Raw genomic sequence first — 41,723 nt, forward strand, 5'->3', positions numbered from 1 at the left:
TGTGCGCGGGAGAATGCGATGAGGGAGATGTTCGCGGCGCTCAGCATCATTTCCAGACACATGAATACGACGATGATATCGCGACGGATGATGACGCCCGCGAGGCCGACGGCAAAGAGCAGTCCCGAGAATATCAGATAATGAGCTAACATAGTCTTGAAGGTGTATTGGCGGTTAGTCTTTCCTGTCCGGACGGCGGCAGAGGACGACTGCGCCGATGGTGCCTACGAGGAGGATGAGGCCGAGGAGTACGAATTGGTAGTTGTATTTTCCGAAGAGGGTCTGGCCGAGCATGGTGGTGTCTGGGAAGTCTCCTTCCTTGAGTTCCTTGAGGACGGCAGAGTCCTTGCGGAATTGTTCGGCGTGTTTGGCTGCATAGGCCTCGGGATCGATCTTGGGCAGTTTGCCGGCGTAGGCGTTTTGTTCGGATTTGTCCTGAATCTTGGCGGGGCAGCAGGCGGCGGGGCAGTCGCGGCCGCCCGGCAGGTTGAGCGTGACGCTGGTGACCATGCCGGCGAATGCCGCGGCGACGCAGGAGGCGACGCAGCAGATGAGCCATCCGCGGCGGCCCTTTTCTTCTTTCTTCACGTTGAGCAACATGATGATGAAGAGGAAGAGCACCATGATCGCGCCTGCATAGACGAGGATTTGGATGATGCCGAGGAAGTGTGCTCCGAGGCCGAAGAGGACGGCAGCCGTCATGGCGAACGAGACGGCCATGCACATGGCGGAGGAGACGGGGTTGCGGAGGGCGACGACGAGGACGGATGTCAGCAGCGCCAGCCCGGCGAAGAGGTAGAACAGAATGTCGCAGAGTTCCATGGCTGTGTTTTTATTTGTATTGGTTCCACTTGTTGACGAGACCGCGTTTGGTGCCTCCCATTTCGTAGAGGCGGGCTTTGTCGTTTTTGCCGTCTTCGCGGGTTTCCGGCGTGATGAGGTATTCCTTGGTCAGGAAGATGGCCTGTTCGGGGCAGACTTCCTGGCACATGCCGCAGTAGATGCAACGGAGCATGTCGATTTCGAATTCGACCGGTCCTTTTTCGGGTTTCTGGTTGGATGCGTCCGCCGGAAGCGTGCCGGGTTTGATGGTGATGGCGCGGGGCGGACAGATGAATTCGCAGAGCTGGCAGGAGACGCAGCGTTCGCGGCCGTCTTCGCCACGGACGAGGGCGGGCGCGCCTCGGTAGTATTCGGGGAGGTGTTTGTCCCAGCGGTGTTCGGGGAACTGCATGGTGACGCCTATGCCGGAGCCGCCGAGTTCCTTTTTATTGCGGGATTTGCCGAGCAGGGCGAGTACAAGGTGCCTGAGCGTGATGCAGAGACCTTGCCCCAGTGCCTTCAGGTAGATCCTGTCCAAGAGGGAGAACTTGGGGCGTTTGATCGGAGTGTAGGACATGTGTTGTTGCGGTTGGAAGCTTATTGGACGAAGTAGAGGATGGCGGCCGTCAGGAAGATGTTGACGACGGCGAGTTCGAAGAAGACGAGCCAGCCGAGCTTCATGACCTGGTCATAGCGGAAGCGGGGCAGCGTCCAGCGCACCCAGACGAAGAAGTAGCAGAAGAAGAGGAGTTTCAGCAGGAAGGCTATGAACTGGAAGAGGACTGCCCACCACTGGCCGAGGTTGTCGGCGCACCATGCATCGAGGCCGAAGCCCATGGACCAGCCTCCGAGGAAGAGGGTGATGACGAGGGCGGAGCCGACGACCATGGCGGCATATTCACCCATGAAGAAGAGGGCGAATTTCATGGAGGAGTATTCCGTGTGGTAGCCGCCGACGAGGTCGGTTTCGCATTCGGCCATGTCGAACGGGGTTCGGTTGGCTTCCGCGAAGATGGAGGTGAGGAAGATGATGAAGCTGATGGCGATGGGGATGAGGAGGATCCAGCGCTGTTCGGAGAGGCCTTCACCCCAGAGCGGGAGGAGCATCCAGCCGTTGTCGGCCTGGTACTGGACGATGTTCTGGAGGTTGAGGTGGCCGTAGATCATCAACAGGGGGATGATGGAGAGGCCCATGGAGATTTCGTACGAGATCATCTGGGCGGAGGCGCGGACGCCGCCAAGGAAGGGGTACTTCGAGTTGGAGGCCCATCCGGCGAGGGTGAGGCCGTATACGGAGATGGAGGCGAGGGCGAATATCCAGAGGAGGCCGATGTCGAGGTTGGCCACGCACATGGAGATGTTGCCGTATTTGGTTTCGACTTCTCCGGCAAGGGGGAGGACGGCGGCGGTGACGAGCGGCGGAGCCAGGACGAGTGCCGGAGCGAGCCAGAAGTAGAATTTGCGGACGAAGGGCGGCGTGAAGTCCTGCTTGAGGAAGAGTTTGGCGCCGTCTACCGCGGGCTGGACAAGGCCGAAGATGGGGATGTCCTTGTCGAGGCGGAAGTATTTGAAGATGCCGGCGAGGCGCCCGTCATGCGGGAATCCGAAGAAGTCCAGCACTTTGACAAAGGGTATTTCCTTTTTCGATCCGAGTGAGCGGATGATGGTGAGCGGGATGCCCGCGCGGTTGGGTCCCGGGCGGTCCTGAATGAGGCCCGCGACGCGGCGTTCGATGAACACGCAGATCGGGATGAAGATGATGACGACGGCAAAGCATACGACGAGCTTGATGAGGGTCGTGATGCTGTAGAACCAGACGGGGTTGCTCAGCAGATCGTCGAAGAATTGGCAAATGGCTTCAATCATGGTCGTTTTCGTTCAGTCTTGTTCCTGTGTACTTATTTCTTCGCACGTTCGCGTTCGATGAGGGGGATGGTGACACCCGTTTCGATGAGCTGTTTGCCTTCGTTGTCGATGGCTCCCCATGTGAGGCCCGCAAAGGCTTCGTTGTTACGGGCGAGGAGGAGGAGGACGTCCTGTGCGGAGGCGCAGGCGGCAAGTTCGGGGTTGTCGCAACCGAGCATGAGGGTGAGGTCGCGCAGGATCTGCCAGTCGTCACGGGCTTCGCCGTGGGGCATGATGGCGCGGTTGAGTCGCTGGATGCGGCCCGTGACGTTGATCATGGTGCCATATTTTTCGACGAAGGTGACGCCGGGCAGGACGATGTCTGCCTGCCGCGCGGTGTCGTCGGCGGTGTGGCCGACGGTGAGGAGGTAGTCGAGTTTGCCGAGGTCTTCGGCAGTGAATCCGGCTTCCTGCGTGAGGTCTTCGCCGAGGGCGATGATGGAGGTGATGCTGCCGTTGCGGACTCCTTCGCGGATGGATTTGAGGGAGTAGCCCGGGCGTTTGATGCCGAGGACGAGTTTGGCTCCGTTGGTGTTCGGGTTGCGGTCGTCGCTGATGAGCATGTCGTCGTTTTCTCCCTTGCGCGGGACGATTTCGACGGCATCGGTGCCGAGCTGGTGAGCCAGCTGGGAGACCATGTAGAGTTCTTCGTCGGTCATGCGCGCAGAGGCGATGATGGCGAGGTTTTTCGGCGAGATTTTCTTCAACTGTTCGGCGGCCAGCGAGAGGGCTGCATCCCATGTGGAGCCGCGGTGCGGTGCGCCGATGTCCGTGCGGACGCAGGGTTGCGTGAGCCGCTGGTCGGAGTTGATGTATTTGTAGTTCAGGCGGTGGGAGTCGGGCATCCAGCAGGAGTTGACTTCGTCGTTCTGCCTCGGGGTGATGCGGTAGACGGTTTCTTCACGCGTCCAGACGTTGATGTTGATGCCGGTGCCGCAGTTGACGTCGATGGTCGGGGTGCTCTTGAGGAACCATACGCGCATTTGGAAGCGGAAGTCCTTGGAGGTGAGCGCGCCGACGGGGCAAAGATCGACGGTGTTCATGGAGTAGTTGTGGTCGAGCTGGCGGCCCGGGAAGATGGTGATGCGGTTTTCGGTGCCGCGTTGGGACATGCTGAGGACGGGGTCTTTGGCGATGTCGCGCATGAAGCGGACGCAGCGGCCGCAGAGGACGCAGCGTTCCTGGTCGAGGTTGATGCGCGGGCCGATGTCCATGTTTTTGCCCTTTTTGGTTTTGGACTCGGTGAAGCGGTGGTATCCCTGGCCGTAGTCGTTGGAGAATTCCTGCAGTTTGCATTCGCCAGCCTGGTCGCAGATGGGGCAGTCCAGCGGGTGGCTGGTGAGGAAGAATTCAAGGACGCCGCGGCGGGCTTCCGAGGTGACTTTGCCGGTGGTGCGGATGCCCATGTTTTCGCATACGGTGTTGGCGCAAGCGATGATGGGGCGGGGCATCCACTGGATGGGAAGGTAGCCGTCTTCGTTGTAGCAGGGGGCGTGGCCCGGAGCGAGGCGGGGCGGCATGCCCTGCTCGACGAGGCACATGCGGCAGGAGCCGGAGATGGCGAGTTTCGGATGGTAACAGAAGCAGGGGACGGCGACGCCTACGGATTTGCAGGCATCGGCGATGCGCATGCCTTTGGGGAATTGATGCCATGTGCCGTTGATCTGGACATTGACCTTACCTTGTGCGGCAGCGATGTCCTTCGGCAATGATGTGGGAGTGGTACTCATGTTGTGGCAGGAAGGTGGCGGGTTATTCGCGGACGAGGTATTGGGCGGCGGCCTTGGCTTCCGGTGTGTGGGGAAGGAGGGCGTTGATGGGTTTGGTCAGGGCGAGGAATTCTTCGCGGAATTTGGCGACCATGGCTTCGGTGGGCCATGATGCTGCTTCACCGAAGGCGCAGACGGTTTTGCCTTCGATCTGGTAGGCGACCTGTTCGAGAAGGTCGACGTCTTCCGGGGAGGCTTCACCTTTGAGCATGCGGTCGGTGAGTTTGAGCATCCACGGGCAGCCTTCGCGGCAGGGAGTGCACTGGCCGCAGGATTCGTGGGCGTAGAATTTGTTGAGGTTGTTGAGCATGGCGGGCATGCTGCGGGAGTCGTCCATGACGATGACGCCGCCGGAACCGGCCATGGAGCCGTATTGGGCGATGGAGTCGAGGTCGAGCGGTACGTCGAAGATGGTGAGTTCGCGGATGGTGCCGTCTGCATTGCGTCCTTTCAGGACTTCATCGCAGCGCATGACTTTGGAGGAGGAGCCGCCGGGGATGATGGCCTTGAAGGTGCGGCCTTCTCTGGGGCCTCCGCAAAGGTCGTACAGGAGTTCGCCGAAGGTGATGGAGCCGGAGACGATTTCGTAGTAGCCGGGTTTTTTCACGTCGCCCGATACGCCGATGATGCGGGTGCCGGGGGAGCGTTGTGCGCCGATCCGGCTGTAGGCCTCGCCGCCCATGTCGATGATGTGTTTGACTTGGCAGAGGGATTCGACGTTGTTGACGATGGTGGGGCAGCCGTAGAGGCCGATGGCTGCGGGGAAGTAGGGGGGCTTGATGCGCGGGTAGGGGCGCACGCCTTCGATGGAGTTGATGAGGGAGGTTTCTTCACCGCAGATGTAGGCGCCTGCGCCGCGCTGGACGATGATTTCGAGGTCGAAGCCGGAGCCGCAGATGTTGCTGCCGAGGAAGCCTTTCTGTTTGGCGTCTTCGAGGGATTTGACCATGAGTTTGGCCGCTTCCGGGAATTCTTCGCGCATGTAGATGATGCCGAAGTGGGCACCGACGGCGTAGCACGAGATGATCATGCCTTCGATTAGCTGGTGCGGGTCCTGATGGACGACGTAGCGGTCCTTGAAGGTGCCGGGTTCGGATTCGTCGCAGTTGCAGACGAGGTAAACGGGCTTGGTGTTGCCTTTCGGGATGAACGTCCACTTGACGCCGGTGGGGAAGCCTGCGCCGCCACGGCCGCGGAGGCCGCTTTTCTTGACTTCGTCGATGACTTGCGCGGGTTCCATCTTGAGGGCCTTTTTCAAGGTTTCGTAGGCTCCGTCCTTGATGGCGGTTTCGATGGAGGGGTCCCAGTCGGCACGGTCCACATTTTTGAAGATGCGGCGCGTTTCCTTGGGGTGAGGTTCCTTTCCGGGCTTGTAGGTGATGCTCATGGTCGGTGGAAAGTGAAGGGGTTACTTGCCCGCGTAGGTGCTGATGAGGTCGTCGGCCTTGTCGGGGGTGACGAGGGAGTGGGTGTGGTCGTTGACCATGACGGAGGGGGCGAAGCCGCACTGGGCGAGGCATTCGACGAATTCGATGCTCCAGAGGCCGTCCGGGCTCACACCGATAGGGTTGTCGTGGTTGATGGCTTTTTTGTCGATGCCGACTTTTTCGCAGAGCGTGTCGAAGAGGTCTTCGCTGCCGGCCATGGCGCAGGAGAGGGTGCGGCAGACTCGGATGTGGAATTTGCCGGGGCAGCTCTGGCGAAGGCCGGGATAGAAGGTGACGATGCCGATGACGTGGGCAGGGGTGCATCCGATCTGTTCCGCAACCCAGATGACTGAGTCTCCGCAGATGTAGCCGAACCTTTTCTGGATTTCATGCAGGATCGGGACGGCGGCGGACTGGGCCTTGCCTTCGGGGTACAGCGAGATGATGCGTTTGGCTTCGGCCGTGAGTTCGGGCGTGACGCGGAATTTCTCGTAATGTTGTTCGCCCGGGCTGGGTTTGTGCTCGACGATGGCGTCGAAGTTGTTGGCGGGAGATTCGGACATGATGCAGTGAGATTGGTGGAGGAGTTCGGTTGTTTAGCGGTCGCATTCGCCTTGCACGAAGTCGAAGGAGCCCAGAATGGCGGGAATGTCGGATACGAGGTGGCCGGGGATCAGTTCGGGCAGCACGGAGAGGGAGCAGAAGGAGGGAGAGCGCACTTTCATGCGGTTCGGGATGCCGCCGCCCTTGGAGTCGATGAAGAAGCCGAGTTCACCTTTGGGATTTTCGGCGGCGAAGTAGACCTGGCCCGCAGGGGCATCCACGCACATGGTGGAGACCATGAATTGGCGGATGAGTTCCTCCATGCCGGTCATGACGGCCTGTTTTTCCGGGAGAATTCCTTTGTCCGTCTGGACGTTGATGGGGCCGGAGGGCATTTTTTCGCAGACCTGGCGGACGATGCGGACGGATTGGCGCATTTCTTCGGCGCGTACCATGAAGCGGTCGTAGCAGTCGCCGTGTTCGCCGATGGGGATGTCGAAGTCGTAGTTTTCGTAGCCGAGGTAGGGGTTGGTCTTGCGGAGGTCGCGTTTGACGCCGGATGCTCGGAGGTTCGGGCCGGTCATGCCGTACTGGAGTACCTGTTCCTTCGTGAGGGTGCCGACGCCGACGAGGCGGTCGACGAAGATTTTGTTTTTGAGCAGCAGGGCCTGGATTTCGTCGATGGTTTTTTCGCAGCTGTCGCAGAAGGCGAAGATTTCCTTTTCAAGTCCGGCAGGGAGGTCGCGGGTCTGGCCGCCGATGCGGGTGTAGGAGGATGTGAAGCGTGCGCCGCAGATCTGTTCGTAGAAGTTGTGCACTTTTTCGCGTTCTTCGTAGCAGTAGAGGAAGACGGTCATGGCGCCTACGTCCATGGCATACACGCCGACGCCGAGGAAGCAGGAGGAGAGGCGGGAGAGTTCGCAGCACAAGACGCGGAGGGCTTTGCCCCGTTCGGGAAGTTCCCAGCCCATGAGTTTTTCGACGGCGCAGGCATAGGCGATGTTGTTGCTCATCGGCGCGAGGTAGTCGAAGCGGTCGGTGTAGGTGACGAACTGGTTGTAGTGGATGCTTTCACCGATTTTTTCCATGCCGCGGTGCAGGTGGCCGACGACGGGGTCGCACTTGGTGACGACTTCGCCGTCGAGCTCCAGAGCCAGACGAAGCACGCCGTGTGTTGCCGGGTGGGACGGACCCATGTTGAGCATCATCGTTTCGCTCAGATTATCAACCTTGTTCGACATGTAGTCCAGTGCCGCTGTAGCATCGGGGACGGAAAGAATGGTGCTCGTCTTCATATTTCCAGGCGCGCTCTTTGTGAGCAAATTTGTGCGGAGACATTTAACAGGAGAAGGAGGGGGACTGCAAGTCTAAAGTCGCCTTGGAAGGTTCTTTTCTCGGGTGCCACGAAAGGTTTTCTGCGGCTTCCACGTATTTTTTTCGTCCTTTTTTCAACTTTATGGTTGAAGTATGTGTCCAAATTCCTACAATTCGCTTATCTCTCCTCTATGGGTTCCACGACATCCATTACTCATTCGCTTACGACTGCGCTGACGGAAGAAGATTCCGTGAAGGCGCGGTGTATGCTGCTGACGAAGCAGGCGGAGCGGCTTGAGGCGGCGGTTATGGCTTTCCGGAATGAGGTGGAGGAGCTGCGGCGCAGTCTCGGCAGCCGGAATACGACAGGCCCGGAGGCTCAGACGCGGTTGAAGGTTCCGGTCGGGAAGCGTGCGGAGACGACCAATTCCGCATCCAATGATCCAATTTATCTGCGGCCGCTGGCCAAGCGCGATTATTTGCGTACGAAGTGGAAGCTCGGCAAGGGGTTGCCTTCCGCCATGACGGCGACGCAGGAGATTCCGATGCTGCCGCCGCGCGCTGACGATTTGCGTTCGGTGACGGGGCATTTGAAGCTTTCCGGCATGTTGCTGGACGGGCAGAACTGGGAGTCGGTGACGGCTTTGTCGCAGATTGCCGTGTCTCAGGGAGCGATTATCGGGCGCGATTCGGCCGTGTGCCTGATCCGTGTGCCGGATTCCGGCGTTTCGCGTCAGCATGCGAAGTTGTTTTATTCGGCTCAGGGGCTGACGATCCAGGATCTCGGTTCCAAGAACGGTTTGTCCGTCAACGGTGTAGCCCTGACTCCGGAAGATGCTCCCCGCCATTTGTCGCGTGGGGATATTATTGATCTCGGCGATGTGTCGCTGTTGGTGGATATGACGGCCTGACGGGGCTTTGTTTGCGCGTTGCGTTTTTCAGGGTTCGGAAGAGCGGATGTCCTGAATGGAGATGGAGAGGGAGGATCGTCCGCGCCAGACGTTGCGCGTGATGGTGAAGGCGATGTCCCAGGGGGGATCGGGGAGGCGCATTTCGCCGCCGTTGAAGTAGATGGCGTCGTGTTCGGAGACTCCCTGTTTGAGGAAGAGTCGCAGGTGGTTGCCTTGAAGCCGTTTCGGCACGTCCGTGAGCGCGATGTTGCGGGACATGAAGACGGGCTGTGGGTTGGTGTTGCCGAAGGGTTCGAGGAGTTCGTAGCTGTCGAGCAGGTCGAGAGTCAGTTCCGGGAAGGTGACTTCGGCATCGATGTGGAGGATGGGTTTGCGCTGTTTTTCCGAGGTGGTTTCCCGGACGAAGGCGTTGAAGGCTTTGCGGAAGGCGTCGAGTTTTTCTTCGCGGATGACGAGGCCTGCCGCCATGTCGTGTCCGCCGCCGGATTCGAGGTGTTCGGCGCAGTGGTGGATTGCCTGTACGAGGGAGACGCCGGGGATGGAGCGGCCCGAGCCTTTGCCGAGGCCGTTTTCATCGATGGAGATGATGAAGGTGGGTTTGTGATAGCGGCGCATGAGCAGGGAGGCGACGATGCCGACGACGCCCGGGTGCCATGTAGGGGAGCCGAGGACGATGACGTGGTCGTTGGCCGGGTCGAAATGCCGGTGGAGCATGTCGATGGCTTCCATGCGAATTTTTTCTTCTTCCGCCTGGCGCGCCTTGTTGTGGGAGTCGAGGCGCTGGGCGAGAGCGCGGGCGCGAATCGAATCCTGCGTGATGAGGAGTTCGACGGCGTCGAGCGGAGAGTCCATGCGTCCGGCGGCATTGATGCGCGGGCCGATGCGGAAGCTGACGTGGGAGGCGCTGGGCGAGCGGTTCATGCCTGCGACTTCGTTCAGGGCGAGGAGGCCGATGTTTCTTCCTTCGCCGAGGACTTTGAGTCCGTAGCGGGTGAGGAGGCGGTTTTCCGCGACGAGGGGAACGATGTCCGCCACGGTGGCGATGGCGACGATGTCCAGATAGTGTTTGAGGTCGAAGCCGGGCACTTTGCGTTCCTTGAGGAGTGCGTGTGCCAGTTTGAAGACGACTCCGGCGCTGCACAGGTAGGTGAGCGGGCTTTCGGTTTCGAGTTTGGCGTTGATGACGGCGACGGCGTCCGGCCTGCCGAGAGGGCCTGCTTCGTGGTGGTCGAGTATGATGACGTCGATTCCCATGGCCTGAAGTGCGGCAACTTCTTCGACGGAGGATGTGCCGCAGTCTACGGTGATGAGGAGGTTCGGCAGGGGGCCTTCGCGCATGCAGCGGGCAATGCCCGCTTCGCTGAGTCCGTAGCCTTCCTGCGTGCGGATGGGGATGAAGAAGCGGGGCGCTGCGCCATACGCGCGGAGGATGGCGCGGAGGAGGGTGACGGAGCCTACGCCGTCGACGTCGTAGTCGCCGTAGATGCAGATTTCCTGCCGGTTGTCGATGGCGTCGAAGATGCGCGCGACGGCCTTGTCCATTTCCGCGAGGGAGAATGGGTCGCCCAGGTCCGCAAGGCGCGGATAGAGGAATTTTTCGGCCTGTTCCTTTCCGGTGATGCCCCGTTGTGCCAGCAGTTTGCGAACGAGTGGGGGCAGTAGAGTGTTCAGTTCGGGACCAAAGTCGATTCCACCAACAGTCGGGCGCATTTCCCAACTGAAATTCGTACTCATAGGATGTTTATACCTTTTTTGCCCGGGGGAGTCAAGAATTCATGTGGCTGCTGCCTGAATGAACCGTGCATGACGGCCGGCGGTTCGGAGGATGGGATGAGATGCGGAGAGGCATGTATCGCCTTCCGGCGATGACCGGGTTTCTTCTTGCTGTGAAGGAGGGCTCCTGTTTTAATGAATGGCGATGAATGCGATTTCCGATACTCTTGTAGAAGAGATGAAGACAGCCATGCGTGCGAAGGATACGGTGGCTTTGAATGCCTTGCGCGCTTTGAAGACGGCTCTCACGAATGCCAGTATTGCGAAGGGTAATCTGCATGCCGAGCTGGATGAGAATGAGACGGTTGCCGTGGTTCGCAAGCAGATCAAGCAGCGTGTGGATGCGGCGGAGCAGTATCGCGCTGCCAATCGTGAAGATTTGAGTTCCAAGGAGGAAGCCGAGATCAAGGTGCTTTCCGCCTTTCTGCCTGCCGAGATGTCGGAGGAGGAGGTGAAGGCCGTGTTGGAGCAGGTGGTCGCCGAGACGGGGGCTTCCGGCAAGAAGGATATGGGGCGCGTGATGAAGGCCATGCAGGAGCGTACCGATGGCCGTGCTCCCGGTAAACTGCTGGCGCAGCTCGTGGGTGCGCGCCTGGCCTGATTGGGTTTTATTCATGCCTCACGTTGCTGCTCTGATTGTGGCCGCCGGTTCATCGCGGCGCGCCGGTTTCGATAAGCTCGCCGCTTCGCTCGGCGGCGAGCCTGTGCTCAAGCGGAGTATCGATGCTTTGCTTGGGGCGTCCTGTATCGGAGAGATGGTGGTGGTGTGCCCGCTCGACCGGTGGGAGCTGCTCGGTTTGCACCGGGAGAGTTTCCGCGTGCCGGTCTGCAGGGTGGATGGAGGGGTCGAGCGGCAGGATTCCGTGGCGGCCGGGTTGGCTGCCTTGTCCGGTGATGCGACGTGGGTGGCGGTGCATGATGCGGCTCGCCCGCTGGTGCGCCCTGAGGATGTGATGCGCTGTTTCCGGGCCGCGCAGGAGTCCGGAGCCGCTGCATGCGCCCATCCGGTGGCGGATACGCTCAAGCGGGCGACTGCGGACGGTTTCAGTATGCCGGAAGCTGTGGACAGGAATGGGCTTTGGGCGATGGAGACGCCGCAGATTTTTGATGTGCGTCTTTTGTCCGAGGCTTACCGGAGGGTGGGCGAGCAGGGGTTGACGGTGACGGATGAGGTTTCCGCGATGGAGACTCTGGGGGTGGCGACGAAGCTTGTGGCCGGGGGTATCAATTTCAAGATTACGCTTCCCGGGGATTTGGAACTTGCGGAACTGGTCTGGCAACATGGTCGCTGAGCATCATCCCCGGTCCGTCTGGATTTTGGGCGGAGGCTACCTTGGTGCCGCGTTGCACGAGTATTGGCTGCGCGAGGGAGTGGAGTCGCGGAGGTTCGATATGGTGGCGGATCGTGCCGATGTGGTGGCCGATGTGACGCGCGGCGATGTGATGGCAGCGAAGGCTGCCGAACTGGGAGAACCCGATACGGTTTTTCTGTGCATGAGTACGTCCGGCGGAGATTGTGACGATTACCGCCGTTTGTATGTGCGTGCGGTGGAGGTTGTGAACGAGCTGTTTCCGGGTGCGCGCCGCATTTTGTGTTCCAGTACGTCTCTGTATGGGATTCTGGATGGCAGTTGGGCGACGGAGGCGCATGCCTGCGAACCGTTGCATGGCCAAGGGCGCGTTTTGCTGGAGGCGGAACGCCTGCTGAGGCAGTCCGGCGGTATTGTGGCCCGGCTGGCGCCTTTGTATGGTCCGGGCCGCTCCGTGCTGCTGAGGAGGTTTTTGGATGGATCGGGCTGTGTACACGGCGCGGGCGATCGCTGGCTGAATTATGTGCACCGGGACGATGCTGTGGCGGCTTTGGCCCTGCTGGCTGTGTCGGATTGCCGGCACCAATGCTATAATGTGGCGGATGCTGTGCCGATGGTGAAGGCCGATGTGTACGGTTACCTGTCGGAATTGACGGGGCTGGATATTCCTGCGGACGATGGTTGTTTTTCCCGCCGCGGCGGTACGAACCAGCGGGTGTCGAGTGCGTTGCTGATGGCTTTGGGCTGGCAGCCTTTGTATCCGTCGTTTGCGGACGGCGTGCCGGGTGTGTTGGAGTCGTTCGGTTTTGAGGTGTAGAAGTTGGGGCGAGGCCGTCGCATTGCGGAGCGGCAGGGGTACGGAAAAAACGCGGCTGCCTTGTCGGAAGCCGCGTTTCTTATGGAAAGAATGTACCGCCTATTGCCTTAGCAGGACCTGTAGTACTGGTAGTGAACCTGTTCGTCGATGGCGAGGCGTTCGCGTGCTGCGCGGATGACGGAGGGTTCGGCATTGAAGGTGTAGAGAACGTATTGGCCAGCCTTGATGTGGTTGGATTCGTAAGCGAATTCGCGACGTCCGATGTTCTTGATTTCGGTGATCTGGGCGCCTTCTTCCTTCAGCTGGTCGGCAACGGATTGGATAAGGTCGTCCATGGAGGTAACGCCCTTCATGTTGAGGACGATCAGTGCTTCGTACTTTCTCATAGTGTTAAATTTGTAAGTCTGCTTGGGACTATCTTGCAAATGCGGTCGCCGAGGATGCACTTTTTTCCGATGGAATGCAAGACTAAATTTGAGGATAGATTAGAAAATTGCAAATCAGCCGATTGATTTCAGGGCTCGTGCAACGGCTGCGACCGTGTGATCGATGTCGCTTTCCGTGTGGGCGGCGGAGATGAACCCCGTTTCGTACGGCGAGGGGGCAAAGTAAACTCCTTGTTCCAGCAGGGAGCGGAAGAAGGGGCGGTATTGCTCCAGTGAGGCGGTCATGGCATCCTGCAGGTTGTTGACTTCTTTTGCGGTGAAGAAGAGGCAGAACATGGATCCGGTGCGGTGGAAGGTGAAGGGGTTGCCCGTGTCCGCAAGAGCTTTGCGGATGCCTTCTTCGAGGCGTGCGCCGAGGTTTTCCAGCCGGGAGTAGGCATCGGTGTTTTCCAGTTCGCGCAGTTGAGTGAGGCCCGCTGTCATGGCGATGGGGTTGCCGGAGAGGGTGCCTGCCTGGTAGACGGGACCGAGGGGGGAGACGCAGTCCATGATGTCCGCCCGGCCGCCGAAGGCTCCGACGGGGAGGCCTCCGCCGATGACTTTGCCGAGGCAGGTGATGTCCGGCGTGATGCCGTGGATGCCCTGTACGCCGTCTTTGCCGAGGCGGAAGCCGGTCATGACTTCGTCGAAGATGAGGAGGGCGCCGTGGCGTGCGGTGATGTCGCGCAGGTATTCGAGGAAGTTGTCCTTCGGGAAGTATAGGCCGGCATTGGCCGGGTAGGGTTCGAGGATGATGGCGGCTATGTCGCTGCCGTGCGCGGCGAATGCCTGCCGGACGGCTTCCTTGTCGTTGTAGGGCAGGGCGATGGTGAGGGCGGCGAAGGCATCGGGTACGCCTGCGCTGTCCGGCTTGCCGCAGGTGAGGGCTCCGGATCCGGCGGAGACGAGGAGGGAGTCGACATGGCCGTGGTAACAGCCTTCGAATTTGATGATGTATTTCCGGCCCGTGTAGCCGCGAGCCAGCCGGATGGCGGACATGGTGGCTTCCGTGCCGCTGCTGGTCATGCGGACTTTGTCGATGGAGGGTATCCAGCGGACGATGGTTTCCGCCATGTCCACTTCAACGGCGGTGGGTGTGCCGTATCCCAGTCCCCGCGTGATGGCGTCTCCTACGGCGGCGATGATTTTGTCCGGCGCATGGCCGAGGATGGCGGGGCCCCATGTGCCGATGTAGTCGATGTAGTCGTTGCCGTCTTCATCGCGCAGGTGGGCTCCCTTGGCGGAGCGGACGAAGAAGGGGGTGCCATCGACGAGTTTGAAGGCGCGGACGGGGGAGTTGACCCCTCCGGGGATGACGGCCTTGCCGCGGGTGAAGAGTTGCTGAGACAGGGAGGTGTTCATGGGTGGAAATGAAAGGGGGCAAACTCGCATGGAGCTTGCCCCTTTTTTCAAGATTTTCGATTTCCCGAACCAGGAGGTTTAGGCTTCAGGGGCGGGAGTGATCGCTTCGGCGGGAATTTCTTCCTTGTTCGTGAAGCGCCACTTGACTTTGTTGCGCTTGGAAGCGGAGCGAGCCTTGCGGCGGCGTTCGTCCATGGGTGTTTCAAAAGCACGGCGACGGCGCATTTCGTCAAGAATGCCTTCCGTGTCGAGTTTTGTCTTGAGGCGCTTGAGTGCGCGGTCGATAGGTTCTCCTTTTCTTACAGTAACTGAACGCATGATGATAAAGTTTGATAATTCGTTCGGGAATCGGGCGAAGAAACTACCGTTTTTTTGTTGCGGAGTCAAGTATAATGTCTTTCGAGAGAGAAAAAAATGCGCGAAGCGGATTTTTTTCGTGCGGCGGATCAGGAACGGAGGGTTCCCTGCCGGGTGAATCGGCGGCGGCGTATCCATTCGAGGCAGAGGAAGGAGCCGAGCGCGGTGGCCGTGGAGATCATGAGCAGGACGACGATCTGGTAGCGGATGGCCTGCACGGGGTCGGCTCCCGCGAGGATTTGCCCCGTCATCATGCCGGGAAGGGCGACGATGCCGACGCTCATCATGGTGTTGATGGAGGGGCGCATGCCCAGTACGAGGGCTTCGCGGACGATGGGCTGGCTGGCTTCGGCGGGCGAGGCTCCGAGGAGGAGGCGCATTTCGACTTCTCCCCGCCGCGCTTCCATTTGCTTGAAGTAGTAGCCGAGCGAGATGCCGAGGGCGTTCATGGTGTTGCTGATGATCATGCCCCCGATGGGGATGAAGAAGCGGGCATCCCACCAGGGGTTGACTTCGATGATGCCTCCGGTGACGACGGTGAGGATGAAGAAGCTGGTGAGCAGGATGGAGGCGAATGAGGGGAGGAGGTAGGAGGTGGATTGCTTGCCGACATTGCCCCTGACGATCTGGGTGGCGGTGAGGATGGAGGCGATGAAGAAGGCGGCGACCCAGTACCATTGCCCTGATTGGAAGAGGAACTGCAGGATGTAGCCGACGGCGAAGAGCTGGATGAAGGTGCGTGCGGTGGCGAGCAGCAGGCTCTTCTCGAGGCCGAGGCCGCGGATGAAGGAGAGGGTGCAGGAGAGCAGGACGAAACCGACACTGAGGAAGAGGGGGACGAGGCCGATTTCCATGTAGGAGGTGTTGTTCATGACGCGGAGGGGGAAGCCCAGGTGGCGCGGCCGTTGTCCAGATACAGCGTGCGGTAGGGGCGTGACGGGCGGTAGGCCTGATGCGTGATGCAGATGATGCCCGTGCCGGCATCGGCCAGGGCTTCGAGGTATTTCTCGACTTCTCCAGTGTTGGCGGGGTCAAGGGCGCTGGTGGGTTCGTCGAGCAGGAGGAGGTCGGGCTGGAGCAGGACGGCGCGTATGAGGGTCAGGCGTTGCTTTTGTCCTGTGCTGAGGCGGGAGGCGGTTTCATCCAGAGGGATGTCTTGCAGGCCGAGGCGCTGCATGGCGGCGGCAAGAGTGGAGTCGTCCGGCCGGGAGAGTGTTTTGTTGGCGCGGAAGGTGAAGGGGAGAAGGAGATTGTTCCGGATGGAGAGGTTGTCGTCCAGTATCGGGGTTTGCATGACGAAGCCGAGGCGGTGCCTGAGTGTGGCTGGCGGGGTGTCGGACAGTTCCGTGCCGAGCAGGCGGATGCTGCCGGATTGCGGGGCATCGAGTCCGGAGAGGAGGCGGAGCAGCGTGGATTTGCCGCTGCCGGACGGTCCGGTGACGAGAACGAAGTCTCCCCGGGCGATGTCGAATGTCAAATCATCCAGCTTGCCACGGCCCGAAGGATGGATGAAGCGGAGATGTTCGACTGAGAGGAGAGGCGTGTTGGTGTCGTTCATGCGTCAATGGATGCCCATGACTTCCCTTTGCCAGTTCAGGAGATGGGTGAATCCCGTTTCTTCATTGGTTGCGATGGATTCCATGATGGCCCGCGGTGCGACGAAGGATGGGTCGAGATCGAGCTTTTCAGCCGCCTCGTTGCGGCGTTGAATCCAGTTTTCCAGCCGGGTTTCGAATTGGTCGTCGTAGGCGGGCCGGGGCCGGCTGATGCGGCAGGGATAATCGTTTTCATCCATGCCGTGGAAGGTCTCGACAGCTTTCAGGAAGCGGGCGGCGCGATGGGTGTGGAAGCGGCTGTGCGGTGTGATGCTGTTGCCTTCCTGCAGGGCGGTGCTCCAGCGCAGGAGGTCGTCGTTCGAGCAGACCATGAACGAGGGTTTGTCCCATGACTGGGCTTCCCTGTCGCGCCATGTCCAGAGGGTTTTGAGCGCGGCCAGTCCTCGCCGTTGCAGGCGGCCGCAGCCGCGGATGCGCCATGAGTCTGGCGATTCTTCCGCCATGCGTTCGCGGGCGCGTTCCATGTTGTGGCGGCAGGTTTCTAGGAACCATTCGTAGCGGCCTTTGCTGCGCAATTCGGCGCAGAGTTTGTCCGCCATGTCGAGCATGTACTGGACGTCCGATTGCGCGTATTCGAGCATGGCCTGCGAGATGGGCCGTTTGCCCCAGTCCGCCTTCTGGTTTGTTTTGCTGAGCTGGATGCCGTAGAAGTGTTCGACGAGAGCGGCAAGGCCGAATTGGCGAAAGCCGAGCAGGCGGGCGGCGATCTGCGTGTCCAGAATGAGGTGGGGCAGGGTGTTGAATCCGTTCAACATGAGGCTCATGTCGTAATCGGCGCCGTGCATCCAAATGTCAGATTCCGACAGCCAGGTCGTAAAGGCCCGCATGTCTTCCATGGCGAGGGGGTCGAGTAGGCATACGCCTTCTTCATCCGCATACTGGATGAGGCAAATTTTTTCCTGATACCTGTGCAGGCTGTCTGCTTCCAAGTCCAGAACAACTCGAGCAGGGGCTTGGCGACCGGCACGGAGCTTCCATTGGAGCAGATCTTCCCGTGTGGCAATCATAAGTGAACGGCGGTTATTGCATCACATTCATCTGCTGCCTGCAATAAAAAAATGCCGGGTCATGAAAAGAGGGGGTAGGTATAAAGCTGGCCTGCATAATTGCGCAGCGTGACGTGGTCGTCCGTTTGTTCGACGATGTAATCCGGGTTGACGGGGATTTTGCCGCCGCCGCCCGGTGCGTCCACGACGTACTGCGGGATGGCGTAGCCGGAAGTGTGGCCGCGGAGTGCTGAAATGATGTCGATTCCCGTCTGCAGGGTGGTGCGGAAATGGCGGGAGCCTTCGATCAGATCGCACTGGTAAAGGTAGTAGGGCCGGACGCGGCATTGCAGCAGCCGGTGGTACAGGGGACGCTGGATGGCGATGTCGTCGTTGATGCCCTTGAGGAGGACAGTCTGGCTGCCGAGCGGGATGCCATGGTCTGCCAGCCGGACGAGCGCTTCTTCGGCTTCGCCTGTGAGTTCGCTGGGATGGTTGACGTGGACGGAGAGGAACAGGGGTGCGTGTTTGCGCAGAGTGGCGCAGAGGGAGTCCGTGATGCGCTGCGGGAGGAAGATCGGAATGCGCGAGCCAATGCGCAGGAATTCGATATGAGGAATGCTGCGGAGTTCGGAGAGGATGGAATCCAGCCGGGAGTCGGGGAGGAGAAGGGGGTCTCCGCCGGAAAGGAGCACATCGCGGATTTCTGTATGGCGGCGGATATAGTCGAAGGCGGCATCCCAGTTGGTGCGCAGTTTATGATCCGTGACGCCGGAGACGACACGAGAGCGTGTGCAGTGGCGGCAATAGGAGGCGCAGCGGTCTGTGGCCAGCAGGAGAACGCGGTCCGGGTAACGGTGGACGAGGCCGGGGGCTACCATGCGATCGTCTTCGCCGCAAGGATCGGCCATTTCTTCTTCCCCGACAATGGTTTCATCCATGTGCGGGATGACTTGCCTCCGCAACGGGTCGCATGGATTGTCGGGATCGATCAGGCTCAGGAAATAGGGGGTGATGCTGACGGCCAGCCTCTCGGCGGCATGGAGCAGGGCGTTTCGTTCTTCGGTGCTGAGGCGGAGGGCCGCTTCCAGCTTGGGGATCGAGTTGAAGCTGTGCCTGAGCTGCCATGTATAGTCTTCCCATTCTTCTTGTGTGGCACCTTGTCGTATGGAGTCGGGAATATCGGTCAGGAGAGTCTTTTGGTTCATGGCGATGATGGAAAACGGCTCGTTCAGGTTCTTTGTGGCTCGGAGCAGGTTTTACGTTCAAAAACTGTCTGGAATGGGTGTATGGCGAAGGAAGTCGTGGGGCGATGGAAGCCGGGTGATGTTTTTGGCTGCGGCTCGGACCAGCCTTGATGAAGTGTGCTGCCTTGTTGGGTTATTTTATGATCAAAATCCTTGAAAATGAATCGATTGTTTTTTGTTGCTTGTTTTTAGCATGGCACGATGCGTGAAACGACACAATCTCAGAGTTTGCCATGTTGTGAAAGACAAGTGAGGCGAAGGGTACAAGTTTGTTGAAAAATCCCTGTCCGACAATGGGAAATGAATGTGTGTGCTGTTGTCGGCAAGGTGCAAACAGTTACTGCCGCGCTGCAGAAAATTGGTACGGGTGATGGGAATCGAACCCACGTCTCAAGCTTGGGAAGCTCGCGTCCTACCATTGAACGACACCCGCGTGTGGAGATGGAAGAACCCTACTCCACGGCTGGGAGGCGGTCAAGCAAAAAGAAAAAAATCATGCTGCTAGAAAAAATGCTTGCCAAGGTGCGGAGGTCTGCTAAAATGCAAACGTCAAGCGGGTATAGCTTAATGGTAAAGCTCCAGCCTTCCAAGCTGATCACACGGGTTCGATTCCCGTTACCCGCTCCACTCTTTCTATTTTGAATTTTACCCAAGTGCGCTAATGATGAAAACGTGCGTTTTTAAGAAGTTGGGAGTTATGGCTGCGGCTTTGTCCTGTGTGTGTGTTGCCGGCGCCATTACTGCTGAACAAAAGCAACAGGTTGCTTCCGGTGTTGCTGCCCAGATCAAGAATGAGAAGGCCGATTCCGGGAAAATGGTTGTCATTGTACGTGATGCTGTGCAGAAGTCGCCGGAAGCGGTGACTGACATTGTTCGCGCTGCTCTGACGAGTTTCGACGCCAAGAAGAATTTGCCGACTGTGAAGGAAGTTGCGATTGCTGCCGTTATGGCGCATGAGACGCCATATCGTGTCTTGGAACCTGTATCCAAGGAGGTGCAATCGGTTTTGGGTAATACGGATGAAGCGAAGCTTCTGGTGAAGGATATTGCGACGTACGTCGTGACCAAGGCTGCTGACAGTCCGCTGGCGACTTCGGGTGAGACGCAGGAAGCTTCGGCTGTTCCGTTTCGTTCTTTACTTTCCAAGGATAATGTGAAGGCTGGCAATGGCCCTAACGGCGGCGGTTGCGATGGGCCGGTTGTGGTGCCCCCTCCCTCGCCGGATGTGAGTGTTCAATAAGCCCATGTTGACCTTGATTCGTTTGTACGGCTAGGCCTTTATGAAAAATACGTTTTTTTTGATGATGCTTGGAATTGGTGCGGTTAGTGCTAATGTCCAAGCATCTTCCTTGTACGATGTGACTCCGTCTGTCGGATTGCTGGAATCGTCTCCCCTGAAATGGTCGTTTACCTTATCGGCTGGTTATGACGATAATGTCAATGCTGTGGCGAAGAGCAATCCGGTTCATGAAAGTTCTTCCTATGTAGGATTCTCGCTGGGTTCTTCCTACTCGAATCAGGATGCGCGGACACAGTTGAGTTACAATGCCCTGTTGGGGGGTGACGTGTATACGCGCAATATGCACGGGCGTACGGATCAGGTTATCGGCAATTCCAGCTTGTCGATGCAATTGACGCATGCGTTCGATTCGACATTGCGGTACACGATGCACAATTCTGTGGCCTATACGCCTGACCCCAACTATGCGGATGGCATTTCCGCTTCCAGGCGCCAGGGAAATACGTTTACTTTCAATACATCCCATACGGTAGGCAAGAGTTTGGATCCCCGTTGGGCCTTGAATACGAATGTCAGCTATAGCGGTATTCTGTATTCCGAAAGCGAGTATCAGGATGACAATCGCGAATATGTGAATATTGGGGAAAGTTTGTCTTTCAAGGCTTCAGAACGCACTTCCTATTTGGCCAATGCCAGCGGACAATTCGTGTTGCGACAGGAGGGCTATAACAGCCAGAATATTTATACGACAGTGGGTATACAGCACGCGCTGTCTCCTAGGTCCAATGTGTCGATGAATGTCGGTACTCAGATAAAGATTCAGCAAGGAGCCGGTACCAAGGTATATCCTACGCTGTCCGGTGGATATAACCGGGTAGTGACGGACAGTATGTCCATCAGTTGTTATGTTTCCTACAATAATGAAAGCGTAGGCACATATTATGATGGCCGCAATTACGGTTCCAATAGCACATGGCGTTTGGGTGTTAACTGCACTCAAAAATTGACTCATGTCCTTTCGTTGAATTACGGAGCTTCTGCAATGTTCAGTGATTATTCGGATGGTGAGGCCGGCTTGGGTGATCACAAGGAAACGACTTACAATTTCAATGTGGGGCTGTCGTGGAGGTTGGACAGATCTTGGTCCGTAGCTGTTGGCTACGCTTACACGAATGCCGATCTTGGCGGTTTTTCCACCCCTTATACTCGTAACGTATATTCCATCAACACAACTTATACGTTCTAAATTTTATCATTGTAGCTGCCGGACCTTGGGGAAGGTTTCCGGCGGCATCCCTTTTTACTGAATATTCTCTTTATATATGTCCTCTCCCGCAATAAACCAAAAGTCAGAAGCTTCCTTACATGCAGGCGATTACCTTCAGATTCTTCGCAATAGATGGAAAGAAGCGGTGCTTGTTTTTGTACTTGTGTTTGTTGCCGCTGCCGTAGCGACCTATTTGATGCCTCCCAGTTATACGAGCGTCATCAATTTTGAAATCAAAAAACCGGGAGCCATTGTTTCCCTGAGCAGAGGCGCGGAAAGGGTGCTTCAGAATAATGCGTCGGAAAATTATATTCCTACGCAATTCGAAATTCTGGTGTCGGATATGAATCTGATGGCTGTTTCCAAAAAGCTGAATCTGGCCCAGCAATGGCAGACTGATGATGCGACGGCCGCCTCTATTCTGCGAGGGATGATTCAAGTGATGCCAGTGCGTGGCAAGGACTTGGTGGATGTCAAGGTGGTCGGATCCGATCCGGCATTGGTTAAGCTTATTTGCGATGCCGTCACCGAATGCTACAAGGAAGGACGCGAGGCGCAGGAAAACGAGGTGCTGGATAAGGCGATTGCCACAATTCAAGAGGAATTGACTCGCCGTGAAAATGAACTTCTTGCCAAGACTGATACGTTGCGCAAGTATATGACGACTAGCGATTATATCGGTCTTTTGAGTGATACTGGCAATACGATTCCTACCACTGTCAATAATGAAGAGGCTGTACTGACCGAGCGCCGTAACAAACTTTCCGCGTTGGATGATGAGATCACGCAGCTGAAAACGCACATCAACAAGTTGAAGTCGTTGAAAGATTCGGAGTTGATGGATTATGTGAGGCAAACGGATCTTTTGGCGGAGACGACTCCGGGCAGTTTATCTGTGCGTGAGTTGTATACGCGCTCCCAGACGGAAGAATCTACTCTGAGTAAAATGCACATGGACGGCTATGGCGAAAAGCATCCGGCTTTGCTGTCCATGGTACAGGAACACGAGAACACAAAGCAAAAACTGACGGAAGGACTTGTCGGACTGAAGGATGCTTTGGAACAGACGTTGTCGTTGAAGGAAGAAGGCCGCAAGAGTATCAAAAGGGCTTTTGATGAGGTCACGGAAATCGTCAGAAACAAGACGCAGTCCGATATTCTGGTGATGTCGGCTATTCGCGATTACCGAACGGAGAAAAGCCGTTATGAAGATCTGGAGAACGAGTATATCAATCAGACGATGAATCGCCGTGCAAGCCGTCCGATTATCCAGATTCATACACAGGCGCGCGAGGCGAAAGTGCCAAGCTCACCGAACGTCAAGATGAACCTGATCCTCGGTGCTGTGGTCGGCGTCGTATTCGGTATCGGCGTAGCGTTCCTTCTCAATTATATGGATACGTCTGTCAAGACGCTGGAAGATGTGGAGCGCAATCTCAATCTGCCCGTGCTTGGTGTGATTCCGCAGGATATCGGTTTGCTGCATTTGATGAACGGAAGCAGCCCCGATGCGGAAGCTTACCGTATTCTCCGTACGAATATCGAACTGAAGCGCAAGGATACTAATGTGGTGACTCTTGCTTTGGTGTCCGGCAATGCAGGTGAAGGCAAGACGACGACCTTGTGCAATTTGGCTTATGTATTTGCGCAGGGTGGTTTCAGTACGTTGATGATCGATGCCGACCTTCGCCGCTCGAAGCTGGCCGAATACAACGATGTGGAATGCGAATACGGTTTGTCCAATTTCCTGACGAGTGACCTGGCTCTGCAGGATGTGATCTTGCAGACGCATGTGGACAATTTGTATATTCTGCCTGCAGGCCCGACTCCTTCCGATGCTTCCGGCGTTTTGAATTCGTATCGCATGCGCGAATTGCTGGATGAAGTGCGCCGCCGCTTCGATATTGTTCTGATTGACAGTCCTCCCGTGCTTGGCGTCAGCGATGCATCCCTGATTGTCAGCAAAGCCGATGCGACAATCATGGTGGTACAGCCTCGCAAGTTGCCGATGAAGGCTTTGGTGCGTGAGAAGATGGTGATCGAGAATGCCGGTGGCCACTTGATGGGGGTTGTGATGAATAATGTCGATATTTCCGGTGATACGCAGTATCAATATTACACGACATATTATTCGTACTATTCACCCACGGAGGGCGTCGAACCTTCGGCTGCTCTCAATCCTTTACCCGTTACTTCCCGTTCTTCGAAGCGTTCCGAGGTTGCGAAAAAAACGGAATCGACGGATCAGCCCGGGGACGATCTCTATTAATCTGAAAACAATCCATATACCATCATGAAACATTTGTTGCAAATTATCTGTTGTGTTGTGTTCTGTTCGTTGTCGTTTTCCGCCAAGGCTCAGGATGTGGAACCTCGTGCCGTACCTAACGGTTTCGTCACGATCGAAGCGAAAAATCTTCCGGGAAGCGATACGACCATTGTCAGCGGCAAGTACCAGCTGGACAGCAAAGGCACTGTACAGATGCCCTATTTGTCCGGTACGATCAGTCTTTCCGGCAAGACGGGCCGGCAGATCCAAAATGCGCTGACGGAAGCTTACAAGAAGGAAAAGATTTATACTTCTCCCGTTTTTTCGGTTGTAGTCGATAGTATTGAGCACCAAGGTGTCGGTGTCCGTTATGTCCACGTGACAGGGGCAGTGGGCAGTAAGAGGAATTTGCCCTACCGTCCGGAGTTGACTTTGATTGAGGCCTTGATCGAATGTGGTGACATTACCGATTTCGGATCGCGGTATATTTTAGTAACCCGCAATGGCGTGACCAAGCAGTACGACTATTTCAGTACGCGCGACAGAGGTGTGAAACTTTTTCCTGGTGATGTGATTTTTGTGAAAGAGCGCGGATTTACGGAAGGACGTGAGAAAACATTGCTTCCGTAGTCTGTGTGCCATATGCGGAATCGAGAAGCCTGCAATCTTTGCCATCTTGTCAGTATGAAACAGTTCCTTGCAGTTATTTGTTGCGTTCTGTTCTGCGTTCTGCCATTTTCCGTCAGGGCACAGGATGTGGAGCCTCGCGCCATTCCCGGCGGTTTTATTCATATCGAGGCTAAAAATTTGCCAGGTAGCGATGTCTCCGTTGTGAGCGGCAAGTACCAGCTTGATAACAAAGGCACGGTGAGGATGCCCTATTTATCCGCTCCGATCGCTTTTGCGGGCAAGACTGGAAGGCAGATTCAGGATGCTTTGACGGCGGCGTATCAGAAGGAAAAGGTGTATACAACACCTGTTTTTTCCGTCGTTGTGGATTCCAAGGAAGTTCCAGGCGAACGGTTCGTTCATGTGACGGGCGCGGTCGGCAGTAAAAAGAATTTGCCGTATCGTGCCGAGTTGACTCTGATTGAGGCCTTGATCGAGTGCGGCGATATTACGGATTTCGGTTCTCGACATATTCTGGTAACCCGGAACGGAGTGACTAAAGAGTATGATTATTTCAGTACCCGCGACAGAGATATCAAGCTTTTTCCGGGAGATACGATTTTTGTGCGGGAGAGGAAAGTGACGGAGCAGCGATCAAAGACCCTGCTGCCGTAATATGGTTTCCCAAACCGCTTTTCATGAGAAGGGGCGGTTTTTTCGTTTGTGCGCCCTGATTGTTTCATGAAGAGAGTTCTCATATTGACGGCCGGTTACGGTGACGGGCACAATAGCGCGGCTCGGGCCGTAGGCGAGGTTTTGCAAGAGAGCGCTGAGGTGAGGGTTTGCGATGTATGCGCCGAAGCGCTGCCGGAAGTGTTCAAGTGGACGAAGCGTTTGTATTTGTGGATGACGGCCCGTGTGCCGTGGCTTTGGAGGTGCCTGTACGATTTGTCGGATACTTCCGACTGGTCGGGCGGTGTGCCTCCCGGTCTGGGGCCTGTGGCTGTGAGGCTCCGGGTTATGCTTGACGAGTGGAAGCCTGATGCTGTGGTGTGTACATTTCCGTTGTATCCTTACCTGTTGGATGTCTTGTTCCGCCAGGGTGTTCACAGGGTGCCCTATATGACGGTGGTGACGGATTCTTTGGCGATCAGCCGCACATGGCTGGAGTCGGATGCCCGGTTGTTTGCGGTTTCCGATGAGGGCACAAGGAGTTTGCTGGTGGAGGAGAAGGGGATTGCACCCGATAGAGTCGTTGTGACGCATTTTCCCGTGTCTCCCAAGGTGCATGCGGGGGACGAGGCGAAGTCCTGGTGTGCCGGGCAAGCGTTCAAGGTGTTGTATGTGCCGCAGGGAAGGCCTTCTCTGGTGGAAGAGGAGCTTGTCGCCATGCTGGATGCTGCTCCTGAGGTGCGTGTGACGGTTGTGCTGGGGCACAAGGTGCGGCGGTTGTACCGGGCCGTGCATGGTGCGGCTTTGCGTGCGGGCAGGGATCGCGTGCGTATTTTGGGGTGGACGCATCGTATGCCGCAGTTGCTGGCATCACACCATGTTCTGGTCGGTAAGGCTGGAGGTGCCAGTGTGCACGAGGCGTTGGCTGCAGAGGTGCCTGTGCTGGTGAATCATTTTGTTCCGGGCCAGGAGGAAGGGAATACGGAGTTGTTGCACCGTTTGGGTGGCGGCCGGTTTGTTTCTACTCCTGCCGAGCTGCGTCGTGCATTGCAATTCCTGCTGGATCAGGACGGAAGTGCCTGGAGCGTGATGAAGCAGCGCTTGCATCAGGCGCGGATGAAGGGCGGTGCTGCGCACATTGCGGAACTGGTTCAACAATTGGATGATTTTCACGTATGATTTATCTGTTGATCGATAATTCCAATACGAGGACGAAGTTCGTCCTTTCTTCGCCGGAAGGTTTGCTGGATAAGCGCTGCATGATTCCGACGAGGGAGTTGTGCGGGGAGCGGCTTGCCTTGGCTTTGGAGGGGTGGAAGTACGATTTTGCGCTGATTTGTTCAGTCGTGCCTCGAGTGGCGGAGGTTTTATGCGATTGGTTGTCGTGTCCGTTCCATGTGCTGAGCTGCGAATCCAATCTGGGGATCGGAATCCGGTATCCGTTGCCGAAACAGATTGGGGCGGACCGTTTGGCGAATGCAGTGGGTGTAGTGGCGTATTACGGTGCACCGAGCGTGGTTGTCGATTTCGGAACAGCGGTGACGTTCGATGTGGTCAGCGACGACGGATTTTACCTTGGAGGTGTGATTGCTCCCGGTCTCGCATCAATGGGGGATTATCTGGTGAGGAATACGGCGCTTCTGCCTGCGGTGGATCCTCGAGAACCCGATTGCGCCATTGGGAAGAGTACGGAGCAGGCTATTCATGCCGGATCGATTTACGGGTACCGGGGCTTGGTGAAGGAGATTCTCGTGCGTATCGAAGAGGAGATGCCGGGGCGCCCGTATGTGGTGGCGACGGGAGGTGATGCCGAGCTGATTGCAAAGGGCGTTTCCCGTATCGATGCTGTGGACGGCAATATTACGCTAAACGGTATGCGACTTGTAGCTAATTTGAATGTTCAAGGCTGACATTCAGCGTGTAGCGAGATAACCGGAGGCGGCGAGGAGGTAACCGCCTAGGACGGAGGCCAGTGCAAGGAGCAGCCCTGTTTTGCTTTCGCCCATCAGCGACAGTTTGGCAAGCTGCAGGGCGAAGGTGGAGAAGGTGGTGAAGCCTCCGAGGATGCCGGTAACGAGTAGGGGAGAGAGCCATGGCGCCGCCTGCTGATGCCTGCCGAGCCAACCGGCCAGCAATCCGAGGAGCAGGCAGCCGAAGAGGTTGATCATGAGTATGCTCCATGGGCGCCCGTCATCCCATGGAAAGATGCGGACGATGCCGAATTCCATCAGGTAGCGCATGCTTGCTCCGATGCCTCCGCCGATGAAAACGAGTAGTAGGGATGTTCCTGCAGCCATGACCCAAAAAATGTTCAGGTGATTGAAATATGTGTTGCCTTTGCTAGGGGCGTAAGGTAGTATGAAGCCACTTCAAATACAAATACTATGTCTGACAGCATTGAATCCCAAGTGAAAGACATCATCGTCGAACAGCTCGGCGTTGAACCCGAAAAAGTGACCACAGATGCCAAGTTTATTGATGATCTGGGCGCCGATTCTCTGGACACCGTCGAACTCGTTATGACTTTCGAAGAGAAATTCGGCATCGAAGTGCCGGACGAAGAAGCCGAAGGCCTCAAGTCCGTTGCTGATGTTGTCGCATACATTGAGAAAGCCAAAGCGTAATAGCTGAACACTAGATCAAGTCTTCGGGCGGTTCCTCTCTGAATTCATGAGGGAACCGCCCTTTTACCCTCTGGCGATACTATGCCGTCGATACCCGACGAAGAGATGGAGTATGCTCTTGAGAACACTCATGTTCTCTACGAGCCTGCCCGGCGTATCGATACTTTCGGGGATACCCGGTTCGATTTTATCCTTTTGTCCGAACCCATGGATGCCGTGGGGATGTGTCGCGTGCGTTCGGGTCATGTAGAAGCACAGAGGCCGAAGATTATCAGGCCGGAGGCTTATCGCGATCTGGAAGTGGAGGGATTCGGCGCTCATGGCAGGCAGTTTTTCGACTGGTTGAAGGCCCGGGGCGCCAAGTTGCAGATGCTGCTTCAATACGGTTTCCGGTTCAGCCGGTCGGATGTGCAGGAGGTGCTGCTGCACGAGAATATGGCAGATGTGCGGGGCCGGGTGGTGGATGAAGCCTTGCATTCCGGGAATGCTCTGCGTGTGGTGTTGGAAGGAGTGGATGACGATTGGGAGATATGCCTGTTGAAGTTTACCCTTGAAATGGTTCAAAAGTCTCATGAAATCAATATTTTCGATTTTCGCCGCAAAGGCCTGCTTTAGTTTGTGTGGTCTGGGCGGTTTGTTGTCCGCTGCTGAAGTCAATTATTCGCTTTGGCCGAAGAGGCCGGAGCAGCTGGTGCATGCCCGCGAGCTGGTGAAGCAGAATCGGCTGCAGGAAGCAACGGCCCTGCTGCAGGAGTATTTGCACGATAAGCGTATTGCGGGCAAGGAGGCGCGGTATATTGTATCCCAGATCAATATCCGTGAGTATTTGTCGCGTGATAATCCCGCGGTCGTTCCCTATACGGTCAGAGGCGGAGATTCGTATTTCAAGATTGCCCAAAAGACGAAGACGAGCATTGATATGCTGCTGTACCTGAACGGGACGATAGATTTGAACAAGTTGCAGGCCGGGCAGAAGCTTTTGCTGCGACCGATGCAGTTGACGATGGAAATCAATCTTCCGATGAAGGAGATTCTGGTATGGGATGGCGGTAAGCTGGTGTCGAGCTATCCTCTGCTGGCTGTGCGCGACGGCGGGACGGGGAATGTGGAGACATCCGTTCTGAGCAAATCTGCCAGTCTGGACGGGGCTTCGGTAAGCCATCAGTCCCAGACGTATGCAGCGGCCAACAAGACGTTGAATTTGAAGGCAGGCACGTTGATAGTCGGCAATACGCGCGATAGCCGTCCTGATGAGAAAGGATATTTTCTTTCCGTGGAGGATTGCAATGAGCTCGGGCTGCTGATGGCTCCGGGAAATACGGTGTCTATCATACGTTCTGTGGAACGGTAACGGTGCCTGTACGGCGAATCGCATGGTAGCTTCTTCATTTATCCTCGGTTCGTGGTCGCATGTTTTCGCCCTGGCGAGCATTGCTTTGCTGGGATATGCCTATATGGTTCGGGTGCGCCCCTGGGTCGGGGGCAGGAAGGTGTTTGCGGAGCGGTGCCTTGGCATTCTGTGCCTGTGTACTTATGTGCTGAGTATTGTTGCCAAGGCGATTTCAGGAGATTGTTCATCATGGCAGGAATGCCTTCCGTTGCACTTTTGCGCATGGATGGAGCTGGCCTGTTTTTTTGCGCTGTGGTTTCGCCGTCCTTTGATGTGTGCTCTGGCCTATTTCGGAGTGTTGGCGGCGAGCGTTCAAGGGTTGGTGACTCCGACTCTGGGGAGCGATTTTCCTTCGATCAGTTATTTCGCCTTCTTTTTGTCGCATGGCGTGATTCTTGTTGCGGCGCTTTCTTTGCCGATCGTGTTCGGATGGAGGGCCGGATGTGGCGATCCGTGGCGTGTTCAGTTGATCGGGATTGCGTATTTGGCATGTATGGTTCCGGTGAATTGGTGGCTGGGAACCAATTACGGTTTTACGCGAGTAGCCCCCGTTGCCGGTAGTATTCTGGATTATATGGGAGCGCCTCCTTGGTATTTGTTGTCTATTCAGGTGCCTTTGGCACTACTGTTGTATCTGCTGTATTTGCCGGTAAAAAACAGATAGGAAATCTGCTTGCCTCCAGCAGTCGATTGGGGGATAAAAGCAGGTATGGACGATGAACAGAATTCCGATGTTTCTTCCGAAGGAGATGTGCCGAAGGCTTCTGCCGGGCAGGCAGAGCTAAAGCCATGCGGCGTTTTAGCGGGGCTTTCCATCGGCATCGGAGCAATTGTGGGAGGCGGTGTGTTTGCGACGATGGGGCCTGCCGTTGTCAGTTCTCAGGGAGGCGCGCCGTTGGCGTATGCCTTGGGCGTGGTGCTGGCTGTGCTGACGGCATTCGGGTATATCCGTATGACGCTTCTGTACCCGATGCGGGGCGGTACGGTGGGATTTTTTACAATTGCTTTCGGTACTGGCTATGTGTCTTCCTGTTTGAATTTGCTGCTGGTGGTTTGTTATGCTTGTATAGCATCCTTGTTTGCCGGGGTATTTGGCGCGTATTTGGCTTCCTTGCTCCATTTCCGGGGGAATGAGTTGAATTTGGCGACGCAGGTGTTTGCTTGCCTGGGTATTGTGGCGGTGGCTTATTTGAATTTGAGCAAGGCGTCGGCGATTCCCCGTTTGTCTCTTCGTTTGAATGCTATCAAGCTGACGGTGATGGGTGTGTTCATGGTAGCCGCTTTTCTGGCTCCGACATGGGATAGCCACAATTTCGCTCTGGAAAACTGGGGGACGCCATGGAGTGTGGTGTCTGGCGGCTTGATGATTTTTATCAGCTATGAAGGCTTCGAGTTGATTGCTTCGTCGAAGAGACCGTTTGCCAATCCGAAACGGACGGTTCCGATTGCATATATGGGGACGCTGGCCGTCGCTTTTCTTTTTTATGTGTTGATGGCGGTGGCGACGGTGGGTAATGCGGATCTGTCTCTTGCTTCCGAGCAAAGCGCATATTTGATTTCTGCGGTAGCGGAGCGGTTCATGGGTACGGGCGGGGCTATTCTTTTGTGCGTGGGTGCCATTGTTTCCGCTTTGTCGGCTTTGAGTACGGATGTTTTTTCCGTGTCCGAGATGCCTGGACTGATGGCTGAGCAGAAGGAGATGCCAAACCGTTTTGCACCGACTTCCCCAAGAGCGCGGATGTGGGGGATCGTGTTTGTGTGTACCATGTTGCTGGTGTTTGTGAATGTGTTGACGGTGGCGGAGCTGACGGCTGCTTCCAGTATGGGGTTTCTTTTCGTGTATCTGATCGTCAATCTGGTGTCCCTGAAGATTACACCGCGGTCGAAGCAGGCCTGGATTTTGTCAGGCTCGGCAGCCGGAGGGTGCCTGTTGGCTATTGTGCTGCTGTTCGTGCATTTGGCGACTTCTTCCCGTGCTCATATCGTGATTACGGTGGCTTTGTGCATGCTGGCACTGCCGTTTGTCTGGCAATCTTTGTATTTTGCCTTTCGCTGGTTGAGGCACAGAGGATGATAAAGACCTATCTCGGCGCAACGCCGAGGTAATTGCGTACGCTTTTGACGGAAGGGTAGTAGATGTCCGGAGTTTTCACCCAGTAGGATGATGAAGAGCCTCCGTCGAGATTGAGCGCCATGTGGACGTTGAAGTTGCCCAGAGTGCCGTTTTCATGCAGCCATTCCGCCAGTTCCTTCAAGGTGAGGGCGGAGGTGGTGGCGATGCACCATTTGCCTTTGCCGTCCGTGGCGATGAAGGTGCGGTAGGCGCGGCGCGTGTTGTTGAGCCCCGATACGATGTGGCCTTTTTCGATGAGGAAGGGGCCTCCTTGCAGAGCGTTGGCGATAATGGGTTTTTCTTTTTGGGCAAGGTAGTCTTTGCTGCGGACGAGCTGGATTTTTTTCCCGGTGTCGTACACCAGCCCTGAGACGGAGAAGGCTCCCGATTGGATGGGATGGATTTGTTTGCCGTTTTGCACGACCATGCCGAGAGGCGTGCCTTCCTTGTCCGCGCCGAAGTAGCCGCCGTTGACACCTGCCTGGCACTTATGCCGGGTCATGGCTTTGGAGAGGGAGCCGTATTGCGGAGATGAGCAGTCGGTTTCGTCGATGACCTGGAGGCGATGCGTTTTTTCCTGGAAGAAATAGGCGTGGATTTTGTCCGTCGGAGAGAGGATTCCTGTTTTTCGGGTATGGGTCTGATGCTGTGCGAAAAGGGGGGGTAAAGACAGAAGAGCGAGAATGAGACCCGTGAAAAAATGCTTCATAAGGTCTCTATGGTAATGCCGATGGCCGTTTGTGTGGAGAAGGGAGTGTGTCAGTGTATTGCCGACCGGAAATAGCAGGGGTGTTTTCTGACGCTAGAACGTAGAAAAGCCTTTTCAAAACTCTTTCTCTTTGTTACCCTGCCACCGCATACTCGACTCTGTGGTCGGGGTGTAATTTCGTAACTTCATCAAGATACATACTATGACAGCGAATGATTCGAATAAGGACACATTGACTCAGCACTCCATGACCGGGGCGGAAGCCCTTGTCGAAAGTCTTGTACGTCAGGGTGTCGACGTCGTCTTTGCGTATCCTGGTGGAGCCAGCATGCCCATCCATCAGGCGTTGAGCAAGGAGTCCCGGATACGGACGATTCTGCCCCGTCACGAGCAGGGCGGCGGTTTCGCCGCGGAGGGTTACGGCAGGGCGACGGGCAAGGTGGGGGTGTGCATTTCGACTTCCGGTCCGGGAGCGACGAATATGATTACGCCGATTGCCGATGCCTATCTGGATTCCACTCCGATGGTTGCCATTACGGCACAGGTGGTCAGCTCGCTGATCGGCCGAGGAGCATTTCAGGAGACGGATGTGTTCGGAATGACGGCTCCCATCGTGAAGCACAGCTATCTGGTGACGAAGCTGGAGGATATTCCCCGTGTGATCAACGAAGCTTTTTATCTGGCGCAGTCGGGGCGTCCCGGTCCTGTCGTGATCGATATTCCCAAGGATTTTCAGGAAGGTTCTTTTGTGCCGGATTTCGATGACGAAAAGGATCTTCCGGGATACGATCCGAATGTGGAATGTCCATCCGACCGCCTGAAGGCTCTTGTCCCGCTGATTCTTTCGGCCAAACGCCCGGCCATTTATGCAGGTGGCGGCGTGATTTCCGCCGAAGCCTCCGATGAGCTTGTCGAGTTCGCCGAGCTGGCCCAGATTCCCGTGGCGACATCCCTGATGGGGATCGGAGCCATGCCGGAGACTCATCCTCTTTCGGTTCGCTGGCTGGGTATGCATGGCGCCGTGTATGCGAACAATACCGTGAATGAAGCCGATCTCGTGATTGCGCTCGGAGCTCGTTTCGACGACAGAGTGACGGGGGCCGTCAGCAAATTCTGTCCGGATGCGACGATCGTGCATGTCGATATCGACGCTTCGGAAATCAACAAGAACAAGAAGGTCAAGTACCCGGTTCGTGCCAATGTCAAGGACGCCTTGCAGGTGCTCAATGCCGAATTGAAAGCACTGGGATGCAAGCGCGAACGCTATGATGTTTCCCGTCGCGCCGAATGGTTCCGCCAGATCGAGGATTGGAAGGAGCAGTATCCCCTGAGTTATGAAGAGCGCGACGGTTATATTGCCCCCCAGACCGTGATTGAAGAGCTGTATCGCCAGACGGCGGAGCTTGATCCGATTATTACGACGGGCGTGGGGCAGCATCAGATGTTTGCCGCGCAGTTCTACAAGTTCGACAAACCGAGGAGGCTGGCTACATCCGGCGGCCTTGGTTCCATGGGGTACGGTTTGCCTGCCGCCATGGGGGTGCAGATGGCATATCCCGATCGGCTGGTGGTCAATATCGACGGCGACGGTTCTTTCCTGATGAATGTGCAGGAACTGGCAACGATCAAGGTGGAGCGCATGCCGATCAAGTGCCTTGTGTTGAATAATCAGCATCTTGGCATGGTGGTGCAGTGGGAGGATTTGAAGTACGATTCCAATCGTGCCCAGACGTTCCTTGCCGATGCTCATGACGATTATGACCCGACCCATCAGACGCCCGAAGTTATTTACCCCGATTTCCCCACGTTGTGTGCGGGATTCGGCATCAAGTGCGAACGGGTCACCAGGCAGGAAGATCTGGCCGCAGCCATAGCCCGCATGATTGCTTCTCCTGAAGCGTATGTGCTGGATGTCATGGTGCCGTATGATGTGCACGTGCTGCCGCTGATTCCCGGTGGCATGAGCTACAAGGATGTTTTGCTGGAACGCATCGCCGGAGACGGCAAGGGTCGCAAGGCATCGGATTTGGGCAAGACACTGCCGTCTGCTCTGTAATTCATCATCAACGAGGCAGAATCCGCGATGCGGGTTCTGCCGGCTTGCTTTTTTAGATTCGCCATGTTTGCCCAAACCGCCAAAATTGTCATGGGTGCCTTGTGCATCCTTGTTTTGGCTCTGCTTTTGGGTTCCTCGGCGTCCGAGGGCAAGGAAACGCCTTTGATGCTGCTTGGCGGTATTGCCGTGCTGGCATCGATTGTCGCGTTGGGGAAGAAGGTGTGGTGGCTGTTGCTGCTGTTTCCCGTGATTGCCATTCCTATTCCGGGATTGGGGTTTCTTCCGAAATACGCGATCGCCACGATGATTGTCCTTCCGTCCATGCTGGCCTTGGGTGCGATGGGCAAATTCAAATTCACATGGCATTGGCTGCCATTGATGGATTTGCTGATGGTTGTTCTTCTAGCCTTGCTGGTGCAGGCTTATATCAGAAATCCGGCCGATATTGCCATGTTCAGCGGTCTGGATACGGAATACATCGGCGGGAAGGAGTATGTGCTTTTTATTTTCAGTTTCCTTTCCTATATTACATACTCGATGATTCCGACGAGTATGGAAGAGCTTCGCAAGCTGCTGCGGTACGCCTTTGTTGTGATTATCTTCTTCACGCTGCTCGGGTTGATGTTGGGGCAGTTGGAAGCTAGCGATTCAGGCGGTGCAGCAAATGGCGAGGATATGCAGACTGAGCGGTATGGGCGTTTCGTGGGGGTCGGTTCTTTCGTAACAATGTGGCTTTTGTGCCGATACAATCTCACCCAGATTATGCTTTCTGTTTGGCGATTACCGCTATTTCTTTGCGGTGTTGCCGGGATTTTGTTATCGGGTTTCCGTGAAAAATTGCTTGGCTTGGCTGTTGTCTGCTGTTTTATCTCTTTGATCCGCCGCCGCTTCATTGAAGTATGCCTTGCTGCCGGAGCTGGCTGTTTTGTGTTGTTCTTCATGAGTACGGCGGGCGTTTTGAAAGAGATGCCTTTTGGTATTCAACGATCTTTGGCTATTGTGCCTTTTGTGGAGGTGACTCGCGATGCCAAGGAGTCGGCGGAAGAATCGGCCGATTGGCGCAAGGAAATGTGGGCTTGGGCGTGGGATGACCGCGAGGGGTATATTATAAATCGCATGTGGGGGGACGGTTTCCGTTTGAAGGTTTCTGATGTTAAGAATGAATCCGAAATGATTTACCGCGGTAAAATTTCATTCGGTGATTTGGAATTGTTTGCCCGTGCCGGACAATGGCATAGCGGGCCGATTGAATGTATCAACCGTATCGGTTATGTGGGGCTTGTTCTCTGTTCTCTGTTGATGCTCGCCATGCTGGTCGTCAGTTTTCGAGCCTGTCGTGCCCTGCTGGGACTGAAGGAGGATTATATCGTGATGTTTATTCTGGTGCCTCTTGTGTCGCAGATCGCCCTGTGGTATATGTCTGCCGGTACATTGCAGAAATTTTCGACGTTCATTCCTACGGTGGCATTTGCCAAGTTATTGTATTGTACGGCTTTGAAGGAAGGTTATTTGACGCCGATGTGGAGGCGTGAACGGTATGTACCGCTGATGATCAGGCAGGAAGCTGCCGCTTCTCTTCCGGCTTAAAGGAAAAAAGCCGACCATCATGATGGCCGGCTTGCGTTTTATGGGAATGTCAGAAGCAGATTATGCTTTCATGGATTGCTCCATGGCTTGGGCTACACTCAGGAGGCCAGTTTCGTCGAAGTGGCGGCCGAGAAGCTGGATGCCGACGGGCAGAACGCCGTCTACCGGGCAGGGGATGGAGATGCCGGGCAGGCCTGCGAGGTTGGCCGGAATGGTGTAAATGTCTGCCAGATAGGTTTGGAGAGGCGTCATGGCACTGTCGTGCAGCTTGGGTGCAGGTGCCGGAGTGGTTGGGCCGAGGATGTAGTCGACTTCGGTATATGCCTTGCGGAAGTCTTCGGCAACGAGTGCCCTGACTTTTTGAGCGCGCGAGTAATAGGCATCGTAATAGCCGGAGCTCAAAACGTAGGTGCCGAGAATAATGCGTTTTTTGACTTCGGCACCGAATCCGGCTTCGCGGGTGCGGCGGTACAGGTCTTCCAGTCCGTTGGGAGTGTCTGCCCTCACTCCGTAACGTATGCCGTCGAATCGGGAGAGGTTGGAGGATGCTTCCGCGCAGGCGATGATGTAATAGGTTGCGACAACGGCTTCGGAATGGGGCAGGGATATTTCCACAATTTCCGCTCCCAGGGATTCGAGTGTCGCAATGGCCTTGTCGAGAGCAGCCGTGATTCGCGGATGGTTGCCGGAAGTACGGTATTCCTTGGGTACGCCGATGCGAATGCCTTTGATGTCGTGGCCGAGCCTGGCCGTGAAGTCTTCGCTTTCCCGGTTGCTGGAGGTGGAGTCGTGCGGGTCGTGGCCGCAAATGGCTTGGAGAAGGATGCCCGAGTCTTCAACCGTCTGGGTCAGAGTGCCGATTTGGTCGAGAGAGGAGGCGAAGGCTACGAGGCCGTAGCGCGAGACGCGTCCGTAAGTCGGTTTGAGGCCGACAATGCCGCAGTGCGCGGCAGGCTGGCGAATGGAGCCACCCGTATCGGAGCCGAGTGCGGCGATGGCCGTTCCGTCCGCTACGGCTGCCGCCGAACCGCTGGAGGAACCACCGGGGGCATGTTCCTGATTATGCGGGTTGCCGGTGGCACCGAATGCGGAGTTGGCTCCGGTCGATCCCATGGCGAATTCGTCCATGTTGGTGCGTCCGAAGGGTATGCCTCCGGCTGCCTTGAGTTTGGCGATGGAGGTAGCATCGTAGGGGGCAATGAAGTTTTCCAGCAGTTTGGAAGCGCAACGCGTCGGTTCGCCGTAGATGCAGATGTTGTCCTTGATGGCGATGGGTATGCCGGCCAGCTCACTGCGAACATCGGCCTGTTCGGCCTGCTTGACTGCTTTCTGCGTGTCGAACGAGATGTAGGCGTGCGTTGTCGCGTCGCGTTCTTCAATGGCTTTTGCGACGAGCCGGACGAGTTCGGCGGGAGTGGTGCTGCCGGCACGCAATTGCGCGCGCCATGATGCGAGTGTTCCAAGTTGCCTGGGCATGATTTCGTGGAGATGTGATTTAAGCCGATTCGACGACCTTCGGGACGCGTATTTGTTGAGCGGATGCCTGAGGTGCGTTCATGAGAGCGTCTTCCGGCGTCAGGCCTGGTTGCGGTTCATCGGAACGCAGTGCATCGAATGTCGGTACGGGATGATACATCGGTTCGATTCCGTCCGTATCCCACTGTTGGAGCTGGGTGACGTAGTCGAGGACCTGCGAGAGGTCTTCGGTAAAACGGGCGGTTTCTTCGTCTGTCAGTTCGATACGTGCCAGTTTGGCAATGTAGGCGACATCTATGAGGGGTTTGTTCATCGGAGGTATCAGGCCTGGTTCAGAAGGTTGAGCAGCCAGCAAAGGGATGCGATGATGGAGGCAACCAGGAGGAGGAGGAGGAGTGTGTTTTCCTTGAGCTCGCGGCGGGTGTTGTACACGTGACCTTTGTCGACGGCACATTTGATGCGGCGTGTTTGGCGCTTGGTCAGGATGTCTTCGGGTGCGCTCAGCGTGTTTTCCATTTCCTGAATACGGGTAGGAGCTCCTTGCACGAAGGCGCGGAGGTCGGCCAGTTCCTTGTCGATTTGTTGCTGGCGGAGATCCAGTTCGTCAAGCGGTGCGTATTTCGATTTGCGGGAAGCCATGAGTTAGCGGAAGATGAGGTATATAAGCCAGGCGATCAGGAGGAAGAGGGCGAGAGGAAGGTGGAAGGCGATGCCGTCCATGAAATGCTGCCCAAGTTGTTCACGGGAGAAGGGTGATTCGTTGCTGCGTTTGATTTTGCGGAGGATGTCCGTATGGTGGAAACGGCGGCCATGGGCCAAGGCTTCGCGGTAATCGTTTTCGGCGCGCTCAAGCTTGGGGATGGCGTCGCGCAGCCTTTCCTGCAGCGTATCCTTGGCCCAGTGCTGGGGATTAAGAGCCGAGAGTATCTGGATGTGTTTGCGGAAGCATTCGCAGGCTTCCTGTATTTCGTTCTGCTCCTTTTGCATGGATTCCAGTTCCTTGTCCATGCGGCGAATGGTATTGTGAAGCTTGAGTCCGGTTTCATTGAGATCGGACAGGAAGGAGTCCTTTTGCTGGTTGACTTCTTCCAGCGCCCTTTTTTGTGCCTCGAGCAGCTCGATCTGCCGCGCGGCAGCCGCAACCTGTCGGTTGACGTTTGCGGGGGAGTGAATGTCCCCGTCAGCCGCTTGCGGGTTGAGTTCCATTTGCCGATATTGCGGCTCGGGTTGCCGGGAGGGAGAAGGCGCCATGGTACGTAAAAATTACTTCACCTTTCTTAAGCAAATAGGTGCCTTGTGTCAAGACTTAATCACGACAGGCCGGATAAAGGCGGGATGTGCAGTCACGCTACGGCCGATTCACGGTTCGGACGAGTCGCGGGACGTCTGGTCTTCTTTTGTGAGTTCGGCCAGAAAGCCGCTTTCATCGATGTAGATGTGGGGCGGAACGGGGTAGGGGATGGCGAGAGTCGGCCCTTTGATGGCGCTGCCCTGTGCGCTGATGCGGTAACCCGGCAGGAGTAGGCCGCGCGTGCGGGCCCGCATACCGAGCTGGACAGTGCCGTCTCCGAGTTTGAAGACGCTTTTCATCATCGACATGGAGATGACGATGCCGGCTGGCGTGGCGTGGCAAGGTCTCCAGCGCATATTGGGCGTGCTGATGTCGGAACCTTCGCTGAAGTCGTAGAAGGGTACCTGCTTGGGAGGGATGACGGAGAGCAGGAGGCGGCGCATGTGCTGGGAACCTGCCATTTGCCCAATGGAGGAGGAGATGGGCGTGGTGGCCTGTTCGATCAGATGTACGGGCGTGAGGGTGAGGATGGGCCAAAGGACGGCGACGGTTTCTTCATGCGGTTCGTCGTGCCCGATGGTGGTCAGAAGGGCGGATTGCGGCATGAGCGCATTGACGCGCGTCAATTGCTGTGCGTTCATCCAGTATCTCTGGAAATCGACGGTGTCCTGAACTGATCTGAGGAGGATGGAGAGCCATCGGGCGGCCAGAGCCGGGTATTCCTTGGGTATTTGGTTGTCGATGACGGCGGCGGCGATTTGCAGTCCTGTCAGGAATCCTCCGTTCCAGTGGACGAGCGGCTTGTTGCCCCGTTTTTCCAATCGCTGAAGAAGGCTGTCCTTGCCGGTAGAGCAGCTGGCTTCAAGACAGATGCAGGATAATCGACGGAATTGCTTGAGGACGGACTGGCTGTCAGTTGTTTCCGCATCCATTCGGGTGCCGATGGCGGCTGTGAACGGGTAGGGGATGTGCTGCGGTTTTTTGGTAAAGACGCGGTTGCCGAAGAAGGAGAAGATGCTGCCCCAGAGGCCGTCCATGTACACGGGGATAATCGGAGCCTGTGCCCGGCGGGCGATGATCTCAAGTCCCCGGCGGATGGGGCTCAGGCAGCCTGTGCGGGTGAGTTGTCCTTCGGGGAAGATGCAGATGAGGTCTCCTGCCTTGAGGCCTTCTGCCGCCTTGGCGATGGCTTCGCGCGGATTTTTGGTGGAGATGGGGAGGGAGTTGAATATTTCCAGTATCCAGCCGACGCAGCGTACGGCCGCGAATTCCTCCGCGACGATGAAGCGGATGGGACGTTTGCTGAGGAGGGTGACGAAGAGGGCGTCGGCATAGGTGACGTGGTTGACGACAATCAGGGCTCCGCCCGTTTCCGGGATGCGGTCGCCGTTGATGATGCGCGGGCGGTAGACGCATCGCATCAGCCAGATGCCGACCATACGGATGAATTCCTGGGGTATCAGTCGCAGCGTGACGATGGTGATGCCGAGGCTCAGGAGGAACAGGAGGAAGAACTGCCCCTGGGCCGGGATGCCGAGTTCATTGAGGACGAGCATGGCTCCGACGGCAACGAGTCCCATCAGGGAGTCCATCAGGTTGCCGGCGGCGATGATGTTGCCCCGGTGCGCGGGGTCGCAGTTGTCCTGCAGGAAGGCGTTGAGGGGGACGAGGTAGGCTGCGCCGAAAGCTCCGGTCAGGGCAAGGCAGATGTTGCTTCCCAGTGAGCTGGGAGCAAAGAAGGACATGGTGAGGCAGGAGATGGTGATGCCGATGGCCCCGAACGGGATGAGGCCGAGTTCGTTTTTGCGTTTGCAGAGGATGGAGGCGATGACGCCGCCGCAGATGACGCCGCCGCTGAGCCACGACATGAGCAGGGCGCACAGTGCGCTGAAGTCTTCTTCCTGTACGGCGATGCCTTTGGCGATCTGGATGATGATGAGGAAGAGGGAGCCGGCGAGGAACCAGAAGTAGGAGATGCCGATTTCGCTGAGGCGGAGGAGGCGGTGCCGCCAGAGGTATTTCAGTTGGATGAAATGCTCATAGAAGAGGCTCCATGTGAAGGGGCGCGCCTGTCCTTGTTTGTGCGGGTAGCGGGGGAGGATGAGTGAGACGATGGCGACCGGTACGGCAATGGCAAGGAAGACGATGGTGGGGACGATGGCGGCATGCCATCCGTCCCCTTCCGGCATGCTCGGGGTTTTGGAGGCTTCCAGCAGGTAGCTGTACCAGACGAAGACGCCGATTTGGGCCGCCAGAAGGACGAAGACAACGCTCATTTCGATGATGCCGGAACCGAATCCCAGATATTTGGAGCCCAGCATGTCTTTGACAATGCCTTTTTTGGCTGGGCTTAGGACGGTGGCCTGAAGAGCGAAGATGGTGAACCAGATGATGGCTCCGTGAATGTCGTGCTGGAAGAGGCAGAAGAGCATGAGCCCCATGACGATGATTTGCATGAAGGCCATGGCTTGGATGATGCGTGCCTTGCAGAAGCAGTCGGATATCCAGCCGACGAGGGGAGAGAAGAGGATGTAGGGTAATACGAAGATGGCGCCGAGGGTGTATTCCAGCGTGCTGCCTTGGCCCCAAAGCCAGACACCAAGGGGAATCAGGAGGAATTGGACGGCTTTTTCGTTAAAGGCGTTTTGAGCCTGTACGGCGACGAGCGTCCAAAATCCCCGCCATTCCTGTTTGGTCGGTTCCTTGGTTTGTGTGCTTTGTTCCTCCATGAGGGCGAGGTTATTATTTCATGAAACAGTGAAAGTGCAAGCCTAATCTCCGCGCGGGGCGGCCTGATGCAATGCTGAAAAGCCCGCATCCTGCGGGAGGCTGCGGGCTTTTTGAGTGGATGGGTTGCGGTTTCGCTTATTCGGCCGGAGCGAAGTTCGCATTGCGCATGTCGCCGGTGCCGAGGAATGCGTTGTGCATTTCGAAGGCCTTGCCGAGGTTGTGCGGCGTGTGGCCCTGCGGCGTGAGCGCCATGTAGTCGAGCAGGAGCTGCCTGTAGTCGGGATGGACGCAGTTTTCGATGATTTCCTTGGCACGGTCGCGGGGGCATTTGCCGCGGAGGTCGGCTACACCCTGTTCGGTGACGACGATGTCCACGTCGTGTTCCGTGTGGTCGTGGTGAGAGACCATCGGTACGATGGAGGAGATGGCGCCGCCCTTGGCGATGGAGGGGCAGGTGAAGATGGTAAGATAGCCGTTGCGGGCGAAGTCGCCGGAACCGCCGATGCCGTTCATCATCTGTTTGCCGAAGAAGTGCGTGGAGTTGACTTGGCCGAAGAGGTCGACTTCAATGGCCGTATTGATGCAGATGAGGCCGAGGCGCCGGACAATTTCCGGGTTGTTGGAGAGTTCCTGCGGGCGAAGGATGACTCGGGATTTGAAGAAGTCGAGATCCTTGTACATGTCCGCCAGCATGCCGTCGGAGACGGTGAGGGAGCATCCGCCGACCATGATGCAGCGACCCTGTTTCATGAGGTCGATCACGGAGTCCTGGATAACTTCCGTGTACATTTTGAAGGGAGGAATTTCCTGGCTGCGGCCGAGCGCTGCGAGTACGGCATTGGCAATGTTGCCGACGCCGGACTGGATGGGCAGGAAGCTGGCGGGAATTTTGCCTTTTTTCAGTTCTTCTTCAAGGAAGACTACGACGTTTTCACCGATTTTATCCGTGACGGGGTCGCCGTCCTTGAAAGCGCCGATGCCGTCCGGTTCGTTGGTGTGGACAATGCCGACGATTTTTGCAGGATCGACCTTGAGCGTGTGTGTGCCGATACGGTGGTCGGGGGCGATCAGGGGCAGGGGCTGTCTCTTATACACATCTCCGAGCC

General features: G+C 56.6%; 42 protein-coding genes and 2 tRNA genes (1 of these 44 only partly in view). 19 read left to right on the top strand and 25 right to left on the bottom strand.

Features of this window, described 5'->3' with window-relative positions; all coding sequences use genetic code 11:
* The 8 genes in view from nuoK to nuoD are tightly spaced (at most 33 nt apart) and all read right to left on the bottom strand, a layout consistent with a single transcriptional unit that may run on beyond the window.
* A protein-coding gene (nuoK, locus tag AC781_RS09280) for an NADH-quinone oxidoreductase subunit NuoK (RefSeq protein ID WP_067777011.1) crosses the window boundary here: on the bottom strand, positions 1–152 show its 5' end (the start). 160 nt of this gene lie to the left of the window's left edge; 152 of the gene's 312 nt are visible here — the first part of the coding sequence; it begins with the start codon at positions 150–152; its stop codon lies off the left edge, out of view.
* A gap of 22 nt (positions 153–174) precedes the next feature.
* On the bottom strand, positions 175–822 hold the full coding sequence (locus tag AC781_RS09285; protein WP_067777014.1) for an NADH-quinone oxidoreductase subunit J family protein: 648 nt from the start codon (positions 820–822) through the stop codon (positions 175–177).
* A gap of 10 nt (positions 823–832) precedes the next feature.
* The gene (locus AC781_RS09290) at positions 833–1,399 is read right to left on the bottom strand and encodes a 4Fe-4S binding protein (protein WP_067777017.1); all 567 of its coding nucleotides are present in this window, start codon (positions 1,397–1,399) and stop codon (positions 833–835) included.
* Between the two features lie 20 nt (positions 1,400–1,419).
* Positions 1,420–2,688: a complex I subunit 1/NuoH family protein gene (locus tag AC781_RS09295; RefSeq protein ID WP_067777020.1), complete on the bottom strand. Its 1,269-nt coding sequence runs from the start codon at positions 2,686–2,688 to the stop codon at positions 1,420–1,422.
* A gap of 32 nt (positions 2,689–2,720) precedes the next feature.
* Positions 2,721–4,457 carry an NADH-quinone oxidoreductase subunit G gene (locus tag AC781_RS09300; protein WP_067777023.1) on the bottom strand — a complete coding sequence of 579 codons (1,737 nt, stop codon included), beginning with the start codon at positions 4,455–4,457 and terminating at the stop codon, positions 2,721–2,723.
* A gap of 22 nt (positions 4,458–4,479) precedes the next feature.
* A complete protein-coding gene (nuoF, locus tag AC781_RS09305) occupies positions 4,480–5,883 on the bottom strand; it encodes an NADH-quinone oxidoreductase subunit NuoF (protein ID WP_067777026.1) in 1,404 nt (467 codons plus the stop codon).
* 21 nt (positions 5,884–5,904) lie between these two features.
* A complete protein-coding gene (locus tag AC781_RS09310; protein WP_083076894.1) occupies positions 5,905–6,486 on the bottom strand; it encodes an NADH-quinone oxidoreductase subunit NuoE family protein in 582 nt (193 codons plus the stop codon).
* Positions 6,487–6,519: 33 nt separating this feature from the next.
* Positions 6,520–7,761, bottom strand: coding sequence for an NADH dehydrogenase (quinone) subunit D (nuoD, locus tag AC781_RS09315; RefSeq protein ID WP_067777029.1), 1,242 nt, complete (start codon positions 7,759–7,761; stop codon positions 6,520–6,522).
* Between the two features lie 210 nt (positions 7,762–7,971).
* On the opposite strand from nuoD, the gene AC781_RS09320 reads away from it, so the two are divergent.
* Positions 7,972–8,691, top strand: a complete 720-nt coding sequence (locus AC781_RS09320; protein WP_067777032.1) for an FHA domain-containing protein — start codon at positions 7,972–7,974, stop codon at positions 8,689–8,691.
* A 27-nt stretch (positions 8,692–8,718) separates the two neighbouring features.
* Here the strand turns inward: AC781_RS09320 and recJ are convergent, their stop codons facing one another.
* A complete protein-coding gene (gene recJ / locus AC781_RS09325) occupies positions 8,719–10,425 on the bottom strand; it encodes a single-stranded-DNA-specific exonuclease RecJ (protein ID WP_067777035.1) in 1,707 nt (568 codons plus the stop codon).
* Positions 10,426–10,609: 184 nt separating this feature from the next.
* On the opposite strand from recJ, the gene AC781_RS09330 reads away from it, so the two are divergent.
* The 3 genes from AC781_RS09330 to AC781_RS09340 are packed head-to-tail and all read left to right on the top strand — an operon-like array spanning position 10,610 to position 12,591.
* Positions 10,610–11,065, top strand: coding sequence for a GatB/YqeY domain-containing protein (locus AC781_RS09330; protein WP_067777038.1), 456 nt, complete (start codon positions 10,610–10,612; stop codon positions 11,063–11,065).
* Between the two features lie 13 nt (positions 11,066–11,078).
* Entirely contained in the window at positions 11,079–11,756 is a 678-nt protein-coding gene (gene ispD / locus AC781_RS09335; protein ID WP_067777041.1) for a 2-C-methyl-D-erythritol 4-phosphate cytidylyltransferase, read from the top strand.
* On the top strand, positions 11,746–12,591 hold the full coding sequence (locus AC781_RS09340; protein ID WP_067777044.1) for an NAD-dependent epimerase/dehydratase family protein: 846 nt from the start codon (positions 11,746–11,748) through the stop codon (positions 12,589–12,591). Before ispD ends, AC781_RS09340 begins: the two co-directional genes overlap by 11 nt.
* Positions 12,592–12,698: 107 nt before the next feature.
* Here the strand turns inward: AC781_RS09340 and rpsF are convergent, their stop codons facing one another.
* From rpsF to AC781_RS09380, 8 genes are all read right to left on the bottom strand, one after another.
* Positions 12,699–12,977, bottom strand: coding sequence for a 30S ribosomal protein S6 (rpsF, locus tag AC781_RS09345; RefSeq protein ID WP_067777047.1), 279 nt, complete (start codon positions 12,975–12,977; stop codon positions 12,699–12,701).
* Between the two features lie 114 nt (positions 12,978–13,091).
* Entirely contained in the window at positions 13,092–14,378 is a 1,287-nt protein-coding gene (hemL, locus tag AC781_RS09350) for a glutamate-1-semialdehyde 2,1-aminomutase (RefSeq protein ID WP_067777050.1), read from the bottom strand.
* Positions 14,379–14,456: 78 nt separating this feature from the next.
* Positions 14,457–14,696 (bottom strand): 30S ribosomal protein S21, encoded by a 240-nt coding sequence (gene rpsU / locus AC781_RS09355; RefSeq protein ID WP_067777053.1) that lies wholly within the window; start codon positions 14,694–14,696, stop codon positions 14,457–14,459.
* Between the two features lie 128 nt (positions 14,697–14,824).
* Entirely contained in the window at positions 14,825–15,607 is a 783-nt protein-coding gene (locus AC781_RS09360) for an ABC transporter permease (RefSeq protein WP_067777056.1), read from the bottom strand.
* On the bottom strand, positions 15,604–16,293 hold the full coding sequence (locus AC781_RS09365) for an ABC transporter ATP-binding protein (RefSeq protein WP_067777059.1): 690 nt from the start codon (positions 16,291–16,293) through the stop codon (positions 15,604–15,606). Before AC781_RS09365 ends, AC781_RS09360 begins: the two co-directional genes overlap by 4 nt.
* A 3-nt stretch (positions 16,294–16,296) precedes the next feature.
* On the bottom strand, positions 16,297–17,358 hold the full coding sequence (locus AC781_RS09370) for a ribonuclease D (protein ID WP_067777061.1): 1,062 nt from the start codon (positions 17,356–17,358) through the stop codon (positions 16,297–16,299).
* Positions 17,359–17,417: 59 nt separating this feature from the next.
* On the bottom strand, positions 17,418–18,545 hold the full coding sequence (locus tag AC781_RS09375; RefSeq protein ID WP_067777064.1) for a KamA family radical SAM protein: 1,128 nt from the start codon (positions 18,543–18,545) through the stop codon (positions 17,418–17,420).
* A 398-nt stretch (positions 18,546–18,943) separates the two neighbouring features.
* Positions 18,944–19,017 (bottom strand) — tRNA-Gly (locus AC781_RS09380).
* Positions 19,018–19,137: 120 nt separating this feature from the next.
* Here AC781_RS09380 and AC781_RS09385 point away from each other — a divergent pair.
* The 8 genes from AC781_RS09385 (at position 19,138) to AC781_RS09420 (ending at position 26,551) form a co-directional block, all read left to right on the top strand.
* Positions 19,138–19,211, top strand: a tRNA-Gly gene (locus tag AC781_RS09385).
* 70 nt (positions 19,212–19,281) lie between these two features.
* Positions 19,282–19,824: a hypothetical protein gene (locus tag AC781_RS09390; protein ID WP_071133263.1), complete on the top strand. Its 543-nt coding sequence runs from the start codon at positions 19,282–19,284 to the stop codon at positions 19,822–19,824.
* A gap of 40 nt (positions 19,825–19,864) precedes the next feature.
* Positions 19,865–21,070, top strand: a complete 1,206-nt coding sequence (locus tag AC781_RS09395; protein WP_067777070.1) for an oligogalacturonate-specific porin KdgM family protein — start codon at positions 19,865–19,867, stop codon at positions 21,068–21,070.
* A 76-nt stretch (positions 21,071–21,146) separates the two neighbouring features.
* Positions 21,147–23,360: an exopolysaccharide transport family protein gene (locus AC781_RS09400; RefSeq protein ID WP_083076898.1), complete on the top strand. Its 2,214-nt coding sequence runs from the start codon at positions 21,147–21,149 to the stop codon at positions 23,358–23,360.
* A gap of 24 nt (positions 23,361–23,384) precedes the next feature.
* Positions 23,385–23,990, top strand: a complete 606-nt coding sequence (locus AC781_RS09405) for a polysaccharide biosynthesis/export family protein (RefSeq protein WP_071133260.1) — start codon at positions 23,385–23,387, stop codon at positions 23,988–23,990.
* Between the two features lie 54 nt (positions 23,991–24,044).
* Positions 24,045–24,644 (top strand): polysaccharide biosynthesis/export family protein, encoded by a 600-nt coding sequence (locus AC781_RS09410; RefSeq protein ID WP_067777079.1) that lies wholly within the window; start codon positions 24,045–24,047, stop codon positions 24,642–24,644.
* Positions 24,645–24,710: 66 nt separating this feature from the next.
* Positions 24,711–25,820 (top strand): MGDG synthase family glycosyltransferase, encoded by a 1,110-nt coding sequence (locus AC781_RS09415; RefSeq protein ID WP_067777082.1) that lies wholly within the window; start codon positions 24,711–24,713, stop codon positions 25,818–25,820.
* Positions 25,817–26,551, top strand: a complete 735-nt coding sequence (locus AC781_RS09420; RefSeq protein WP_067777085.1) for a type III pantothenate kinase — start codon at positions 25,817–25,819, stop codon at positions 26,549–26,551. Before AC781_RS09415 ends, AC781_RS09420 begins: the two co-directional genes overlap by 4 nt.
* 3 nt (positions 26,552–26,554) lie before the next feature.
* Here the strand turns inward: AC781_RS09420 and AC781_RS09425 are convergent, their stop codons facing one another.
* On the bottom strand, positions 26,555–26,938 hold the full coding sequence (locus tag AC781_RS09425; protein ID WP_067777088.1) for a fluoride efflux transporter FluC: 384 nt from the start codon (positions 26,936–26,938) through the stop codon (positions 26,555–26,557).
* Positions 26,939–27,025: 87 nt separating this feature from the next.
* On the opposite strand from AC781_RS09425, the gene AC781_RS09430 reads away from it, so the two are divergent.
* From AC781_RS09430 to AC781_RS09450, 5 genes are all read left to right on the top strand, one after another.
* Entirely contained in the window at positions 27,026–27,265 is a 240-nt protein-coding gene (locus AC781_RS09430) for an acyl carrier protein (RefSeq protein ID WP_067777092.1), read from the top strand.
* Between the two features lie 81 nt (positions 27,266–27,346).
* Complete coding sequence (locus tag AC781_RS09435) at positions 27,347–27,880, top strand: hypothetical protein (protein WP_067777095.1); 534 nt, start codon at positions 27,347–27,349, stop codon at positions 27,878–27,880.
* Positions 27,837–28,616 (top strand): LysM peptidoglycan-binding domain-containing protein, encoded by a 780-nt coding sequence (locus AC781_RS09440; RefSeq protein ID WP_083076900.1) that lies wholly within the window; start codon positions 27,837–27,839, stop codon positions 28,614–28,616. The genes AC781_RS09435 and AC781_RS09440 overlap by 44 nt, the downstream gene beginning before the upstream one ends.
* Positions 28,617–28,638: 22 nt before the next feature.
* Positions 28,639–29,319 carry a YwaF family protein gene (locus AC781_RS09445; RefSeq protein WP_083076903.1) on the top strand — a complete coding sequence of 227 codons (681 nt, stop codon included), beginning with the start codon at positions 28,639–28,641 and terminating at the stop codon, positions 29,317–29,319.
* A gap of 45 nt (positions 29,320–29,364) precedes the next feature.
* Complete coding sequence (locus AC781_RS09450; RefSeq protein WP_067777104.1) at positions 29,365–30,729, top strand: APC family permease; 1,365 nt, start codon at positions 29,365–29,367, stop codon at positions 30,727–30,729.
* Positions 30,730–30,736: 7 nt separating this feature from the next.
* Here the strand turns inward: AC781_RS09450 and AC781_RS09455 are convergent, their stop codons facing one another.
* Complete coding sequence (locus AC781_RS09455; protein WP_067777107.1) at positions 30,737–31,477, bottom strand: phosphodiester glycosidase family protein; 741 nt, start codon at positions 31,475–31,477, stop codon at positions 30,737–30,739.
* 202 nt (positions 31,478–31,679) lie between these two features.
* On the opposite strand from AC781_RS09455, the gene ilvB reads away from it, so the two are divergent.
* Both ilvB and AC781_RS09465 read left to right on the top strand, forming a co-directional pair.
* The gene (gene ilvB / locus AC781_RS09460) at positions 31,680–33,533 is read left to right on the top strand and encodes a biosynthetic-type acetolactate synthase large subunit (protein ID WP_067777110.1); all 1,854 of its coding nucleotides are present in this window, start codon (positions 31,680–31,682) and stop codon (positions 33,531–33,533) included.
* A gap of 63 nt (positions 33,534–33,596) precedes the next feature.
* Positions 33,597–35,120: a hypothetical protein gene (locus tag AC781_RS09465; RefSeq protein ID WP_067777113.1), complete on the top strand. Its 1,524-nt coding sequence runs from the start codon at positions 33,597–33,599 to the stop codon at positions 35,118–35,120.
* Between the two features lie 60 nt (positions 35,121–35,180).
* Here AC781_RS09465 and gatA read toward each other — a convergent pair whose 3' ends face one another.
* The 6 genes from gatA to AC781_RS09495 all read right to left on the bottom strand — a co-directional run.
* The gene (gene gatA, locus AC781_RS09470) at positions 35,181–36,596 is read right to left on the bottom strand and encodes an Asp-tRNA(Asn)/Glu-tRNA(Gln) amidotransferase subunit GatA (RefSeq protein WP_067777117.1); all 1,416 of its coding nucleotides are present in this window, start codon (positions 36,594–36,596) and stop codon (positions 35,181–35,183) included.
* A gap of 19 nt (positions 36,597–36,615) precedes the next feature.
* Complete coding sequence (gene gatC, locus AC781_RS09475) at positions 36,616–36,909, bottom strand: Asp-tRNA(Asn)/Glu-tRNA(Gln) amidotransferase subunit GatC (RefSeq protein WP_067777120.1); 294 nt, start codon at positions 36,907–36,909, stop codon at positions 36,616–36,618.
* Between the two features lie 8 nt (positions 36,910–36,917).
* Entirely contained in the window at positions 36,918–37,235 is a 318-nt protein-coding gene (locus tag AC781_RS09480; RefSeq protein WP_067777123.1) for a hypothetical protein, read from the bottom strand.
* Positions 37,236–37,238: 3 nt separating this feature from the next.
* The gene (locus AC781_RS09485; RefSeq protein ID WP_141675857.1) at positions 37,239–37,847 is read right to left on the bottom strand and encodes a hypothetical protein; all 609 of its coding nucleotides are present in this window, start codon (positions 37,845–37,847) and stop codon (positions 37,239–37,241) included.
* Positions 37,848–37,955: 108 nt separating this feature from the next.
* Positions 37,956–40,616, bottom strand: coding sequence for an MFS transporter (locus AC781_RS09490; protein WP_067777130.1), 2,661 nt, complete (start codon positions 40,614–40,616; stop codon positions 37,956–37,958).
* 136 nt (positions 40,617–40,752) lie between these two features.
* Positions 40,753–41,723: acetyl-CoA hydrolase/transferase C-terminal domain-containing protein (locus AC781_RS09495; protein WP_281491761.1), on the bottom strand; the 971-nt coding region annotated here is incomplete at its 5' end.

This window comes from Neoakkermansia glycaniphila, assembly GCF_001683795.1.
GTDB classification, from domain to species: Bacteria; Verrucomicrobiota; Verrucomicrobiia; order Verrucomicrobiales; family Akkermansiaceae; genus Akkermansia; species Akkermansia glycaniphila.

Excerpts from the sequence above, each read along its gene's own strand:
- AC781_RS09285 (WP_067777014.1), bottom strand. The coding sequence starts at position 822 with ATGGAACTCTGCGACATTCTGTTCTACCTCTTCGCCGGGCTGGCGCTG.
- AC781_RS09290 (WP_067777017.1), bottom strand. The coding sequence starts at position 1,399 with ATGTCCTACACTCCGATCAAACGCCCCAAGTTCTCCCTCTTGGACAGG.
- AC781_RS09295 (WP_067777020.1), bottom strand. The coding sequence starts at position 2,688 with ATGATTGAAGCCATTTGCCAATTCTTCGACGATCTGCTGAGCAACCCC.
- AC781_RS09300 (WP_067777023.1), bottom strand. The coding sequence starts at position 4,457 with ATGAGTACCACTCCCACATCATTGCCGAAGGACATCGCTGCCGCACAA.
- nuoF (WP_067777026.1), bottom strand. The coding sequence starts at position 5,883 with ATGAGCATCACCTACAAGCCCGGAAAGGAACCTCACCCCAAGGAAACG.
- AC781_RS09310 (WP_083076894.1), bottom strand. The coding sequence starts at position 6,486 with ATGTCCGAATCTCCCGCCAACAACTTCGACGCCATCGTCGAGCACAAA.
- nuoD (WP_067777029.1), bottom strand. The coding sequence starts at position 7,761 with ATGAAGACGAGCACCATTCTTTCCGTCCCCGATGCTACAGCGGCACTG.
- AC781_RS09320 (WP_067777032.1), top strand. The coding sequence starts at position 7,972 with ATGGGTTCCACGACATCCATTACTCATTCGCTTACGACTGCGCTGACG.
- recJ (WP_067777035.1), bottom strand. The coding sequence starts at position 10,425 with ATGAGTACGAATTTCAGTTGGGAAATGCGCCCGACTGTTGGTGGAATC.
- AC781_RS09330 (WP_067777038.1), top strand. The coding sequence starts at position 10,610 with ATGAATGCGATTTCCGATACTCTTGTAGAAGAGATGAAGACAGCCATG.
- ispD (WP_067777041.1), top strand. The coding sequence starts at position 11,079 with ATGCCTCACGTTGCTGCTCTGATTGTGGCCGCCGGTTCATCGCGGCGC.
- AC781_RS09340 (WP_067777044.1), top strand. The coding sequence starts at position 11,746 with ATGGTCGCTGAGCATCATCCCCGGTCCGTCTGGATTTTGGGCGGAGGC.
- rpsF (WP_067777047.1), bottom strand. The coding sequence starts at position 12,977 with ATGAGAAAGTACGAAGCACTGATCGTCCTCAACATGAAGGGCGTTACC.
- hemL (WP_067777050.1), bottom strand. The coding sequence starts at position 14,378 with ATGAACACCTCCCTGTCTCAGCAACTCTTCACCCGCGGCAAGGCCGTC.
- rpsU (WP_067777053.1), bottom strand. The coding sequence starts at position 14,696 with ATGCGTTCAGTTACTGTAAGAAAAGGAGAACCTATCGACCGCGCACTC.
- AC781_RS09360 (WP_067777056.1), bottom strand. The coding sequence starts at position 15,607 with ATGAACAACACCTCCTACATGGAAATCGGCCTCGTCCCCCTCTTCCTC.
- AC781_RS09365 (WP_067777059.1), bottom strand. The coding sequence starts at position 16,293 with ATGAACGACACCAACACGCCTCTCCTCTCAGTCGAACATCTCCGCTTC.
- AC781_RS09370 (WP_067777061.1), bottom strand. The coding sequence starts at position 17,358 with ATGATTGCCACACGGGAAGATCTGCTCCAATGGAAGCTCCGTGCCGGT.
- AC781_RS09375 (WP_067777064.1), bottom strand. The coding sequence starts at position 18,545 with ATGAACCAAAAGACTCTCCTGACCGATATTCCCGACTCCATACGACAA.
- AC781_RS09390 (WP_071133263.1), top strand. The coding sequence starts at position 19,282 with ATGGCTGCGGCTTTGTCCTGTGTGTGTGTTGCCGGCGCCATTACTGCT.
- AC781_RS09395 (WP_067777070.1), top strand. The coding sequence starts at position 19,865 with ATGAAAAATACGTTTTTTTTGATGATGCTTGGAATTGGTGCGGTTAGT.
- AC781_RS09400 (WP_083076898.1), top strand. The coding sequence starts at position 21,147 with ATGTCCTCTCCCGCAATAAACCAAAAGTCAGAAGCTTCCTTACATGCA.
- AC781_RS09405 (WP_071133260.1), top strand. The coding sequence starts at position 23,385 with ATGAAACATTTGTTGCAAATTATCTGTTGTGTTGTGTTCTGTTCGTTG.
- AC781_RS09410 (WP_067777079.1), top strand. The coding sequence starts at position 24,045 with ATGAAACAGTTCCTTGCAGTTATTTGTTGCGTTCTGTTCTGCGTTCTG.
- AC781_RS09415 (WP_067777082.1), top strand. The coding sequence starts at position 24,711 with ATGAAGAGAGTTCTCATATTGACGGCCGGTTACGGTGACGGGCACAAT.
- AC781_RS09420 (WP_067777085.1), top strand. The coding sequence starts at position 25,817 with ATGATTTATCTGTTGATCGATAATTCCAATACGAGGACGAAGTTCGTC.
- AC781_RS09425 (WP_067777088.1), bottom strand. The coding sequence starts at position 26,938 with ATGGCTGCAGGAACATCCCTACTACTCGTTTTCATCGGCGGAGGCATC.
- AC781_RS09430 (WP_067777092.1), top strand. The coding sequence starts at position 27,026 with ATGTCTGACAGCATTGAATCCCAAGTGAAAGACATCATCGTCGAACAG.
- AC781_RS09435 (WP_067777095.1), top strand. The coding sequence starts at position 27,347 with ATGCCGTCGATACCCGACGAAGAGATGGAGTATGCTCTTGAGAACACT.
- AC781_RS09440 (WP_083076900.1), top strand. The coding sequence starts at position 27,837 with ATGAAATCAATATTTTCGATTTTCGCCGCAAAGGCCTGCTTTAGTTTG.
- AC781_RS09445 (WP_083076903.1), top strand. The coding sequence starts at position 28,639 with ATGGTAGCTTCTTCATTTATCCTCGGTTCGTGGTCGCATGTTTTCGCC.
- AC781_RS09450 (WP_067777104.1), top strand. The coding sequence starts at position 29,365 with ATGGACGATGAACAGAATTCCGATGTTTCTTCCGAAGGAGATGTGCCG.
- AC781_RS09455 (WP_067777107.1), bottom strand. The coding sequence starts at position 31,477 with ATGAAGCATTTTTTCACGGGTCTCATTCTCGCTCTTCTGTCTTTACCC.
- ilvB (WP_067777110.1), top strand. The coding sequence starts at position 31,680 with ATGACAGCGAATGATTCGAATAAGGACACATTGACTCAGCACTCCATG.
- AC781_RS09465 (WP_067777113.1), top strand. The coding sequence starts at position 33,597 with ATGTTTGCCCAAACCGCCAAAATTGTCATGGGTGCCTTGTGCATCCTT.
- gatA (WP_067777117.1), bottom strand. The coding sequence starts at position 36,596 with ATGCCCAGGCAACTTGGAACACTCGCATCATGGCGCGCGCAATTGCGT.
- gatC (WP_067777120.1), bottom strand. The coding sequence starts at position 36,909 with ATGAACAAACCCCTCATAGATGTCGCCTACATTGCCAAACTGGCACGT.
- AC781_RS09480 (WP_067777123.1), bottom strand. The coding sequence starts at position 37,235 with ATGGCTTCCCGCAAATCGAAATACGCACCGCTTGACGAACTGGATCTC.
- AC781_RS09485 (WP_141675857.1), bottom strand. The coding sequence starts at position 37,847 with ATGGCGCCTTCTCCCTCCCGGCAACCCGAGCCGCAATATCGGCAAATG.
- AC781_RS09490 (WP_067777130.1), bottom strand. The coding sequence starts at position 40,616 with ATGGAGGAACAAAGCACACAAACCAAGGAACCGACCAAACAGGAATGG.